This window comes from Adhaeribacter aerolatus (assembly GCF_007991635.1).
Classification (GTDB): Bacteria; Bacteroidota; Bacteroidia; order Cytophagales; family Hymenobacteraceae; genus Adhaeribacter; species Adhaeribacter aerolatus.
The window spans coordinates 1-57671 of record NZ_BJYS01000039.1 but is presented as its reverse complement, the minus strand read 5'-3'; the positions used below and the strand labels follow the sequence as shown (position 1 = coordinate 57671).

The 57671-nt window shown below is 45.4% G+C and carries 45 protein-coding genes (1 of these 45 running past the window's edge); 27 read left to right on the top strand and 18 right to left on the bottom strand.

The genetic code is table 11. The annotated features are described in order from the left end of the window. The 3 genes from AAE02nite_RS21190 to AAE02nite_RS21180 all read left to right on the top strand — a co-directional run. Nucleotides 1–2761 carry the 3' portion of a SusC/RagA family TonB-linked outer membrane protein gene (locus tag AAE02nite_RS21190; RefSeq protein ID WP_146902810.1) on the top strand. It extends 617 nt beyond the left edge of the window, so the window shows 2761 of its 3378 coding nt (coding positions 618–3378); its start codon lies off the left edge, out of view; the stop codon is at nt 2759–2761. Nucleotides 2762–2801: 40 nt separating this feature from the next. Next, complete coding sequence (locus tag AAE02nite_RS21185; RefSeq protein ID WP_146902807.1) at nt 2802–4256, top strand: RagB/SusD family nutrient uptake outer membrane protein; 1455 nt, start codon at nt 2802–2804, stop codon at nt 4254–4256. Between the two features lie 329 nt (nt 4257–4585). Beyond that, nucleotides 4586–7369 carry an MGH1-like glycoside hydrolase domain-containing protein gene (locus tag AAE02nite_RS21180; RefSeq protein WP_146902804.1) on the top strand — a complete coding sequence of 928 codons (2784 nt, stop codon included), beginning with the start codon at nt 4586–4588 and terminating at the stop codon, nt 7367–7369. 131 nt (nt 7370–7500) lie between these two features. On the opposite strand, the gene AAE02nite_RS21175 is transcribed toward AAE02nite_RS21180, so the two are convergent. Together AAE02nite_RS21175 and AAE02nite_RS21170 are read right to left on the bottom strand one after the other, a co-directional pair. Then, nucleotides 7501–8496, bottom strand: a complete 996-nt coding sequence (locus AAE02nite_RS21175) for an SDR family NAD(P)-dependent oxidoreductase (RefSeq protein WP_146902800.1) — start codon at nt 8494–8496, stop codon at nt 7501–7503. Nucleotides 8497–8559: 63 nt separating this feature from the next. Beyond that, on the bottom strand, nt 8560–9360 hold the full coding sequence (locus AAE02nite_RS21170; RefSeq protein WP_146902797.1) for an SDR family NAD(P)-dependent oxidoreductase: 801 nt from the start codon (nt 9358–9360) through the stop codon (nt 8560–8562). A gap of 562 nt (nt 9361–9922) precedes the next feature. On the opposite strand from AAE02nite_RS21170, the gene AAE02nite_RS21165 reads away from it, so the two are divergent. The 7 genes from AAE02nite_RS21165 to AAE02nite_RS21135 all read left to right on the top strand — a co-directional run bounded on the left by AAE02nite_RS21165 (nt 9923) and on the right by AAE02nite_RS21135 (nt 17517). Next, nucleotides 9923–10426 carry an SRPBCC family protein gene (locus AAE02nite_RS21165; protein ID WP_246151211.1) on the top strand — a complete coding sequence of 168 codons (504 nt, stop codon included), beginning with the start codon at nt 9923–9925 and terminating at the stop codon, nt 10424–10426. A 328-nt stretch (nt 10427–10754) separates the two neighbouring features. Further along, complete coding sequence (locus AAE02nite_RS21160) at nt 10755–11237, top strand: (2Fe-2S)-binding protein (protein ID WP_146902794.1); 483 nt, start codon at nt 10755–10757, stop codon at nt 11235–11237. Further along, the gene (locus AAE02nite_RS21155; RefSeq protein WP_146902790.1) at nt 11234–13621 is read left to right on the top strand and encodes a xanthine dehydrogenase family protein molybdopterin-binding subunit; all 2388 of its coding nucleotides are present in this window, start codon (nt 11234–11236) and stop codon (nt 13619–13621) included. The genes AAE02nite_RS21160 and AAE02nite_RS21155 overlap by 4 nt, the downstream gene beginning before the upstream one ends. A gap of 89 nt (nt 13622–13710) precedes the next feature. Beyond that, complete coding sequence (locus AAE02nite_RS21150) at nt 13711–14547, top strand: FAD binding domain-containing protein (RefSeq protein ID WP_146902787.1); 837 nt, start codon at nt 13711–13713, stop codon at nt 14545–14547. 64 nt (nt 14548–14611) lie between these two features. Continuing rightward, complete coding sequence (locus tag AAE02nite_RS21145) at nt 14612–15079, top strand: DUF3224 domain-containing protein (protein WP_146902784.1); 468 nt, start codon at nt 14612–14614, stop codon at nt 15077–15079. Nucleotides 15080–15481: 402 nt separating this feature from the next. Further along, the gene (locus tag AAE02nite_RS21140; RefSeq protein WP_246151210.1) at nt 15482–16399 is read left to right on the top strand and encodes an AAA family ATPase; all 918 of its coding nucleotides are present in this window, start codon (nt 15482–15484) and stop codon (nt 16397–16399) included. Then, nucleotides 16396–17517: a vWA domain-containing protein gene (locus tag AAE02nite_RS21135; RefSeq protein ID WP_146902781.1), complete on the top strand. Its 1122-nt coding sequence runs from the start codon at nt 16396–16398 to the stop codon at nt 17515–17517. Before AAE02nite_RS21140 ends, AAE02nite_RS21135 begins: the two co-directional genes overlap by 4 nt. A 31-nt stretch (nt 17518–17548) precedes the next feature. Here AAE02nite_RS21135 and nfi read toward each other — a convergent pair whose 3' ends face one another. Then, nucleotides 17549–18223 (bottom strand): deoxyribonuclease V, encoded by a 675-nt coding sequence (nfi, locus tag AAE02nite_RS21130; RefSeq protein WP_146902776.1) that lies wholly within the window; start codon nt 18221–18223, stop codon nt 17549–17551. Between the two features lie 195 nt (nt 18224–18418). On the opposite strand from nfi, the gene AAE02nite_RS21125 reads away from it, so the two are divergent. The 4 genes from AAE02nite_RS21125 (at nt 18419) to AAE02nite_RS21110 (ending at nt 25479) form a co-directional block, all read left to right on the top strand. Beyond that, nucleotides 18419–19222, top strand: coding sequence for a hypothetical protein (locus tag AAE02nite_RS21125; protein WP_146902773.1), 804 nt, complete (start codon nt 18419–18421; stop codon nt 19220–19222). 480 nt (nt 19223–19702) lie between these two features. Next, entirely contained in the window at nt 19703–21106 is a 1404-nt protein-coding gene (locus tag AAE02nite_RS21120; RefSeq protein WP_146902769.1) for a TolC family protein, read from the top strand. Between the two features lie 79 nt (nt 21107–21185). Beyond that, nucleotides 21186–24344: an efflux RND transporter permease subunit gene (locus AAE02nite_RS21115; RefSeq protein ID WP_146902766.1), complete on the top strand. Its 3159-nt coding sequence runs from the start codon at nt 21186–21188 to the stop codon at nt 24342–24344. Between the two features lie 4 nt (nt 24345–24348). Next, entirely contained in the window at nt 24349–25479 is a 1131-nt protein-coding gene (locus AAE02nite_RS21110; RefSeq protein ID WP_146902763.1) for an efflux RND transporter periplasmic adaptor subunit, read from the top strand. A 104-nt stretch (nt 25480–25583) separates the two neighbouring features. Here AAE02nite_RS21110 and AAE02nite_RS21105 read toward each other — a convergent pair whose 3' ends face one another. The 3 genes from AAE02nite_RS21105 to porX are packed head-to-tail and all read right to left on the bottom strand — an operon-like array spanning nt 25584 to nt 28812. After that, nucleotides 25584–26813 carry an alanine dehydrogenase gene (locus tag AAE02nite_RS21105; protein ID WP_146902760.1) on the bottom strand — a complete coding sequence of 410 codons (1230 nt, stop codon included), beginning with the start codon at nt 26811–26813 and terminating at the stop codon, nt 25584–25586. A gap of 1 nt (nt 26814) precedes the next feature. After that, nucleotides 26815–27243: a tRNA (adenosine(37)-N6)-threonylcarbamoyltransferase complex ATPase subunit type 1 TsaE gene (gene tsaE, locus AAE02nite_RS21100; protein ID WP_146902757.1), complete on the bottom strand. Its 429-nt coding sequence runs from the start codon at nt 27241–27243 to the stop codon at nt 26815–26817. Between the two features lie 6 nt (nt 27244–27249). Next, on the bottom strand, nt 27250–28812 hold the full coding sequence (porX, locus tag AAE02nite_RS21095; RefSeq protein WP_146902754.1) for a T9SS response regulator signal transducer PorX: 1563 nt from the start codon (nt 28810–28812) through the stop codon (nt 27250–27252). A gap of 173 nt (nt 28813–28985) precedes the next feature. Between porX and AAE02nite_RS21090 the strand changes: the two genes are divergently transcribed. From AAE02nite_RS21090 to AAE02nite_RS21070, 5 genes are all read left to right on the top strand, one after another. After that, nucleotides 28986–30215: an HD domain-containing protein gene (locus tag AAE02nite_RS21090; RefSeq protein WP_146902751.1), complete on the top strand. Its 1230-nt coding sequence runs from the start codon at nt 28986–28988 to the stop codon at nt 30213–30215. 25 nt (nt 30216–30240) lie between these two features. After that, entirely contained in the window at nt 30241–31263 is a 1023-nt protein-coding gene (gene lpxD, locus AAE02nite_RS21085; protein ID WP_146902748.1) for a UDP-3-O-(3-hydroxymyristoyl)glucosamine N-acyltransferase, read from the top strand. Nucleotides 31264–31288: 25 nt separating this feature from the next. Then, the gene (locus tag AAE02nite_RS21080) at nt 31289–32686 is read left to right on the top strand and encodes a bifunctional UDP-3-O-[3-hydroxymyristoyl] N-acetylglucosamine deacetylase/3-hydroxyacyl-ACP dehydratase (protein ID WP_146902744.1); all 1398 of its coding nucleotides are present in this window, start codon (nt 31289–31291) and stop codon (nt 32684–32686) included. A gap of 166 nt (nt 32687–32852) precedes the next feature. Continuing rightward, nucleotides 32853–33650, top strand: coding sequence for an acyl-ACP--UDP-N-acetylglucosamine O-acyltransferase (gene lpxA, locus AAE02nite_RS21075; protein WP_146902741.1), 798 nt, complete (start codon nt 32853–32855; stop codon nt 33648–33650). Then, nucleotides 33640–34281: an ABC transporter ATP-binding protein gene (locus AAE02nite_RS21070; RefSeq protein ID WP_146902737.1), complete on the top strand. Its 642-nt coding sequence runs from the start codon at nt 33640–33642 to the stop codon at nt 34279–34281. The genes lpxA and AAE02nite_RS21070 overlap by 11 nt, the downstream gene beginning before the upstream one ends. Before the next feature lie 80 nt (nt 34282–34361). On the opposite strand, the gene lolA1 is transcribed toward AAE02nite_RS21070, so the two are convergent. From lolA1 to AAE02nite_RS21055, 3 genes are all read right to left on the bottom strand, one after another. Beyond that, the gene (gene lolA1, locus AAE02nite_RS21065; protein ID WP_146902734.1) at nt 34362–35006 is read right to left on the bottom strand and encodes an outer membrane lipoprotein periplasmic chaperone LolA1; all 645 of its coding nucleotides are present in this window, start codon (nt 35004–35006) and stop codon (nt 34362–34364) included. 31 nt (nt 35007–35037) lie between these two features. Beyond that, nucleotides 35038–37722 carry a DNA translocase FtsK gene (locus AAE02nite_RS21060; RefSeq protein WP_146902731.1) on the bottom strand — a complete coding sequence of 895 codons (2685 nt, stop codon included), beginning with the start codon at nt 37720–37722 and terminating at the stop codon, nt 35038–35040. Between the two features lie 66 nt (nt 37723–37788). After that, nucleotides 37789–38820, bottom strand: coding sequence for a quinone-dependent dihydroorotate dehydrogenase (locus AAE02nite_RS21055; RefSeq protein WP_146902728.1), 1032 nt, complete (start codon nt 38818–38820; stop codon nt 37789–37791). 402 nt (nt 38821–39222) lie between these two features. Between AAE02nite_RS21055 and AAE02nite_RS21050 the strand changes: the two genes are divergently transcribed. The 3 genes from AAE02nite_RS21050 (at nt 39223) to AAE02nite_RS21040 (ending at nt 42254) form a co-directional block, all read left to right on the top strand. Further along, the gene (locus AAE02nite_RS21050; protein ID WP_146902725.1) at nt 39223–40587 is read left to right on the top strand and encodes a M28 family metallopeptidase; all 1365 of its coding nucleotides are present in this window, start codon (nt 39223–39225) and stop codon (nt 40585–40587) included. Nucleotides 40588–40624: 37 nt separating this feature from the next. Continuing rightward, nucleotides 40625–41569, top strand: coding sequence for an ROK family protein (locus AAE02nite_RS21045; protein WP_146902722.1), 945 nt, complete (start codon nt 40625–40627; stop codon nt 41567–41569). A gap of 112 nt (nt 41570–41681) precedes the next feature. Then, the gene (locus AAE02nite_RS21040; protein WP_146902718.1) at nt 41682–42254 is read left to right on the top strand and encodes a D-sedoheptulose-7-phosphate isomerase; all 573 of its coding nucleotides are present in this window, start codon (nt 41682–41684) and stop codon (nt 42252–42254) included. Nucleotides 42255–42282: 28 nt separating this feature from the next. On the opposite strand, the gene AAE02nite_RS21035 is transcribed toward AAE02nite_RS21040, so the two are convergent. The 4 genes from AAE02nite_RS21035 to AAE02nite_RS21020 form a co-directional block, all read right to left on the bottom strand. Continuing rightward, nucleotides 42283–43302 carry a bifunctional heptose 7-phosphate kinase/heptose 1-phosphate adenyltransferase gene (locus AAE02nite_RS21035; protein ID WP_146902715.1) on the bottom strand — a complete coding sequence of 340 codons (1020 nt, stop codon included), beginning with the start codon at nt 43300–43302 and terminating at the stop codon, nt 42283–42285. Beyond that, entirely contained in the window at nt 43303–44523 is a 1221-nt protein-coding gene (locus tag AAE02nite_RS21030; protein ID WP_146902712.1) for a pyridoxal phosphate-dependent aminotransferase, read from the bottom strand. It lies immediately after the preceding gene. Between the two features lie 605 nt (nt 44524–45128). Next, complete coding sequence (gene recR / locus AAE02nite_RS21025) at nt 45129–45734, bottom strand: recombination mediator RecR (protein WP_146902709.1); 606 nt, start codon at nt 45732–45734, stop codon at nt 45129–45131. 13 nt (nt 45735–45747) lie between these two features. Beyond that, nucleotides 45748–46029, bottom strand: coding sequence for an ATP-dependent Clp protease adaptor ClpS (locus AAE02nite_RS21020; RefSeq protein WP_146902706.1), 282 nt, complete (start codon nt 46027–46029; stop codon nt 45748–45750). Between the two features lie 223 nt (nt 46030–46252). Between AAE02nite_RS21020 and AAE02nite_RS21015 the strand changes: the two genes are divergently transcribed. Beyond that, the gene (locus AAE02nite_RS21015; RefSeq protein ID WP_146902703.1) at nt 46253–46804 is read left to right on the top strand and encodes a hypothetical protein; all 552 of its coding nucleotides are present in this window, start codon (nt 46253–46255) and stop codon (nt 46802–46804) included. A gap of 105 nt (nt 46805–46909) precedes the next feature. After that, nucleotides 46910–47641, top strand: a complete 732-nt coding sequence (locus AAE02nite_RS21010; RefSeq protein WP_146902700.1) for a Dph6-related ATP pyrophosphatase — start codon at nt 46910–46912, stop codon at nt 47639–47641. A gap of 33 nt (nt 47642–47674) precedes the next feature. On the opposite strand, the gene AAE02nite_RS21005 is transcribed toward AAE02nite_RS21010, so the two are convergent. The 3 genes from AAE02nite_RS21005 to AAE02nite_RS20995 all read right to left on the bottom strand — a co-directional run bounded on the left by AAE02nite_RS21005 (nt 47675) and on the right by AAE02nite_RS20995 (nt 49897). After that, nucleotides 47675–48592, bottom strand: a complete 918-nt coding sequence (locus AAE02nite_RS21005) for a cation diffusion facilitator family transporter (RefSeq protein ID WP_246151209.1) — start codon at nt 48590–48592, stop codon at nt 47675–47677. A gap of 136 nt (nt 48593–48728) precedes the next feature. Further along, nucleotides 48729–49394: a YceI family protein gene (locus tag AAE02nite_RS21000; protein WP_146902696.1), complete on the bottom strand. Its 666-nt coding sequence runs from the start codon at nt 49392–49394 to the stop codon at nt 48729–48731. Between the two features lie 53 nt (nt 49395–49447). Beyond that, nucleotides 49448–49897, bottom strand: coding sequence for a MarR family winged helix-turn-helix transcriptional regulator (locus AAE02nite_RS20995; RefSeq protein WP_146902693.1), 450 nt, complete (start codon nt 49895–49897; stop codon nt 49448–49450). Nucleotides 49898–50367: 470 nt separating this feature from the next. Here AAE02nite_RS20995 and AAE02nite_RS20990 point away from each other — a divergent pair, with 470 nt between their 5' ends. After that, nucleotides 50368–50874 carry a DUF4199 domain-containing protein gene (locus AAE02nite_RS20990; RefSeq protein ID WP_146902690.1) on the top strand — a complete coding sequence of 169 codons (507 nt, stop codon included), beginning with the start codon at nt 50368–50370 and terminating at the stop codon, nt 50872–50874. Between the two features lie 7 nt (nt 50875–50881). On the opposite strand, the gene AAE02nite_RS20985 is transcribed toward AAE02nite_RS20990, so the two are convergent. Further along, nucleotides 50882–51871: a dipeptide epimerase gene (locus tag AAE02nite_RS20985; protein WP_146902687.1), complete on the bottom strand. Its 990-nt coding sequence runs from the start codon at nt 51869–51871 to the stop codon at nt 50882–50884. 390 nt (nt 51872–52261) lie between these two features. Between AAE02nite_RS20985 and AAE02nite_RS20980 the strand changes: the two genes are divergently transcribed. Both AAE02nite_RS20980 and AAE02nite_RS20975 read left to right on the top strand, forming a co-directional pair. Then, nucleotides 52262–53647, top strand: a complete 1386-nt coding sequence (locus tag AAE02nite_RS20980) for a dicarboxylate/amino acid:cation symporter (protein ID WP_146902684.1) — start codon at nt 52262–52264, stop codon at nt 53645–53647. Nucleotides 53648–53725: 78 nt separating this feature from the next. Continuing rightward, a complete protein-coding gene (locus AAE02nite_RS20975) occupies nt 53726–54325 on the top strand; it encodes a hypothetical protein (protein ID WP_146902681.1) in 600 nt (199 codons plus the stop codon). A 480-nt stretch (nt 54326–54805) separates the two neighbouring features. Here AAE02nite_RS20975 and AAE02nite_RS20970 read toward each other — a convergent pair. Then, on the bottom strand, nt 54806–57671 hold a 2866-nt coding region (locus AAE02nite_RS20970; RefSeq protein ID WP_146902678.1), incomplete at its 5' end, for a T9SS type A sorting domain-containing protein.

The following is a 57671-nucleotide window of genomic DNA, read 5'->3' as shown; positions in this document are numbered from 1 at the left end:
ACCTTTAAAAGAAGTGCGCGATATGCCGGTATCTAATGTGGCTACTGCCATTCAGGGGAAAGTACCCGGGGTAGTTATCCAACAAAACAGTGGTTCGCCGGGTAGCACGCCGGCCATTAAGGTAAGGGGCTTTGGTTCTATCAGTGCCGGTAACAACCCTTTAATTGTGGTAGATGGCAATATTGTAAGCCCTAATGTGTTCAGTTTATTAAACAGCAATGAAATTGAAAGCATTGATGTTTTAAAAGATGCTTCTTCTACTGCTATTTATGGTTCGCGGGGAGCCAACGGGGTGGTTATTGTAACCACCAAAAGAGGCAGAGCCGGCCGCAATAATGTAAACCTGGATGTGTTTACCGGCTTCCAGGAAGTATCTAAAACCTTGGATTTACTAAACTCCGAGCAGTTTGCCGATTTTGCCAAAGAAGCTGCTAACAACGGTTATTTAGACAATGTGGCGGGTGCCCGGGCCTCCGACCCCAACAATGTTCGCCCGAGCGATTACCTGCGTTATAGGTATCCCAGAGGCGAGGTATTTGACTGGCTTAATTTTGACGACCCCGCCAGAATAGCCGCCTTGTCCAGCTACGATTACCAGGACTTAATTTTCCGGCGAGCGTCCATGAGCAATTACCAGCTGGCGGCTTCGGGCGGTACCGAAAAGGTACAGTACGCGGTGAGCGGCGGTTATTTAAAACAAGATGGTGTTATCGAAAAATCGTCTTTAGACCGGTATACCTTGCGGGCCAACGTAGATGTAAATGTAACTTCTAAATTTAAAATAGGTTTAAACCTGAACCCCTCCTATAAAATAACGCAGGAAGTAAATACCGATGGCCACTGGGCGAATAATGGTATTATTAATGCTGCCCTGGCGGCTGTGCCCATGGCCCCCATCTATGCCGCCGACGGTACTACTTACTCTTCGCAAACGGCACTCGCTGCCCCTTACAATTGGCCCGGCGTTACCAACCCGGTTGCCAATATAACAGAATATAACAGCGAATTTTTATCAACGAATGTGCTGGCCAATGCTTATGCCGAGTACCAGTTTCTAAACGAGCTGAAGTACCGCGTATCGGGCAATGTGAATGTGGGCAGCAACCGCCGTAATACCTACCGGACCTCCCGTATGCCCTTAAACCAGTTGTTGCCCCCTAATGCGGCGGCGGCTACCGCCTATTCGGACCAGGGAATTAGCTGGGTGTTTAACCAAACGTTGAATTATAATAAGGCCTTTAACGAAGTGCATAACCTGGATGTGCTGGTGGGAATGGAAGTTTATAAATATCAATTCCAAACGAGCAATGCGGCCGGCACCACCTTTGCCAACGATATTGTGCAAACCTTAAATGCAGCCGGATTACCTACTTCGGTTAACTCTTCGGAAGTGGAAAATGCCACCACTTCTTACTTCGGCCGGGTAGGCTATAACTATAAAGGTAAATATTTATTAAATGCTTCCATCCGGCAAGATGGCTCCTCCGTTTTCGGGCCGGAAAACCGTTGGGGAACCTTCCCGGCTGGCTCTATTGGGTGGCGCCTATCCGAAGAATCGTTTATGGATGGAATAACTTTCTTATCCGAAACAAAGCTGCGGTTAAGCTATGGCCTGGCCGGTAATAATGCTTTTAGTAATTATTACCCCTACGTTGCTTCTGTCGGCAGCGATAATTACAGCTTCAACGGCAATCTGGCCACGGGCTTAGCTCCCACTTCGCTGGGCAATAATCGCTTAGGCTGGGAAAAAAGTCAGCAATTAGATGCCGGTATTGATTTAGGCTTTTTTAACGATCGCATTTATTTAAGCGCCGATTACTACAACCGCATAACCAAAGATTTATTGCTGTCGGTAAATGTGCCTACTATTACCGGTTTTAGTACGGCGGTAAAAAATATAGGTAAAATGGAAAACAAAGGTTGGGAGTTCGCTCTAAATACGCATAACCTGACCGGCAACTTTACCTGGGATACCAATTTAAATTTATCTTTAAACCGGAATAAAGTTTTGGCTCTTGGGCCTACCGGCGACCCCATTAAAAGCGGAAGCGGCGTAGGCGAAACCAATATTACCCAGATTGGCGCACCCATCGGTAGCTTTTACGGCTATAAACAAATCGGCATTTTTCAAAACCAGGAAGACCTGAATAACCATCCGCACGATCCTACCTCCCGCCCCGGCGATGTAAAGTACGAAGATGTGAACGACGATGGTAAAATTACCGCCGACGACCGCACCATCATTGGCAATAATCAACCTGACTTTATTTACGGATTTACCAACACCTTTGCCTTTAAAGGAATTGACCTGAATATTTCTTTACAAGGCGTACAAGGCGGCGAAATATTAAACCTGAGCCGCCGGTTTATCGAGAACTTAGAAGGCGCCCAAAATCAGTTAACTACGGTATTAAACCGTTGGCAGTCGCCGGAAAACCCGGGCGATGGCAGAACCCCGCGGGCGAATGGCCGCCCTACCGGCAACAACAACGCTGTATCTTCCCGCTGGGTAGAAGATGCCTCTTACCTGCGCATTCAGAATATTAGCCTGGGTTACCAATTGCCAAAAGCCTTCATCGAAAAAGCCCGTTTGCAACAAGCCCGTATTTACGTATCGGCTCAAAATTTACACACCTGGACCGACTATTTAAACTATAACCCAGAAGTAAGCAACTACGAGGGAGCGCTGACCGCCGGGGTAGATTATGGCGCCTATCCACTACCAAGAACCTTTACCATAGGTGTAAACCTTGGCTTTTAAGAAAGTGGATATAACATTAATATTTAAAATATTAAACAACATGAAAATTAAAAATATTTATACCATCCTCCTGGCCGGCACTTTACTAAGCGCGTGCCAGGATAAGTTTCTGGACTTACAGCCAATTTCATCGGCCACTACGGGTAATTTTTATAAAAATGCCGACGATATTAAGAATGCGGTTACAGGCGCTTATGCTTCGTTACAGGCGGGCGGAATCTCTACCAACAATTATGTTTTTGGCGAGGTGCGGTCCGATAATACGGTACCGGTAGCCTCCGGCTCGGTTACCGACCAGGACGAATTTGACCGTTTTTATATCCGGACAACTAATCCTTTTATAAACGACCGTTGGAATAATGGCTACCGTTCCATTTCCCGTTGCAATGCTATTCTGGATAGAATTGGTGGCATTACGATGGATGAAAACCTGAAAAACCGGTATACCGCCGAAGTGAAATTTATCCGGGCATTGGTATATTTTGAGCTGGTGCGTACTTACGGCGATATTCCCTTGGTGCTGAAAGAAATTACTGACCCGGATGCCGGTTACGAATATGGCCGGAACCCCAAAGCAGAAGTTTACGCCCAGATAGAAAAAGACCTGACGGAAGCCGAAGCTGTTCTGCCGGTAACTTATACGGGCACCGATATTGGGCGGGCTACTAAAGGCGCGACGAAAGCATTACTCGGAAAAGTTTACTTAACCCAGCGTAACTTCCAGGGGGCAGCTAATAAACTTAAAGAAGTAATAGATTTAGGGGTTTACGGCCTTTTGCCGGAGTATGCCGATGTATTTGATTCGAACAATGAGAATCACCGCGAGAATATTTTTGATATTCAGTTCCGGTCCGGTGGGGTTGGCGAAGGAAGTCCCTGGCCGAATGCGTTTGCCCCGGAAAACTCCGGTAATGCGGTAATTCCCTTTGGCGGCGGCGGTAACAACCAACCTACTTTGGATCTCATAAACAGCTATGAACCAAACGATAAGCGCAAGAACTTTTCGTTGGCAACTTCTTACGTAAATGCCAGCGGAGCCACCATCCCTTATAATTTCATTCGGAAATACCGCGATGTACCGGCTACTTCGGGCGATAATGATAACAATATTCCTATAATCCGGTACGCCGATGTAATTTTGATGTATGCCGAAGCGCTGAATGAATTAGGCTACCAGCCCACCGGTAATGCCTTTACTTACCTGAACCAGGTCCGGACCCGGGCTGGTTTGAAGGGTTTAACTTCCGTAGAAGTGCCCAACCAGGAAGCATTCCGTTTGGCGATGGAACAGGAGCGCCGGGTAGAGTTTGCCTTTGAAAGTCACCGCTGGTTCGATTTGGTGCGCACCGGGCGGGCCATACCGGTTATGAACAGCAAAAAAGACCAGTTCCGGCTGGTTAAAACCGTTAGCGAAACCGATTTGGTTTTCCCAATTCCGCAAAGCCAGATTGATATTAATAGAGACAAAATACAACAGAACCCGGGATATAATTAATAAGATTTGGGTTGCGGGTTCTGTTTATAATTTTTATAAGTTTCAATAGCTTAGAAGTAACTTGGTTATGCAGAACCCGCTGCCTTTTATGTTAGTTTGATTTGAGCAAGCAACTTCAGAACTCCTCTATAAAAGCGTTATAAGGGGAATTTAAACAACTGGTGCTATTTTCGAAAGATCAATTTGCATTCTCTTAAATATTAAAGGTTAACTCCTTGGGCAGAAACTCCATTCAGTCCAGGGAGTTCTTTATTGGGCAAAATGGAATATTTGCGGTTTTATTAAATTTTAACAAAGTCGCCGTTAAAAGAATTTATTAATTAAATTTCATGAGAAAAACTTTTTGGTGCATCTGGATTCTCCTATGTTCTATTGGTGGTGTATCAGGGCAAAAGCTAGCCAGAATAGATTACAAGCAGTTAACTTATTTGCATGATATTCCGCAGCTAGCATCCTGGGGGCCATACTCCAAAAAATACGCTGGTATCTCGCACGTTCCGCAACTGGAAAAAGGGCTGCGCTTCGATTTTTCGGTGATGCCCGGCTATTACCGCAATAAAGTTCTGATTCCTAATGTCCGGTTCGAGTCTGGGTATTTTCCCTGGCAGGTAAACCCCGAAATGACTTCTTTGACTTACCGCTACGAACTGGAATGGAAAGACCAGGTGTTTGTAGATGTAACCTATTTGGTGCTGGATACCAGCCAGGTGTTGGTAAAACTTAGGTGCGTAAATAATACCAATCTTCCCCAAAATCTGGCCTTGCACCTGATGGGTTATTTGGGTTATCCGGATGTGTACCCGGCCTGGCAGGTAAAAAATACAACCGAAGCAATCTGGCAGAACGCTATTAATTACCAATCACTGGAATTTGCCAAATCCCGGCCTTCCGATGATTTGGTCTATGATGGTTGGCTACGCGGCGAGGCCCGGAACAGTAATTATGTTGATGGGAGTGCTGTTGCCCAAAACTTTGGCCGCGAGAAGGGCGATAAAGTAGAATACGAAGTAATTATTCCCAAACAAATATTAAAAGGACAGTTATCGTTCCGTTACCGCTTACCCGAACAGAAAAAAGTCGGATTTAAATTAAGCGGCTTCATAAACCAGGCAGTAGAACTTACCGGCACCGGTAATTTCGAATGGCTAAAAATACCTTATGATGTTAATAAAGCCGGAAAGTATCGTTTAAGCTTAACTTCGGAAGGCGACAATGGTGTTGAACTAAACGGTTTTTTCCTCTCGCCGCCGGGTTTTGCCGTGGAGCAACAGGTTATTCCGCAACCCAAGGAATTTCAGCCTGAACTAACCAAAGGGAATTCTGCATCCGAATTAATATTAAAATACCCCGACCTAGGTAATTATTACGGCATAGTCTGGGATTTCTCGCCTTCGCAGGTAAGGGAACTGCTAAACGACGAGTTAGATATTTTCTTTAAAGAGCAGGTGCATAACCACGTAAGCGCCAGAATTATAGGTAATAACCAGGGTCATTACACCGATGTTTTTCTACGTCCCGTAGAGCTGGCCGCCAATAGTGAATTTACGACTTATGGCCTGGTTTGTACCGGTAGCCAGGACCGGGTTAAGAATTTGCTTGCGGGCTTTAAGGCTAAAAAGCAGACCCAAATCGAAAGCGTTGTCAATAATAAAACAGCCGAATCTAAAGTATTACCCGACGGAGAACCTTTTCGCTTTAGTCAGCAGTTGATGGAGGCCGCTACGCTAACCAATGTAGTGTATCCGGTTTACACCCAAGGAAATTATATCCGGCATTTTACGCCCGGTAAATGGTGGAATAGTTTGTATACCTGGGATTCGGGCTTTGTGGGCCTGGGCTTAAGCACTATCGATATCCCGAAAGCTATTAGTAATTTAAATGCCTATACCACGCCCGTTGGCAGCCAGTCGGCTTTTATTCACCACGGCTCGCCAGTGCCAGTACAAATGTATTTGTTTTTGGAGTTGTGGAATAAAACACAATCGCGGGAGTTTCTGGCTTATTTTTACCCCCGATTAAAGCAATATTACAATTTTCTGGCGGGTAAATCCGGCAGCTCCACTACCCGCAATCTAAAATCAAACTTGCTCCGCACCTGGGATTATTTTTACAACTCCGGCGGTTGGGACGATTATCCACCGCAGGCTGGGGTGCATGCCCAAAAACTAGAAAGCTCGGTAACACCGGTGGTTACTACTGCCCATTGCCTCCGGACGGCCAAAATATTGCGGCAGGCAGCTTTGGCTTTAGGATTTAAAAACGATGCAAAAGCTTTCGATACAGATATAGCTGATTTTACCAATAGCTTGCAGAGATATTCCTGGGACCCGGAGGCTGGTTATTTTAGCTATGTGGTGCACGATGGCGCAGGAAAGCCAGCGGGTTTCTTTAAACACCCCCAGAGCGGCTTAAATTATAATATGGGTTTGGATGGCGCTTACCCGCTGTTCTCGGGTATCTGTACCCCAGCCCAGCAGGCAATATTACTCGAAAAAATGTTTTCGCCCAAACACCTTTGGACCCCGGCCGGTATGAGCGTAGTAGACCAATCTGCACCATACTACCGCATAGATGGATACTGGAATGGCTCGGTTTGGATGCCGCACCAGTGGTTTATGTGGAAAACCATGTTAGATTTAGGCCGGGCCGATTTGGCCTTTAAAATTGCCCGGAAAGGCCTGGAGGTATGGAAAAAAGAAACGGATGCCTCTTATTATACTTTCGAACATTTCTTAGCCCAGTCCGGACGGGGAGCCGGTTGGCACCAGTTCTCGGGTTTATCTACCCCGGTGTTATCCTGGTTTGAAGCTTATTACAAACCCGGAACAGTTACCACGGGGCTGGAAATCTGGCTGACAAAAAAGTCGTTTAACCAAGACCAAACTTCTTTTAATGCGGCGTTAGAATTCGATACCGCCACGCCGGCCCACCAACGTTCGCTGCTGGTTTGTATGAATCCCAAAGCTACCTACGAGGTTTTGTTCAACGGGAAAACTCTTGCAAGCGCTTCACCTTATAAAGGGCTGCTGCAAATAAATTTACCCGCTACCAACCAACCGGGGAAACTCGTGATTCAGCCGGTAAAAAATAAAAGTTTAAACGGTAGGGATTAGTTTTAATCATCCAAAAGGGTAAACAAATATTTAAATATGGTTTCTTATTGAAAACAGAAAAGGTAGAATAAATACTACCTTTTCTGTTTTATAATCAATTCAAAAGGACAATAAAGCTTTAATCAATAAAGTCAAGCTTTTTTCTTCCGGCTGCTGGCCTTAGCTGTGGTTTCAGTAGTGCCTGGTTCCGTTTGGGTAGATTGGGAATTGCTTTTTTTCCGGGTAGCCGTACCAATTGCCGGTATAGTCGCGTTTGGTGTTGTTGGCGTTTCAGTTGCTGGTGTAGAGGCACCATTCGTCGCTGTTTCTTTTTTTGCCCGGCTAGCTCTTTTGGGTTTTACTTCTTCGGATTGTTTGTGCATGGCGGTGGCCATTACCGAATCGGGCAGAATATTGCTGGCGGCTACTTCGGCTTTGGCTTTAAAAGTTGGTACGGCCCGGGCCTCCCCTTTCATCAGCGTCTCGTAACCACTAGCAGCAACTTCTTCAGCGCTGGCCAGGTTGCCTTGGGCTATTTTGCTGTTTTCTGCTCCGGCTACCCGAAAGAAATTAGTGTCGGTAGCAGGCGGACACAATACCGTAACCGTTACGCCGGTATCTTTTAACTCTTCCTGCAAGGCTTCGCTGAACGACAGAATAAAGGCTTTGGTAGCTCCGTAAACCGATTGTAAAGGCGCCGGCATAAACGAAGCAACCGAACCAACCTGCAATATTTTACCGCTATTCCGGCGGAGCATTTCGGGCAGAAATAATTTGGTCAGGTGCACCAGCGCAATTACGTTCAGGTGAATCATGGCCAGTTCCTTTGGTAAATTAGATTCGCTGAACGGACCGTACTCACCGAAACCGGCATTATTGACCAACACATCTACCTGCCAGCCTTGCCGCTGCACTTCGGCAAAAACTTTTTCGGGGGCATTATCTTTCGATAAGTCGGCCGCAATGTGGTGAATATTTACGTGCTGAAACTCTTGTTGGAGTTGTTCGGCGGCGGCGCGCAATTTATTGGCATAATGCGCTACCATTATAATCGCGTAATGGTCGCGGGCAAAACAACGGGCCAATTCATAACCAATACCACTCGAAGCACCGGTTATTAAAACAGTTTGTCCGGTTTTATTTTCCATAGCTTTAATTTTTAGGTTAAAAGATAAAAAGCTCCCGGATTTGGGCCGGGAGCTTTAGAATATTTATTTTTTTACGTCTTCCAATTGTTTGTGCACAATGGCGGCATTTACCGAATCGGGTAAAGTTATGCCTTGGGCGGCGTACATCTTCGCTACAAAGGTTGGCAATACGCGGGCGTCGCCTTTCAATAATCCTTCGTAACCAGCCTTGGCCACTTCATCGGCGGCTTGCACCTGCGAAGAGTTCGCAATTTTGGAATTCTCCATATTGGCCACTTCAAAAAAGTTGGTTTCGGTTGGTGGCGGGCACAGCACTGTAATAGTTACCGGCGTATCTTTTATTTCGTTTTGCAGCGACTCAGAGAAAGACAGCACAAATGATTTAGTTGCCGCATAAACCGCTAAGAGCGGGTGTGGTAAAAAAGCCGCTACCGACGATACCTGTAATATTTTACCCGAACCGCGGCTGACCATTTCTCTTAAATAGCGTTTGGTTAAGGTAACCAGGGTTATTACGTTCAGGTGAATCAGGGCTAATTCTTTATCTAATTCGTTTTCCAGGAAAGGACCTTTTTCGCCGAAACCGGCATTATTTACCAGGAAATCGACCTGAAAGCCTTTGTCCTGCACTTCGGAATACAGCCTGTCGGCGGCCCCGTCGCGGCTTAAATCTACCGAAACAGTTTGGATGGTTACCAGCGGAAATTCAGTTCTTATTTGCTGCGCCGCTTGCTGCAGTTTGTCTTCGTGGTTAGCCACCATTACTACATTATGACCATCTTGGGCAAAGCAGCGGGTAAGTTCGTAGCCAATGCCGCTGGAGGCGCCCGTTATTAAAGCAGTTTTTCCAGATGAAGTATTCATAGTTTAAGGTTTTATTTTTTATGTGTTAAAGTTTACCTTAATCCGGCGGTAATGGTTGTGAATTATTTTGTAGTAAGTTGCTGGCCTTTAAACTCCTGACAAGTCTTTGAGCCTGTTTAGGTACATTTCTTAACAAACTTCTTTCTTCAAAACTTCGGCGTAATGGTTGGCCAAAGAGAAATGCAGAGATTAAAAATTTAAAATTTATTGATGATATTTTTCCGGTCGTTAAAACGGGTAAACGATAAACCAAAAGCAAAAAAACTTTGACAGCTTATTGGAGGCTGCTAATTCTATTAATTTATCCTGATGCTTGCTGATTTTATTGCCTAAAAGCCTGTACAAAAATTTTGTGTCCAGTTAGAAAGGTGAGCAGTGCAAATAATCCCGGAAAAATAATAAAGAAATTTGTAGCTATATAATTTTTAATTTATAAATTTATAATAATCTTCTTTACTAAGAAGGAAAGCAGTGGTTAACCATTTTTTCTTTTTCAAAACCGGAATACCGCTCGCTGCTATTCCCTCGCCTGTTTAAATTATTTTCCAGCGCTAAATAATTAGTGCTGAATAGTAAAATCCATAAAGATAACTTAACCTGGTTTTCTTCTAAGCCTATGCAGCTAACCGGCAAACAAGTTCTGAATGCAGCCCCAGCCCAAGTATGGGAAAAATTAATGGACATAGATACGCTCGCCAGAATAATGCCGGGCGTAAGTTCGCTGGAACAAATCGGTGAAAATTCTTTTGTATCTACGCTCCAAATTAAACTGGGTCCGGTAAATGGCTCCTTCTCCGGCAACATGCAATTAGAGGACATAACGGAAGAAAAAAACTTTACCTTAAAAGTGCAGCAGAGCAGTAAAGTGGGCAATGCCAACGCTGCCGTAAAAGTGAATTTATTGCCCGTCGATGATAATCACACTGAAGTTTCTTTTGATGGTGATGCCCGGCTTTCCGGTATATTGGCCGGTATGGGGCAACGGGTTATTGGCGGCGTGGCTAACACCTTAACCAAGCAATTTTTTACTAACCTGGAAAAAGAACTCGCTCAATCTGCTTCTTAACAGAACAGTGAGCACTAGAATATTTATCTATTCAACATATAACTCAAAGCACCTGATCTGGATTTTATAACTCTTTAGATAAAGGTTCAGGTACTTAACCAATGGCTGTAGTGACGGGAAAGCTCCCCTCCTAATATAAGAGGAGAAAAGGGTGGCTATTTAGGTCTACCGATGATCTTGTAGTTTATTCAAATTTTATTCTCCGTTCTGAATTAGTTTATCAACCAATAAAGCCGGTTTTCTTTTAAATATTTCTAAATCTTAAAGGCAGAAATGGAAAACCAAACTGAATTCGAGATTCAATTTCTTAAACTATAAATCCACCACTATGCAAATTAGAGTAAAAGTCAACGGCATTGACTATATCCACGAAGTTGAGCCGCGATTATTGCTGGTGCATTACCTGCGTGATGTATTGCACCTGACCGGTACCCACGTCGGCTGCGATACCAGCATTTGCGGAGCCTGCACGGTTCAGGTAAACAGCAAGCCTACCAAAAGCTGCACCATGTTTGCCGTTCAGGCCGATGGTTGCGAAATACTTACCGTGGAAGGATTAGCGCCTAACGGAGAATTGCACGTGTTGCAGGAAGGTTTTAAAGAAATGCACGGCCTGCAATGCGGTTTTTGTACGCCGGGTATTCTCATGACCATGACCGATTATTTAAAGCACAACCCTGAGCCATCCGAAGAAGACATTCGCCACGCCCTGAAAGGCCATTTATGCCGTTGTACTGGTTATCAGAATATTGTAAAGTCGGTGCAATATGCTGCCGCTAAAATAGCTAATAAAGAGGAGGTACCCGCATGAGCACCACGAATGGCATGATCGGGAAATCCGTGAAACGGGTAGAAGATAAAAGATTTATTACCGGCAAAGGCCGGTACACCGATGATATTGTGCTGCCCTTGCAAACCCACGCCTCTTTTGTAAGAAGCCCGTATGCCCACGCCAATATATCAGGGATAGATTTAGAAGTTGCAAAAACTATGCCTGGTGTAATAGCCATTTACACCGGTGCCGATGTAGCCGCCATTAATGGCGTACCCTGCGGCTGGCAGGTAAATTTCAAAAACGGTGATACCATGAAGGAACCTAAGCATCCTTTGCTAGCCGACGGTAAAGTAAGGCATGTAGGCGATCCCATAGTAGTGGTTATTGCCGAAACCGCTGCACTGGCCAAAGATGCTGCTCAAATGGTCATGGTAGATTATGAAGAACTACCCGTAGTTATTAATGCGGCTGAAGCAGTAAAAACAGGAGCACCATTGGTACATGAAGATGTTCCCAACAATATCTGTTATGACTGGGCTTTAGGTAATCCGATTGCTGAAGTTGATCAGGCCATGGAAGAAGCAGCGCACATTACTACCTTGGAATTCGTAAACCAACGCTTGGTTGCCAATCCAATTGAACCCCGGAGCTACAATGCGTTTTATGATGAAGCTAACGAAAAGTACACCCTGTATACCAGTACGCAAAGTCCTCACCTCATCCGTTTGCTTTTATCAACGTTTGTATTAGGTATTCCAGAACACAAATTAAGGATAGTTGGCCCTGATGTTGGCGGGGGGTTCGGAAGCAAAGGCGACCATTATGCAGAAGAGGCGGTACTCACCTGGGCATCAAAAAATATCAATAGACCGGTAAAATGGACGGCCGAACGTAGTGAAAGTTTTATTTCAGATGTTCACGGACGGGATCATGTTACTAAAGCAGAAATGGGGTTTGATGCGGAAGGAAAAATATTAGCCTTACGCGTAAAAACCTATGCCAATCTGGGAGCATACTTGGGTACATTCGGTCCGGCTGTACCCACTTACCTATATGGTACATTAATGCAAGGACTTTATACAACACCTAAAATAAATGTGGATGTAACAGGTGTATTTACCAATACAACTACAGTAGATGCTTACCGGGGAGCAGGTCGCCCCGAAGCTACCTATCTGCTGGAGCGGTTAATGGATCTGGCAGCACTTGAAATGGGTAAAGATCCGGCAGCACTACGGATGAAAAACTTTGTTCCTCCTTTTGATGGAGTAAACCAACCGGGCTATCAAACCCAGGTAGCTTTATTATATGATAGTGGTAATTATCAAGGCGTACTTGAAAAAGGATTGAAAATGCTAGGGTACGAAGATTTCCGCAGAAAGCAGCTGGAATCTGCTCAGAATGGTACTTTATTAGGTGTTGGTTTTTCTACTTATATAGAAGCTTGCGGTTTAGCTCCATCCGCTTTGGCAGGCGCTTTGGGTGCCCGCGCCGGCTTGTACGAAATGGGGCAAGTCCGGGTTCAGCCAACTGGTAAAGTAAGTGTATACACCGGTTCTCATGCACATGGCCAAGGGCACGAAACAACTTTTGCACAAATAGTAGCCAGCAAACTTGGCATTCCCATAGCCGATATAGAAATTGTGCATGGTGATAGTGATAGTATGGCTTTTGGTATGGGTACATATGGTTCGAGAAGCTTGGCGGTAGGTGGTACTGCTATTGTGAAGAGTATCGAAAAGATTATAGAAAAAGGCAAGAAAATTGCTGCCCACCGCCTGGAAGCTAATGCCGATGACCTGGAATTTGACCAAGGTAAATTTACCGTTAAAGGCACCGATAAATCAATAAGTTTTGGTGATGTGGCTTTAACCGCCTATGTGCCGCATATCTATCCAGCAGACTTAGAACCAGGTTTAGATTTCACCAGCTTCTATGATCCTGCAAACTTTACTTATCCGTTTGGCTGCCATATTGCGGTAGTAGAAGTAGAAAAAGATACCGGCAAGGTTGCCCTGCAGCGGTTTATCGCCGTGGATGATGTGGGCAATATTATTAACCCCATGATTGTGGAAGGGCAAATTCACGGCGGCGTGGCGCAGGGTATAGGGCAAGCCTTGTTTGAAGGGGCCGAATACGACAGCAATGGCCAGCTAACCAATGCCACTTACATGGATTACTGCATGCCGCGGGCCGATGACTTTCCTATGTTTGAAACTGCCAACCAAATTACGCCTTGTCCGCATAACCCGCTGGGCGTAAAAGGAGCCGGCGAAGCCGGAACCATTGGTTCCACGCCCGCCGTTGTGAACGCCGTAATCAATGCTTTATGGAGTGGCGGCCACCAGGTGAAAGATATTCGCATGCCACTCACTTCCGAAAGGGTTTGGCGCGCCATGCAAGCGCCTGTTAATGAATAAGCAATTGAAATATTTAAAGTTGGCAAGCATTTATTTAAGCGCCTCCTTTAAACCTTTTTAAGCTGTTTTAAACCTTTTAATTCTGAAAAATGATACCTGTAGCATTTGAATATAAAAAAGTAACTAGTGTGGAAGAAGCTTTGGCTTCTTTAGCATCCGGAGGCGAAGGCAAATTATTAGCCGGTGGTTATAGCCTGATACCCGCTATGAAATTACGTTTAAACCAACCCGCACTGCTGATTGATATTGGCGATATTCCGGCGCTGAAGGGTATCCAGGAAGAAGACGGCGAAATTGTTATTAATGCCGGCACTACCCACAACGATATTTTGCACAACGACCTGATTCAACGGCACCTGCCTTTTTTTCACGATGCGGCTAAAATGATTGGCGACGAACAGGTGCGTAACCGGGGAACCATGGGTGGCAGCCTGGCTCACGCCGACCCAGCCGCCGACTGGCCGGCCCTGGTGCTGGCGGCAGATGCTACCATTGAAATAATTGGAACCAGCGGCAAAAGAACCCTAAAAGCAACCGAATTTTTTACCGGCCTTTTCGCTACCGAATTGCAGGAAAACGAAATTATTACGGCCATCCGGGTGCCAATCCCGCCATCAGGTTCAAAATCCGTTTATTTAAAATTCGAGAATCCGGCCTCGCGGTTTGCCATTGTGGGTTGTGCGGTATTAAGGTTGCCCGACGGTAAAACAAATATTGCCTACACTGGCGTTGCCGATTATGCTTTCCGGGATGCAGGTGCTGAAAAAGCTGTTTCGGACAAAACCTTAGATGATGCTGCTATTCAGGAAGCGCAAAATGCCGCCGTGGTTGGGGTTGATATTTTAAGCGACAACTTTGCCTCGGCAGAATACCGGAAACATCTGGCCAAAGTTTATCTGAAAAGAGCCCTTCAGACCATTAGGTGAGTGGGGGTAAAATCTTTATGCATAAGGTAAATAATTGTCCATATAAATTTAAAAATTAAAGTTTATGAAAAAGTTAAATCACTTTTTACCCGTAATTGGTTTATTCCTGATTGCAGTTTTAGTAATATTTTCCTCAGCTTGGGTGCCCGCCATCAGAGGCTGCCATAAAATAAATGCCAAAGGAAACGGTATTATCCTTAGTGCCCCTACGGAAGTTGTAACGGTAACCGAAGCGGAAATTATTGGAGGTGGTTTGTTGCATGGTACCACCCGGGCCGAATTTACATCACCCGTAACCCCTGATACTTTTATAGGTACCCTGGTATTTACTACCAGGCAAGGTACCCTTGCATTTGAAATTAACAACGGGCATTTTATCGGAACCCAATTTTTTGCTACCGCGGTTGCCATAGAAGGTAGTGGCACCGGAAAATTAGCCGGCGCAACTGGCACGCTGGTTCTGGAAGGCGTAGTAAACCCAACTAACGGCTCCTTTACGGAAGATGTAACCGGTGAAATTTGTTTTGATTAATTTTATTTAACTGTAACCTTACATTGAAGCGGTTTCGCATATTAATAATTGGCTGACCAAGGACATTTGCCATGTGTTTTCACTTTAGCCGTCTGGGTAAGGCATATATTAGAATATTTTACATCTGCTCGCGCCAGCTTTTAGCTGGGGTGTTCTTATGAAAGTAAGTTTTTAACTTCCTGCCAGTTGAAAACTGTCTCTTATCTATAGCTCCAAGTTACCGCTGCGCTTAAACTTGAAGCAGAAAAATGAGTAGTATTTGTCTTAGCCTGACGGCTATAGTGATAACACCACCAATGGCCGCCATTCCTGCAGTTAAGTCTAAATACTGAACATTTTCATTATAAAATATTGACCATTAAGTAGTTATTAAATTTTCTATTAATGAGGGCTAAATAAATATTGGAAAATAATAACCACCAGGACGGCATAAATTTAACCAATATTAGCCACCTTCTACAGAAGCAAGGTTATATCACCGACCAGTCGGTGGCTATGTCTGTTTTTCTTTCGCTGCAACTAAACAAACCTTTATTAATTGAAGGACCGGCGGGCGTGGGTAAAACCGAAATTGCCAAAGTAATGGCCCGGGTGTTGCAAACTGATCTTATCCGGCTGCAATGTTATGAAGGTTTGGATGCTAACCATGCTTTGTACGAATGGAATTACCAACGGCAACTGTTGCATCTGAAAATGCTGGAACAGGAAAAGCAATCGGTGGAAGAAAAAGAGAAAACTATTTTTAGTAATAGTTTTTTAATGAAAAGGCCTTTGCTCCAGGCCATCACCCACCACCAAAAACCCGTTCTGCTGATAGACGAGGTGGATCGTTCAGATGAAGAATTTGAAAGCTTTTTACTTGAAGTACTAAGTGAATGGCAGATTACCATTCCGGAAATTGGCACCATTACGGCCACGCATATTCCGCAGGTAATATTAACCAGTAACCGTACCCGCGAATTATCCGAAGCCCTGCGCCGCCGTTGTTTATACCTGTACATCGATTACCCGGATTTTGAAAAAGAATTAAATATTGTACGCCAGAAAGTACCCGGCATAGACGCCCGGCTAAGCCAGCAGATATGTGGTTTTATGGCGCAACTCCGCCAGTTGAAATTGGAAAAAACACCCGGCATTGCCGAAACCCTCGATTGGGCCAGGGCCTTAAGCGTCTTGCACATTGCCCACCTGGATAAGAATGTTGTGGAGCAAACCTTAGGCGTAGTGCTGAAAGACTGGCACGATACCCGGCAGGTACAAATGAGTTTAAGCCAGTTGCTGGAAAAAACCGGCATTCATTCCAAATTAGATAATCTTTGATTCTGCGCCAAACCTCGCTCTCCGGTAATATCGTGCAGTTTTGCCGGTTTCTGCGCCAGAAAGGATTTGCCCTCAGTGCCGAGGAAGAAGCAACCGCCCTTAAAAGCTTAAGCTTTATAGATTACCAATCCCAACCCGTTTTCCGGCTGGCCCTGAAAGCCGTGCTTTGCCGCAGTAAAAACCAGGTAGAAGAATTCGATGCTTTATTTTCGGAGTACTGGCAGGAAATTAGCCAAGCGGTAGACGCTAAAATAAAATCTAAAGCGGCCTCTGGGGCAAAGCCGGGTACCAACCCACCTTCTTTCCAGGCGCTAAAATCCTGGCTAAATGGAAATAACCACCAGGAGATTGAACAAACGGCGGCGTACAGTATTCATCAGAATTTATCCTGTCAGGATTTTTCCCAGATTCCGGCCGATGATGTAGCAGAAATGATGAAAATTATTAAAGCTTTATCCAGGAGATTGGCCGGGCAAGCCAGCCGGCGTTACGAAAAAACAACTCAAATAAAGCAACCCGACCTGCGCCGGACCTTACGAAAAAATATTCGATTAGGGGGCGAGTTAATGGATATTGCTTTCCGGCAGCCAAAGCGCAACCGCCTTAAACTGGTAGTTCTATGCGATATTAGCAAGTCCATGGAACTGTATACGGCCTTTCTTTTACAATTTATTTATTCCTTCGGGCAGGTATTCCGTCACCTCGAAACTTTTGCTTTCAGCACCTCTCTGCATTCTATCACCTCTCTCCTTAAACACCACGATTTTGCCCATGCGTTACAGGCTTTGAGTGCCCAAAATTACGGCTTACAAGGTGGTACTAAAATCGGGGAAAGCCTGCATACCTTTATTACCGACTACGCCGCCCGGTTACTGGATAAACGCACCATTGTGCTAATATTAAGCGATGGCTGGGATACCGGAGACATTCAATTGCTTGAGCAGAGTATGAAAATATTGCAGCAAAAAGCAAAGAAGGTTATATGGTTAAATCCGCTGGCCGGATATGCTGGTTACCGGCCCGAAGTAGCCGGTATGCAAACCGCCATTCCATATATTAATGTATTAGCCCCCGTGCATAACGTCGACAGTTTAAGAAAGCTGGCTAAATGGCTGTGAGCTAGCAGAATTAAATAATATCAAATATTTATTAACGTACTTCTTTCTTTAGTTCTTCAGCGTAGTGGTCAGCCAGCCGGGTGGGTTCGGGCAGTTTGTGTTTGCGAGCTGTCTCCAGCGCCAGGCGCGTGGCCGTTTCCAAATCCATCAGGTGTCCGGGTGAAACAAAAACCGGTTTTACCTTATCTTTGGTGCGCAGGGTATTGGCAATATGTTCATCGCGGTGAAAAATAGGCGTGAGGCTGCCTTTCTCGGGAGCGGGCAACTCGTATTTACCCACCAGTATTTTCTTGGCTACGCCCATGGTGGGTTTTTGCAGCAACACCCCTAAATAGCTGGCAATTCCTAACCGGCGCGGGTGCGAAATACCATGGCCATCTACCATAATCAGGTCGGGTTTGGTTTCCAGCTTTTCGTAAGCCTTCAGCAAATTAGGCGCTTCCCGGAATGCCAGGAAACCCGGTACATAAGGCATTTCCACGGGCACATAGTTATACTGTATTTCCAGAATATCCAGTTCCGGGTAGCGCAGCAGCACAAACACCGATAAAATATTCTCGCCGATAAAAGAAGAATCGCAGCCGGCCAGGGTGCGCAAGGTAAAATCAGGCTTTTGAATAATTACCTGTTGACTCATTTCTTTTTGGCGCTCCGTTAACGAGCGAATTAATTCGGGGTCGGCGGGCGGTTGCGGGCGATAATACATAAACCGAAAAATATTGGGTTTTAAGTCTGGCAGAATATTCCTTAACCCTAACACGTAGGCTCTAACCTTTTAGTTACTTACGGTTTTCGGAATAGAAACTAACTAGTTTAAAATTATTAAAGCCACATGCAACCAATGAGCTTGTACCGGAATCTTTAACGCACAGACCTAAAATATTACCCCTAAAAAAACACTATGAAAAAGATTAATTTGAGTGCCGTTTTGCTTTGCTTATTATTTGCACTTGCCTGCAAAAACGATGAGGACGTGGTAAAACCTGGTAAAGATTTAAATACCTGCCTGCTTACTAAAATAACGTTTGCCGGTACCGATGCCATTACTTATGAATACGACAACCAAAAGCGGCTGAAGAAAGCCAATCATGCCAAAGATGCGGTTAGCAACGAAAATTATTATAAAGAATACGACTACGATGCTGCCGGGCGGGTTCTTAAAGAAAGTTTTAAATTATCGGATGGTACCTTATTCAGCTATTTTGCTTTTACTTATAACAGTAAAAACCTGCTCGAAAAAATAGCTTTTTATACCAAAACAGCAGGTAATACCTTTAAGCACGAGTATGATAAAATTTTAATTTATTCCGGCACAAATAAAATAGAGCAGGTAAAATCTTTTAATCCGGACGGCCCTGCTATGAATTATCGCCTGGCTGAATATACTTATGATGCTAAACAGAATATCAGTAAGGTGCAGGAGTTTGTTGTAAATGGTACTTCTAAGGTAAACGACTTAACCACGGAGTATACTTACGATAACCAAAATAATCCTTACCTGAACGCTACGTACCTGGGGCTTGGGGCCGAAATCATTTCAAAAAATAATATTGCCACCGAAAAAGAAACGTTTCATCTTTCGGATTTAATTAAAAATTATACTTATACCTACGAATATAACGCAAGAGGCCTTCCTACTAAACAAACCCGGCAATCCGATACCAATACTTTAGAAATTATCCGGGAATATGCCTGTACCGAATAAATCTTATAGATAACCCTACAACTTATTGGAATTAACTATTGTGGAAAAAGGTAACCAAGCACTTTTTTCAATCGCCTGACTCTAAATTGCCCCTGACTTTAATCAGGGGTACCTTAAACCTGGGGCTAAAGCGCCCGGGCAATGCAAGGCTGTGCTAAACCGGATAGCTATGAGGAAAACACGCAGTAGAGGCAGCGGCTATAATTAATTGGTTAAATCAGGAAATTATTTCATTTCTAACAGCAATTTATAACGGAGCCGTAGGTTTAAAACCACTGGAATTTCCGGTAATCTTTTATGCCAAATTATGCCGCAGAAATAATTAATTAAATTTTAAGCCTTGCATATAGATTTATTCTTTTGGATTAAATAATTTAGGCCTATTGAGATAAAATTATTAAAGATTACACATAAGGTCTAAATTTTTAATATTCAGCCGGCGTTTTCTGTACTTTATCTCCGAAGCTGATATTATCCTGCATGTTCAAGAGATTAAGTATTCGCAGTAGCCTTACCTTCATATTTATATTGTTGGCTTACTTGGCCCAAGGGCAAAACCAGGTTTTAACCATGACCGAGGCCTTACAAACGGCCTTGACTAACTACGGTACCCTAAAAGCCAAAGCCAATTATACCCAGGCATCGCAGGCGGCAGTCCGGCAGAGCCAGCGCGATTATCTTCCCAATTTCAGCGTTTCGGGCCAGCACGATTACGGTACCATTAACGGGCAAAATGGCGCTTTTTACGGATTCCGGGGGTTGAATTCTTCTTCATCGGGGCCAGCCATGGAAACCCAGAATTGGAATGCCGCCTTTGGGGCCCTGTACCTGGCGAATGTAAACTGGGATTTTTTCTCTTTTGGCCAAGCCCGCGAAAAAATACAAGTTGCCAAAGCGGCGAATAACCAGGACCAAGCCGATTTGGTACAAGAGCAGTTTCAGCACCAGGTGCGGGTAGCCAGCGCTTATTTAAACTTGCAAGCCGCCCAACGGCTCTCGCGGTCGCAGGAACGAAATCTGGAAAGAGCAGTAGCCCTAAAACGGGTGGTAGTCGCCCGCGCCCAAAATGGCCTCAACCCCGGCGTGGATACGTCGCTGGCCAATGCGGAAGTTTCGAGCGCCAAAATTGCCCTTACCCGCTCTTTAGATACAGAACAGGAACAAGCCAACCAACTGGCGCAACTATTGGGAATACCATCGCAATTTTTTTTGCTGGATAGCCTGTTTGTAACGCGCGTGCCGGTTGCCTTTGCGGCGGCAACCACAACTCCGACCGATAATCACCCAATATTAAGTTTTTACCGCCAGCGGATAAACTTAAGCCGGCAACGTGAGAAATATTTCCGGACTTTTAATTACCCTACTTTTTCAGTATTCAGTGTATTACAAGCCCGCGGTTCAGGATTTAGCCACGATTACAATATTAATCCGGAGGCTTATACCAAAAATTTCCGGCAGGGCATTACACCTACGCGGGGCAACTACTTGTTTGGGGTGGGCATGGTCTGGAACCTGACGGATAATTTGCGGGTGCAGCAACAGGTACAAGCCCAGGCCTTTACCTCGCAGGCCCTCCAAAACGAATACGATCTGGTAAACCAGCAGCTTAGCGCCCAACTATCTTTAGCCGAAACGAAAATTCAGAATGCTCTGAGTAATTACCGCGAAGCCCCGAACCAGATTCAGGCAGCTTCTAATGCTTACACCCAAAAAAACGCTTTGTACCGGAATGGCCTGGCGACTATGGTAGATATTACCCAGGCACTTTATACCCTGAACCGGGCCGAAATTGACCGCGATATTGCCCATAGCAACGTGTGGCAAGCCTTGTTGTTCAAAGCGGCCGCCGCCGGCGATATTTCCATTTTTACCAATGAGTTCTAAGCCACCAAAAAATCAGAACTAGTCCTCCGGAGACTTAAAACTTATCACTTACAACTTATTACTTTTTACCTTACCCGAAATGGATTTAATAAGAGGAGCGCTGCGGAAACCCATCACCATCATGGTGCTGGTTGCCGGTTTATTTTTCTTTGGCATTAACGCTATCCGCACGATTAAAATAGATATTTTCCCCGACCTGAACCTGCCAGTTATTTACATTTCGCACCCGTATGGCGGGTACGCACCGGCCCAGATGGAAGCTTATTTCGGGAAGCAGTACGTAAACCTAATGCTGTACGTGGCCGGCGTTAAAACCATCGAAACCCGCAATATTCAGGGCTTAACGCTGATGAAATTAACCTTCTATGAAGGCACCAATATGGCCCAGGCCGCCGCCGAAGTTACCGCTTTTACTAACCGGGGACAGGCACTCTTTCCGCAGGGCTCGCAACCGCCCTTTATCATGCGTTTCGATGCTTCTACCTTGCCGGTGGGTCAGTTAGTGCTCAGCAGCCCCATCCGGTCCAATAATGAGCTGCAGGATATGGCCAACACCTATTTGCGTTCGTCGTTTACGTCTATTCCGGGCCTGGTTACACCGCCACCGTTTGGCGGCAACGTGCGATCTATTGTGATTAAAGTAGACCCGCAGTTGCTTCGCGCCCACAACCTCACGCCCGATCAGGTGGTACTGGCCCTCCGGGAATATAACCAAACCTCGCCTTCGGGAAATGTGCGCATTGGTGATTTTAATTATATAACCCCGACCAACACCTCCATTCAGAAACTGAAAGATTTTGAAAAAATTCCTTTGTACAAAGGGACTATTCACAACGTGTTTTTACGCGATGTAGCTAAAGTAGAAGATGCCGCCGATGTAACGAGTGGTTACGCGCTGGTAAACGGCAAGCGGTCGGTATACCTGGCCATTACCAAATCGGCGAATGCCTCTACCTGGGAAGTCGTTAAAAACCTGAAAAAGGCGTTGCCACGTTTCCAGGCTATGTTGCCGCCCGATGTGAAACTTTCGTACGAGTTCGACCAGTCGGTTTACCTGATTAATTCGGTGAAAAGTTTAATTACCGAAGGTGCCATTGGCGCAATATTAACCGGGTTAATGGTATTGCTGTTTCTCGGCGATCGCCGCGGTGCACTAATTGTAATCTTAACCATTCCAACTTCTATAATCTCGGGGGTATTATTTCTGCACCTGTTCAACCAAACCATTAATATCATGACGCTAAGCGGTTTGTCGCTGGCCATTGGTATTCTGGTAGATGAATCGACGGTTACGATTGAAAATATTCACCAGCACCTGGTTATGGGCAAGACCAAAGCTTTGGCTATCTGGGATGCCTGTCAGGAAATTGCCTTTCCGAAGTTATTGATTCTGTTTTGTATTCTGGCGGTTTTTGCTCCGGCCTTAACCATGAAAGGTATACCGGGCGCGTTGTTTTTGCCCTTGTCGCTGGCCATTGGATTTTCCATGGTTACCTCTTATTTGCTCGCCCAGACCTTTGTGCCAATTATGGCCAACTGGTTGATGAAAGAACATCACCAGACCGATACACATTCGGAACCAAAGAAACCAGGACGTTTTGAACGATTCCAGTTACGCTTCCTAACCTGGATTGATAAAATGCTGCCGGCCCGCAAGGCAGTAGTAAGTATTTATGTGCTGGTAGCTTTGGCCATTACCGGGTTTATGCTAGCCGGCATTGGGCGCGATGTGTTACCCAAGGTAAACAGCGGCCAGTTTCAGGTGCGGTTGCGGGCGCCGGACGGTACCCGGATTGAACGCACCGAAGCCCGGCTGGTAAAAACCTTGCGGGTGCTCGAAGATCTAGTAGGCAAAGAAAATATCGAAATTACTTCGGCTTTTGTGGGCCAGCACCCGGGGCAATATTCTACCAGCCCCATTTACTTGTTTATGAGCGGCCCTCAGGAAGCCGTATTGCAGGTAAACCTGAGCGAAGGTTACCACGTGGACATGGACGAACTAAAAGATAAGTTCCGGCGAGAAATAAAAGCCGCTATGCCCGACTTACAGCTTTCTTTTGAGCCGATAGAACTCACCGATAAAATATTAAGTCAGGGTTCGCCAACACCCATTGAGGTGAAAGTTTCGGGTAAAAACAAAAAGCAGAACGAAGAATACGCCCACAAAATTACCCGGAAATTAAAGGAAATTGCTTATCTGCGCGACGTACAAATCGGGCAGGCGATAAGGTATCCTACCATTAATATTAATATAGACCGGGCGCGGGCATCCGCTCTGGGTTTAAGTATTTCGGATATTTCGCGGTCGTTGGTGGCGTCTACCTCTTCGTCGCGGTTTACGGAGAAAAACGTTTGGATTGATGAAAAAGCGAACCAGACCTACAGCGTGCAGGTTTCGGTACCGGAATACAACATGGCCAGCATTAACGATATACGTGAAATTCCGTTAATGGCGAACCGCGCTCGCCCCGTATTAAGCGATGTAGCCGATATAGAACCCGCTACCGCTTACGGCGAAAACGACAATCTGGGAGCTATACCGGTAATTTCAGTAACCGCCAACTTAAACCAAACCGATTTAGGTACCGCTTCCACCGATGTGGACGCCGCTATTGCCTCCCTGGGCGAATTGCCGCGCGGGTTAACCATCGAATCGAAAGGCTTGAGCCAGACCCTGAACGAAACCCTCGATAGTTTGCAATCTGGTTTATTGGTTGCCATTGTGGTAATATTTCTGATGCTGGCCGCTAATTTCCAGTCTTTTAAAGTATCGTTAGTGGTGCTGTCTACGGTGCCGGCGGTGTTGTTGGGTTCTTTAGCGTTGCTGCTGTTAACGGGCTCAACTTTAAATCTGCAATCCTACATGGGCATGATTATGTCGGTGGGCGTGTCGGTGTCGAATGCGGTGTTGCTTATTACAAACGCCGAGCAGTTGCGCCTCCAGAGCGGCAACGCGGTAACGGCGGCCCACGAAGCTGCCGGTATTCGGTTACGGCCCATTTTAATGACAAGCTTAGCCATGATTGCCGGTATGATTCCGATGGCAGCCGGTTTTGGTGAAGCCGGGGAACAAACAGCCCCCTTAGGACGCGCCGTAATTGGGGGCCTGGTAGCTTCTACTTTTGCGGCCCTGTTGATTTTACCTTTGGCTTTTGCCTGGGTACAGGGTAAAGCCACCACCCAGTCGGTATCGTTAGACCCCACCGACAAAGAAAGTAAATATTATATTCCAGCCTAGTAAGATGAAGAATTTGATAAAATATACCCGGCACGGGAGTAAGTTAATTTTAGCCGGAGGTTTTTTGCTCCTGCAAAGTTTATCGGCTTGCCATACCGCCGATTCCCGGGCGGAGCAGCAGGAACAGGTAACCGAACCAGAAGTGGCGGTAATAACTTTACAAAAAGGCAAATTATCCTCTTCGCTGCAGATTCCCGGCGAATTATTGCCTTACCAGGAAGTAGATTTGTACGCAAAGGAAAGCAGCTACGTCCGGAAATTATTTGTAGATGTAGGTTCGGAAGTAAAGCAAGGGCAATTGCTCGTAAGTCTGGAAGCACCCGAACTGAATTCCCGATTGGCCGAAACACAATCGCGGTTAAAATCGCAGGAGGCGCTGTATACGGCCAGCAAAGCCCACTACAACCGATTATACGAAACCAGTAAAACACCTGGCACCATTTCACCCAACGATTTAGACCAGGCGCTGGCGAAACAAAATTCAGATTTAGCGAACTTAGAAGCCGCCAAAGCCGCTTACCGGGCCGTAGTAGCTACCCGCAATTACCTCGAAATACGGGCACCTTTTAATGGGGTTATTACCGCCCGTAATGTTAGTCCGGGGGCGTACGTAGGGCCAAGTGGAAAAGGTTCGGAGTTGCCGCTTCTGGAGTTACAGGAGCAAAATAAGTTGCGTTTGGTAGTATCGGTGCCGGAGATGTACACGGGTTTATTAAGCCAGCAGGACAACGTAAGCTTTACGGTAAAATCATTGCCCGACCAGGAATTTAAAGCCAAAGTTAAACGCATGGCCGGTGCCCTCGATTCGAGGTTAAGGGCCGAACGCCTGGAAATGGATGTGGTTAATACAAACCATAAATTGTTGCCCGGCATGTATGCTGAAGTGAATATTCCGTTACCTGCCAAAGACAGCACATTTGTGGTTCCAGCCAGCGCGGTGGTAGCGTCTACCGAGAAGGTTTTTGTCGTGAAAGTAGCCAATAACAAAGCCGAGTGGGTTGAAGTACAAAAAGGCCGCCAAGCTGATGATAAAGTAGAAATTTATGGCAAATTAAACCCCGGTGATAAACTGGTGGCCGTTGCTACCGACGAAATTCGCAATGGAACCGAGCTGAAAAATGTAAAAAATGAGTAAACTAAATTTCAGTTGTTATAGTACTCACAATTGCCCAACCGCATTACAGTCAATCACCTTTTAGCCAACAACTTTCAACATCACAACTTCTAACCTTCAACCACCTAGTTCCGCACGGCAATCATCAGGCTTAATTCTTTGTAACGCATGTTAAACTTTTTGGCAATAGCGGCATTGGTTAAGCTGCCTTTGTAAATATACACGCTGCTGCGGTAGTGCTCATGAGTAAATAATACTTCGTTGATGCCCCCGTGCTTCGAAATATCCATGAAAATAGGCGTAAAAATATTGCTGAGGGCGTTGGTAGCGGTGCGCGGTACGCGAGAGGCAATATTGGGTACGCAGTAATGAATAATATCGTATTTGCGGTAAACCGGCCGGCTTAAGGTAGTCAACTCCGAAGTTTCGAAACAGCCACCTTGGTCGATGCATACATCAATAATAACGGAGCCCGGATTCATCTGGGCCACAATATTTTCCGAAATCATGGGCGTGGTGCGGCCTTCCCTATTCGACAACGCCCCTATTACCACATCGGCCAATTTTAGTTCCTGGCTGAGTAAAGCGCCATCCATGGTAGAGGTAAACAAATAAGGGCCAATATTTTGTTTGAGTCGACGCAGCTTATAAATGTGATCATCAAACACCTTAACCTCGGCGCCTAATCCAATAGCCGCGCGGGTGGCGTATTCGGCCACGGTACCGGCACCCAAAATAACTACCCGCGAAGGCGGCACCCCGGTAATACCACCCAATATAATGCCTTTGCCTTCACTGCTGGAACTTAAATATTCGGCGGCAATCAGCATAACCGTACTACCGGCAATTTCGCTCATGGCCCGCACCACCGGTTTGGTATCCGATTTATCTTTTACCAGTTCAAACGAGATAGCGTTTATTTTCTTACGGCAAAGCGCCCCTACGTAATCGCCGGTGAGGCTGCCAAATTGCAAGGCCGAAATTAACGTTTGCCCGGCCCTTAAATATTCAATTTCTTCAAAAGTAGGCGGCGCAATTTTTAAAATAATATCAGCCTCGTAAACTTCTTTGGTAGAATAAACAATGTGGGCACCAGCTTCCGAAAATTCATGGTCGGCGTATTTAGACGGGCTGCCTGCCCCCGACTCTATCCAGATTTCGTGGCCATTGTCCGTAAGCACCCTAACCGATTCGGGTGTAAGGCCAATGCGATTCTCCTGTAAAGATGATTCTTTGGGAATTCCAATAAAGAGGCGCTTTTTCCGGGTTTCAATCGCCAGCATTGATTCTTTCGGAAAAAGAGCGCGACTGGTGGCAGCCAACGATTCAAAGCCCGAAGGAATATTCTCGTTCATATTAATTCTTTTTCAACGTAATGGTACGGGCTTCCCCCACACCTTTATCTATTGTAACAGTCACATAATGTTCGGGCAATAAATCCCGTACCTGCGAGGGCCATTCTATCAGGCATTTATTACCGGAATAAAAATATTCGGTCGCGCCTATATCCAGGGCTTCCCGTTGATCATTAATCCGGTAAAAATCAAAGTGGTAAATCACTTCCCCGCGGTTGCTTTCGTATTCGTTTACCAGGGCGTAGGAGGGGCTGCTAACGGGCTCTGCTACACCGGCCAGGCGGCATAATTCTTTAATTAAAGTTGTTTTCCCAGCTGCCATTTCGCCCTCAAATAACAAAATATTCTCGTCTTTTGCAAAATCCCACACCGTGGCGGCGGCGGCCGGCAAGCCGGCCAGCGCCGCCACTTCCACTACTTTCTCGTCCATGCCGTATCAGGCGTTTTTAGGCTGCAGTGTTACAAACGGTATAATAATTTCTTCCAGCGATACGCCGCCGTGCTGAAAGGTATCTTTATAGTAATTTACGTAATAATTAAAGTTATTGGGGTAGGCAAAGAAATAATCTTCTAAGGCAAACACGTAGGCCGTAGAGATATTTTCTTTAGGTAAGTTTATGCGCTCGGGCTTACGTACTACGTAAACATCTTTTTCGGTAAAGCCCAGGTTTTTGCCGTGTTTGTACCGCAGGTTGGTATTGGTGTTGCGGTCGCCGATAATTTTAAAAGGCCGTTTGCACCGGATAGTACCGTGGTCGGTGGTAATAATTAAGCGGCCTTTCTTTTCCGAAATCAGCTTTAAGGTTTCAAACAACGGCGAATGTAAAAACCAAGACCGGGTAATCGAACGGTAAGCCGACTCATCGGGCGCCAGTTCGCGTACCATGTTGCTATCGGTGCGGGCGTGCGAAAGCATATCTACAAAATTGTACACGATAATATTTAGTTTATTCGTGTCGAGGTTCGAGAATTTGCTTACCAGATCTTTGCCGGAGGCGCTGTTGGTTATTTTATGGTAACTGTATTTTTCGTTCACCCGGTTTTTCTGAAACTGAATATCGACAAAGTCGGCTTCGTGCAGGTTCTTGCCTTCTTCGTCTTCGTCGGACACCCACATTTTCGGATATTTTTTCTGAATTTCGGCCGGCATCATACCCGAAAAAATAGCGTTGCGGGCGTAAGCCGTAGTAGTGGGCAGTATAGAATAATACAGTTCTTCGTTCTCGACGGTAAAATAATCGCTGATAATGGGCTCCAGCACTTTCCATTGGTCGTAACGCAAATTATCTATCAGCACAAAATATACCGTCTGGTCGGTTTCTTTCATCATCGGGAAAACCCGTTCTTTAAATATTTCGTGCGACATTAAAGGTCTGTCGTCCGATTCGTCGTTGATCCAATCTTCGTAATTATCCATGATAAACCGGGCAAAATTAGAGTTGGCCTCGTCCTTTTGCATGTTAATTACGTCGGCCATGCTTTTGCCTTCGGTTTCATCTATCTCCAACTCCCAGCGCACCAGCTTTTTATAATTTTCGGCCCATTCCTGATGGCTCAGGCGCTCGCCAAAAGCCATACCCAAGGTCCGGAAATCGCGCTGGTAAGAACTATTGGTTTTTTCCGAAACCAGGCGTTTGTTATCCAGTATTTTCTTTACCGATAATAAGATTTGATTGGGATTAAGCGGCTTAATTAAATAATCGGCGATTTTGGAACCAATGGCTTCTTCCATAATATGTTCTTCCTCACTTTTGGTAATCATCACCACGGGCGTGTTCGGCCGTACCGTTTTAATTTCGTTCAGCGTTTCCAGGCCCGAAATACCGGGCATGTTTTCGTCGAGGAAAACCACATCGTAATTATTTTCCTGGAATTTTTCGATGGCATCGGCTCCGCTGCAAACCGGGGTAATGTCGTATCCTTTGTCTTCCAGAAATAGAATATGGGGTTTCAGTAAGTCAATCTCATCATCGGCCCATAAAATATTATATCTTTGCATAAATTAAATTTGTTTAAAAGTAGCTAGTTGTCGGTTGTGAGTTTATTCTAAATTCAGAACCTTTTATCGGGTGTAATTGGCATCTGCCAGTAAGTTGTTTTAGCCTGGCAATTGTTACGGATGCGATATACGTATATTTACCGACAACGAACAACAGACAACTAGGTTATATCTTGAATAAGAAAAAAATCTTTAATGATCCGGTTTACGGCTTCATTACCGTTCCGTCGGAACTCCTGTTCGACGTAATTGAACATCCTTATTTTCAGCGACTTCGCCGCATTAAGCAACTAGGCCTTACCGATTTTGTTTATCCCGGGGCTTTACACACCCGTTTTCATCATGCTTTGGGGGCCATGCACCTCATGGACCAGGCCCTGCATACCTTGCGCAGCAAAAATAACCAAATATCCGATAAAGAGTGCGAAGCCTCCTTACTGGCTATTCTGTTGCACGATGTGGGGCACGGTCCTTTTTCGCACGCGCTGGAGACCTCCATCTTTAACAACGTGCACCACGAGTACCTGTCGCTGCACCTGATGCACCAGTTGAACAACTATTTCGGCAACCGGCTGGATTTAGCTATTCAGATATTTAACGGCACCTACCATCGCCCCTTTTTTCACCAGCTGGTTTCGAGCCAACTAGATGTAGACCGCCTCGATTATTTAAACCGCGATAGTTTTTATACGGGAGTTTCGGAAGGCAAGATTGGTGCCAACCGTCTTTTAAAAATGCTGAATATTTCTGATGATAAACTGGTAATAGAAGAAAAAGCTATTTACAGCATCGAAAATTTCCTGGTGTCGCGGCGGGTGATGTACTGGCAGGTATACTTACACAAAACGGTTATCAGCGCCGAAAACATGCTAATTCGGCTGATAGAGCGGGCCCGTGAACTATCTCAGGCCGGCGTGGCGGTACCCGCCAGCGAACCGTTAGAATATTTCCTGCACCATACGGTTACCATGGCGCATTTTAAAGAAGACGAGAAAATATTAAAACGTTTTATTTCTTTAGATGATTACGATGTTTGGCAGGGCATTAAAACCTGGTGCAGCCACCCCGATAAAATTCTTTCGTTCCTGGCCGAAGGCTTGCTGCAGCGCAAATTATTTAAAGTAATTATTTCTACTACTCCGCCCGACGAAGACATAATTTTGGGCATAACCGAACTGGTGCAGGAATATTTTGGCGTAAATGCCGAGGAAGTTAAATATTTAATGATAACCGGCACCATCAGCAACAATGCTTACGAAGCCAAAGGGCAGTCCATTGATATTATGACCAAAATCGGCCAGATTATTGATGTAGCCGAGGCTTCGGATTTGCCCAATATCCGGGCGTTAAGCACGAAGGTAGAAAAGTATTATGTTTGCTATCCGAAAGAAATCACGGTTTAATTAATTTGTTTACTATTTTTACGCTATGGAATTTACTGTCGGACAAATAGCCCAGTTGCTGGACGGCCAGGTGGAGGGAAATGCAACTGCCAAAATCCGTGCATTAGCAAAAATAGAAGAAGCCGATTCCGGCGCGCTTGCCTTTTTATCAAATCTTAAATACGAACATTTTCTTTATTCCACGGGGGCTACCGCCGTTATAGTTGCTAAAAACTTCACGCAAAAACAACCGGTTTCCGCGGCTCTAATCCGGGTAGAAGATCCTTACTCCAGTTTTTCGCGCTTACTCGAGGAATACCAAAGGGCCGTGGCTGCCCTGAAAACCGGCGTAGAACAGCCGGCTTTTATCGGCGAAAACTCCCACATGGGCGAAAACCATTACCGGGGTGCTTTTTCGTATATTGGCCAGAACTGCAAACTGGGGGCTAATGTAAAAATATACCCACAAGCATACCTCGGCGATAATGTACAAGTGGGGAATAATACCACTATTTTTGCCGGCGCTAAAATTTACAGCAATACTGTAATTGGTAATAATTGTATTATTCATGCCGGAGCCGTAATTGGCAGTCCGGGTTTTGGCTTTGCGCCCCAGAAAGACGGCACTTACCGCGATATTCCGCAAACCGGCAACGTGGTACTGGAAGATAATGTAAATATTGGGGCTAACACCACCATCGATTGTGCCACTTTGGGCTCTACTATAATACACGAAGGCACCAAAATAGATAACCTGGTACAAATAGCGCATAACGTAGAAATTGGTAAACACACGGTTATTGCCTCACAAAGCGGCATTTCGGGCTCTACCAAAATAGGTAATTATTGCACCATTGCGGGTCAGGTGGGTATTGTGGGTCACATTAGTTTGGCCGATAAAACAACGGTGGGCGCGCAATCTGGCGTTTCCAAATCGATTTCGGAATCCGGTACTATTATTCAGGGCTCGCCAGCCTTCGATTACAAACAAAACCTGCGGAGCATTGCCGTATTCCGCCGCTTGCCCGAACTGGAAAAACAACTGAACGAACTAAAAGAAAAGATATAAATTCGCGCTATAAATACGCACCCGCATGAATGAAAAACAGCATACCATCAAAGCTCCGGTAACCGTTTCGGGTATTGGCCTGCATACCGGCGTGATGGCGAACATGACCTTTTTACCGGCGCCGCCGAATCATGGCTATAAATTTCAACGCATAGATTTACCAGGGCAACCCATTGTAGATGCCGACGTGGACAACGTGGTGGATTTATCGCGGGGCACCACCATTGAGCAAAACGGCGCCCGGGTAAATACCGTGGAGCACACCTTAGCCGCGCTGGTTGGTCTGGAAATCGATAATGTGCTTATTCAGCTGGATGGTCCGGAACCGCCTATTATGGATGGCAGTTCCATTGCTTTTGTGGAATCTTTGCAGGAAGTTGGCCTGGAAGAACAAAATGCCTTACGCAACTTTTTTGAAATTCCGGAAGGTATTTTTTACAAAAACAGCGAGCGCGAAGTAGAAATGGCGGCTTTGCCTCTGAACGATTACCGGGTAACCGTCATGGTAGATTACCAGTCGCCGGTATTAGGCAGCCAGCACGCTTCTATTACCAATATCAACCAGTTCCCGAGCGAGATAGCGTCTTGCCGTACTTTCTGCTTTTTACACGAACTGGAAACCCTCTACAAGCAAAACCTGATTAAAGGCGGCGACTTAAATAATGCCATTGTGGTAGTGGATCGGGTGGTATCGGAAGAAGAATTAACCGAACTTGCTACGCTTTTAAGAAAGCCCAAGGTAGAAGTTAAAAAAGAGGGCATTCTGAATAATGTAGACTTACGCTATAAAAATGAACCGGCCCGGCACAAATTACTCGATTTAATTGGCGATTTGGCCTTGGTTGGGCGCCCACTGAAAGGCCAGATTCTGGCGGCCCGTCCCGGCCACGCGGCCAATGTGGCCTTTGCCAAAAAGATTAAAAAAGTAATGCAGGAGGCGGCTATCCAGAACGTGCCGGTATACGATCCGACGAAGGAGCCGGTAATGGATATCAACCGCATTACCCAAATATTGCCCCACCGCTTTCCTTTTGTGCTGATAGATAAAATTATTTACCTGGATGAGAGTACCGTAATTGGGGTAAAAAATGTGACCATGAACGAGCACCAGTTCCAGGGCCACTTTCCCGGCAACCCGGTTTATCCCGGCGTTTACCAGATAGAATCCATGGCCCAAACCGGTGGCATCCTGGTTTTGAATACGGTACCCGATCCGGAAAACTACTGGACTTACTTTTTAGGAATTGACAAATGTCGTTTCCGCAAAAAAGTAATACCCGGCGATACTATTATTTTTAAGTGCTGGTTATTAGCGCCCATTAAACGCGGCATTGCCAAAATGCAAGGACAAGCTTTTGTAAACGGGAAAGTTGTAATGGAAGCCGAAATGTCGGCCAGTATTGTCCGGAAAGATAACGTATAAGCGATATAAGAATTGAAGTTTATGAATTTAAAATTAGAAGTCTCCTCCTACCCATTTTTCAACTTGGTTATTCTGGCATGACTAAACATTTACCATTTTTTATTCCTACAGTCGTGCCCAACGGAATAAATTCTAGTTTTTAAATCGTAATCTTTAATTTTGGCAAATGAATCAACCCTTAGCATATATTCATCCGGAGGCGAAAATAGCCCAAAACGTGGTAGTAGAACCCTTTAGTACGATTTACAAAAACGTTGAAATTGGCGAAGGAACCTGGATTGGCCCCAACGTAACCATTATGGAAGGGGCGCGCATTGGTAAAAATTGCAAAATATTCCCGGGTGCCGTTATTTCGGCGGCTCCCCAGGATTTAAAATATAAAGGCGAATCTACTACCGTTACTATTGGTAATAATACGGTTATCCGGGAATGCGTTACATTAAACCGGGGCACGGCCCTGGATAAAAATAATACCGCCATTGGCGAAGATTGCCTGATTATGGCTTATGTGCACGTGGCGCACGATTGTGTTATTGGCAATAATGTAATTATTGCCAATACCGTACAATTAGCCGGTCACATCGAAATACAGGACTATGTTTTTATTGGGGGTACCTCGGCCGTGCACCAGTTTGTAAAAATTGGCGCGCATGCCATGGTTTCGGGTGGTTCGCTGGTCCGGAAAGATGTGCCGCCTTTTGTAAAAGCCGCCCGCGAGCCGCTTTCCTATGCCGGCATTAACTCTATTGGATTACGCCGCCGGGGTTTCTCGAACGAAAAAATAGCTGAGATTCAGCAAATTTACCGCACCTTGTTTTTAAGCGGCTTAAACTACACCGCCGCCCTGGATAAAATAGAACTGGACATGGCACCAAGCGCCGAACGCGACGATATCCTGAATTTCTTCCGGAATTCGGAGCGTGGTGTTATTAAAGGTTACTCTTCGTCTATCGATGCAAATTAATCTGAGCGGCTTAGGTAAACGCTATAATTACGAATGGATTTTTCGCCGCCTGGATTATAATTTTCTACCCGAAACCGCTTATGCCATTTTGGGGCACAACGGTTCGGGTAAATCTACTTTACTAAATTTATTATCAGGATATCTGAGCCCCAGCGAAGGTTCGATTACCCACACCCTGGGCCATCAAACCCTAACGCCAGATAATTTATACCGCCACTTATCTTTCACGGCTCCTTACCTCGAATTAGTTGAGGAATACACTCTCCTGGAGCTGGTGCAATTCCACAGCCATTTCCGGGCCATGCGCACCGCTTCGGCTACGGATTTAATCGACCGGCTTTATTTAAAACCGGCCAAAGATAAATTTGTGAAAGATTTTTCGTCGGGGATGAAACAACGCTTAAAGTTGGGGCTGGCCATTTATACAGATGCCCCCCTGCTGCTACTAGACGAACCTACTACTAACCTGGACCAGGAAGGCATTAACTGGTACCTGGAACACGTTAGCCAGAACCGCAAAGATCGCCTGGTAATTGTTTCTTCCAATGTTGCCCACGAATACAGCTTCTGCGACGAAATAATTAATATTACCGACTACCATTACAAACCAAAAGCGGCTAAGAAAATTTAAGTTTCGGCGGGAATATATTAAAACAAAAGAGCTGGCTCCTTGGGGAACCAGCTCTTTTGTTTTAAGGACTTCTGTAAATATTACCGCAAATCAATTACTTTAACCCCTTTGTACTGCGATTTATCAAAAGCAAAATAGGTGGCATCTACGGCCGGGTTGGGCGAAAATTGCTTAATGGTGTAAGTATAGCGATTGCCGTTGTTTCGGAACATTTTCCAGGTTTTAACGCTATTATCGCGCTTGTTAATCTGCAGGCGAACTTTGTAAACCGAGTTATTCTTATCCAGCGGCGATAATTCGATAATATTATAGGTTTGACCGCCTTCCCGCATTTCTTCTACAAACGCGTATTTGTAACCTTTCTGGTACAATGTAAAAATAGCGTTCGGCGACATTTGCTGATCGTCCGGGTCGTTTTCCGAAATATTCACCTCATTATCCGACTTCATGTAGGTCCAGATGGTGCTGCCGTTGTTAATAATTTCCTGGTCCTTCAGTTTCAGCCGGAATTTATTACCACTCACGGTAATATCGCCCTGCATGGTTTCTTTTATTTTACTGGCCGGATTCTCCAGGGTTTGGGTAAAAACCACATTAAAGGCCTTCAAACCCTGGTATTTCTGGCTCATGGCGTTCAATATTTTCTCTGCCCGCGGATCCTGCTGCGCCTGGGCAACCGGAATAATCAATATTAAAGCGAGCAGCAACGGAATAATCTTCTTCATATAACTATTTTTTCAGAATACTACTAATAATTTAGTGCTTATCCATAGTATTCAATAACTGTTCCAAACTATATTCGTCGGGAATTAAAACCTCGCGTGCTTTACTACCTTCAAACGGACCAACTACACCTGCCGATTCCAACTGGTCGATTAAGCGGCCGGCGCGGTTGTAACCCAGCTTCAGGCGGCGCTGCAGCAAAGACGTGCTCCCCTGCTGGTGCGTTACAATAATGCGGGCAGCTTCTTCAAACAACGAGTCACGGGTAGACGGATCAAAATCAGTTTTTTCGGTGCCACTTTCATCGCCAATAAACTCCGGCAGCAAATAAGCATCGTCGTAACCTTGCTGGTCGCCGATAAAGTCGCAAATCCGGTCTACTTCCGGCGTATCCACGAAAGCGCACTGCAAACGAATCAGGTCCGACCCTACCGAGAACAACATATCTCCCTGCCCGATTAACTGGTCGGCCCCGCCGGTATCCAGAATGGTACGGGAATCTATCTTGGAAGTAACTTTAAAGGAAATCCGGCACGGGAAGTTAGCTTTGATAATACCGGTAATAACGTTTACCGAAGGCCGCTGCGTAGCTACTACCAGGTGAATACCAATGGCCCGGGCCAGTTGCGCTAAACGGGCAATCGGGGTTTCCACTTCTTTCCCGGCCGTCATCATCAAGTCTGCCAGCTCATCAATTACCAGCACAATAAATGGCATAAACCGGTGGCCCTTTTTCGGATTGAGGCGGCGCTCCACAAACTTCAGGTTATACTCTTTCAGATTGCGGCAGCCGGCATCTTTTAGCAAGTCGTAGCGCATGTCCATTTCCATGCACAACGAATTCAGCGTATTAATCACCTTTTTGGTATCGGTAATAATCGCTTCTTCAGCATCGGGCAGTTTGGCCAGGAAGTGGCGCTCAATTTTGTTAAACAGCGAAAGCTCCACCTTTTTCGGATCGACGAGCACAAACTTCAGCTGCGATGGGTGTTTTTTATAAATAAGTGAAGTTAATATCGCATTTAAGCCAACGGATTTACCCTGACCGGTAGCACCCGCCATCAGCAAGTGCGGCATTTTCGCTAAGTCGGTAATAAATACTTCGTTGGTGATGGTTTTACCAAAAGCTATGGGCAAATCCATTTCGCTCTTCAGGAATTTTTCCGTTGAAACAATGGATTTAATGGAAACCATTTCTTTTTTCTTATTCGGTACTTCAATACCAATGGTACCTTTACCCGGAATAGGCGCAATAATCCGGATGCCCAAAGCCGATAAACTCAGGGCAATATCATCTTCCAGGTTTTTAATTTTGGAAATCCGCACCCCGGCGTCCGGCACAATTTCGTAGAGCGTAACGGTGGGGCCAATAGTAGCTTTAATGCTCGCAATACCAATGCTGTAATTACCTAGCGTTTCAACAATGCGGTCTTTGTTGGCTTCGAGTTCTTCTTTCGAAACCTGGATTTTGGCTGCACTGTAATCGTTTAATAAATCTAAGGTGGGGTATTGATAACGGGCTAAATCCAGTGTTGGGTCGTAATTCTCGGTGAAAACAGCGGTTTCCTCTTCGGGTTGGTTTTTAACAGCCAGGTTTATTTTGGCCGGCTTTTCATCCTCAAATAAATCTTCGTCCAGATCCTCTTCGTCTATTACTTCGGCGCCTTGCGTACTATTCGAAATATCGAGGGCAATACTGGTATTTAATTTGGGTTTGGTGGCCAAAACGGGTGCCGGAGCCGGACTCAGGCTTAATTGACGGGAATCCCCCTCGAATAGATCTTCCTCCATTAAGTCCAACGGACCGTCGTCATCACCATCATCATCGCTATCTAGACTATCATCTAAATCTTCGTCGTCTATCACATCATCCGGTTCCTGGTCCAGGGAGGCCGTCGGGTTGCTGTATTGGTTTAGACCCGACGAAGTTTGCTCGTAAGTAGGTTCTACGGCTACCGCATCGGCCGCGAAAGTATTGGCGGCAGAAGCCGCTGCCGCGGCCACCGCTTTTTTACCGGTAGCCAAACTGGTAACATTAAAAAAGAAAATGACAAAGGTCAGCAGGAAAAATGCCAGTAACGGAATGGTACCCCAGCCGATCAGGCTATCGAGCCAGTAAGCAGTTTCGTAGCCAATGGCGCCGCTCAAAAAACTGTTTGCTTCTACGGTTTGGGTGGCGTGCACCAGGTAGCCCAACATTAGGCAGAACCAGCACAACGCGAAAAGACAAATGGTAAAAATATACGATAAAGAAATATACCGGCTCCGGAAAACGATTTTGTAGCCGATAAAAAACAAGACGGGTACTACAAAAAAAGCCGCTACGCCAAAGCCTTCGTAAATAAAATAATTAGCAATCCAGGCGCCCAATAGCCCCAGCCAGTTTTCCGATTCAGCCCCCGCTTCTTTTAAATTAGCCGTAGTGGGTAAAGATTCTACCACACTTTGGTCGGCGTGACCGGTAAACAAATAAGAAATAAAAGCTACACTCAAGTAAAGCGAGCCCAGAATAAAAAAGAACCCCAGAAAGAGGTGAAACCGCCGATCGCGGAAGAAATTCAGAAATGAAAAGCTTAACTTGAATTTGCTGCCTTCGCTGGTTTTTTCTTTCCGGAAACTTTTACCAACTTTTTCTTTTACCGGCTCGCTTTTTCCTCGTGGCACGTTTTTAGCCCGCGGCGCCGAATCCATCTCCCTTTTGTACGTGTTATTGGCCATACTTCAACTAAATCTCTAATCTATAATCTTTGGACAAATTGCTCCCCAGTCGCTAACAAGAAAATTTTAAGATTTTAAAATTAACTTATTTATTCGTTTTACCAACGATGGACCTTCATAAATAAATCCGGTATATAGCTGCACTAAATCGGCGCCGGCTGCTAGTTTTTCCTGGGCATCTTCCGGCGTCATTATTCCGCCCACGCCGATAATCCGAATACTTTCGGGCAGGTGCTGTCGGAGATACCGGATGATTTCGGTAGCATGATTCCGTAGGGGCTTGCCACTCAGGCCCCCCGCCCCAATATTATCCAAGGTAGGTTTATCTGTTTTTAAAGCATCCCGGTTGATGGTGGTGTTGGTAGCCACAATGCCATCCAGATTGGTTTCCACAGCAATCTGAATAATATCGTCGAGTTGAGCCTGATTTAAATCCGGGGCAATTTTTAAGAGCAACGGTTTTCTTTGGGGCTTAGCATTGTTTTGCTGCTGCAAGGCCGCCAGGAGTGCCCGCAGCGGTTCTTTATCCTGCAATGCCCGCAAATCAGGAGTATTCGGCGAACTGACGTTTACTACAAAATAATCAACTACATCGTACAGGACATCAAAACAATACTGGTAATCGCGCAGGGCCTCTTCGTTGGGGGTAATCTTATTTTTGCCAATGTTACCGCCCACAATAATATTGCTTTTCCGTAATTTTAAACGGGCCGCCGCCACCTCAACCCCTTGGTTATTAAAGCCCATGCGGTTAATCAGCGCCTGATCGACGGGTAACCGGAACAGGCGCGGCTTGTCGTTGCCGGGCTGCGGCCGCGGCGTAACGGTACCAATTTCAATAAAGCCAAAACCTAGCTGCGCAATTTCATCTACGAGTAGGGCATTCTTATCAAAACCCGCTGCCAGACCAACCGGGTTCGGGAAAGTCAATCCAAATACCCGGCGCTCCAGCCGGGCATCCTGCACCCCAAACGCCTGCGCCCCCAGCTTTTTGGCCAGCGGCAGTTTAAATCCTGTTCTCAGGACAGAATAAGATAAGGTATGAATGGTTTCGGGATCTATCTGGAAAAGAAGCGGACGCAAGAGTGACTTGTACATAAAGCAAATTTAACGCTCGCTCCGGATAAATGCCGGATTTATTTTGGGAAAGTACCGTTGACCTAATTTAATAATGGCTGTAAAACCGTTGTATAGTAGCTTACGTGCGGCAAAACACCTGCTCTACGCTGCTATAACTTGTAACTAATAAATAATTTCAGCACACAACTTTAATTATAGTTTAAAGTGAATGGGTTAAAACTTTATCTAAGTCAAATAGCAGGTGCCTGGAATTGAATTACCCAAAATTATTGCCCATTATGAATTGGTTTAAATAAATATTCCTTACAATATTTATTTTACTCAGATGCCATACGGAATCTTTAATATTCCTAAATTTAGATTTTTAGGACTATTACAAATTATAATATTTCAAAAATTTATTATTTTATTACCTCTTACATGCAACGATTAGTTTTAGTTAAATATTTAGCACTTTTAATATTTTTCTTTCCGTTTACCGTTTTCGCGCAAACTGCTTTGCGCCAGGATAACCAGATTTTAAAAATAACCGAAGCAATTTCGGCTCAAAACTTAGAAACGTTGGTTCGCAAACTGGTTTCTTTCGAAACCCGGCACTCACTGAGTACCACCAAAGACAAGAAAAAAGGTATTGGCGCTGCCCGTAACTGGGCACAAACCGAAATGGAAAAATATGCAGCCGCATCGGGGGGCCGCATGACCCTAACGCAAGATAAATACGTGGTAAAAGCCGATGGCCGCCGCATACCCACCGATGTGGAAATGGCAAATGTTATGGCTACCCTCAAAGGCACCGACCCGAACGACGACCGGGTTTTTATTGTATCGGGACATATTGACAGCCGCAATACCGATGTAATGGACGCAAAAGGAGCCGCACCGGGCGCCAACGATGATGGTTCCGGCACGGCTGCTGTTCTGGAATTAGCCCGGGTAATGGCCGCGAGTCAGTTTCCGGCCACTATTATTTTTGTAGCGGTACAAGGCGAAGAGCAAGGATTATACGGGGCCCGCCACCTGGCCCAACGAGCCAAACAGGAAAACTGGAACCTGGTAGCCATGCTGAACAACGATATGATTGGCAATTCTTTTTCCGATGAAACAGATTTGCGGGACAATACCCGGGTAAGAATATTTAGTGAAGGTGTGCCGGCCTTTGAAACGGAAGAAATGGCCGCCACGCGCAAAAGCATTGGTGGTGAAAACGACAGCCGCAGCCGCCAGCTGGCCCGCTACATGAAAGAAATTGGCGAACGTTACGTGCCGCAACTGGAGGTGGTATTGAATTACCGAACCGACCGTTTTTTGCGGGGCGGGGACCATACACCTTTCAGTCAGGCCGGATTTACGGCCGTGCGCGTGTGCGAAATGAATGAAAACTACCGGTACCAGCACCAGAATGTACGCACCGAAAATAATATCCGCTACGGCGACTTTCCGGAGCACGTAGACTTTGAATATTTGCGGAAAAATACCGCTTTAAATGCCGCTACCCTGGCCAACCTGGCTTCGGCCCCTTATGCACCCGAAAATGTAGGCGTAGTTACCAGTAACCTGACGAACAAAGCCGAACTAAAATGGGAAGCACCTAAAAAAGGAAAAAGCCCGGCTGGCTATTATATTTTAATGCGCGAAACTTCGGCGCCGATGTGGGAGAAAAAAATATACGTTACCGGCACAACTGCAACGCTGCCGTACTCCAAAGACAATTACTTTTTTGCCGTACAGGCCGTTGATGCCGAAGGCCACGAAAGCTTGCCGGTAGTACCCAAACCTTTACGCTAATGCTAAACCTAACTAAACACCACCTATAAAATCACTTATGGAAAATAGATATCTGGGAATTGAAATTGGGGGCACCAAACTTCAATTAACCCTGGCCGACCAGGACTTGAATATTATAAATAAATACCAAGCCTGGGTAGACAAAGGCGATAGCGGTCACGAAATACGGCAGAAAATAGCCGGCGTGTTACAACAAGTACAACAAGAAACTTACCTTTCGGGAATAGGCGTTGGCTTTGGCGGCCCCTTGGATTGGGAAAAGGGTCAGGTAATCGTATCGCATCAGATCGAAGGCTGGAATGGCTTTAATATTAAGGAATGGCTGCAGGAATTAGCAGGGGTACCCGTTACCGTGGAAAATGATGCCAATACGGCGGCTTTGGGCGAGGCCCGCCGGGGCGCTGGCCAAGGCTACCGTTCGGTATTTTATATTACATTGGGCAGTGGCGTGGGGGGCGGCCTTGTTATTGATAATCAGTTATTCCATGGGGCAAATCCCGGCGAAGCCGAAGTAGGTCACCTGCTGATAGACCGCACCGGCCTGACGGTAGAAGATTGCTGCTCCGGCTGGGCCGTAGACCGCAAAGTTTGGAAAGCAGTACGGACCGAACCTACCGGCATATTGCGCAAACTGGCCGGCCCTAACCGCAGCGGCGAAGCCCGCTTTTTAAAAGATGCCCTGGAACAAGGCGATAAAACGGCTTTGGCAATTATGAAAGAGACAGCCGATACACTGGGCTTTGGGTTATCGCACGTGGTACATCTTTTCCACCCCGATATTATTATTCTGGGTGGCGGTCTGTCTTTTTTAGGTGATTTTTTACGCGTTCCGGCCGAAGAAGCGCTACGGAATTATACCATGAAAGCCTTCTTGCCGGGTCCGCCAATTGCCATAGCTAAATTAGCTGCCGATGCGGTACCGGTAGGTGCTTTGGAATTAATTCACCAACATTTAACCAAAACAAAAGAGTTAGCGCTTTAATTTCCAGCTGCTACGTGATCTCTTTTTTGTAATATTTAATCTGCCCTACTATTGTTGGTCGGATACAAAATACATTTTAACTAAAATATTTAAACACCCCATCAATCCCCACATGCAAGCATTTATTTCGGAATACCTGAATGCCCAGAAAAAAGCATTAGACTCTATTGCACCGGAAGCGGTAACCAAACTTATTCACCTGTTTAAAGATGCCTGGCGGGCCGATAAGCAAATATTTGTATTTGGCAACGGCGGCAGTGCGGCGAATGCATCGCATTTTGTAACCGATTTAGGAAAAGGTGCTTCCGATAAATTACCCAAACGCTTCCGGTGCCTGTCGTTGAACGATAATATGAGTTGGCTGACGGCCTTGGGGAATGACTATGCTTACGATGAGGTTTACGTAGGGCAATTACGGAATTATGCGCAACCCGGCGATTTGGTGATGGCTATGAGCGTCAGCGGGAACTCGCCGAATGTAATTAAAGCCATCGCCTGGGCGAAAGAAAATAATATTTATACGATTGGTTTAACGGGTAGCCAGAAAGGACAGTTGGCCGGTTTAGCAGATTTTAGCATTACCGTTGATTCGGCGCATTTTGGGCGCGTAGAAGATGCCCACATGGGCATTTGCCACTTGGTTTGCTACGCTTTTATGGAAAACCCCGAAATAGTAAATAATTAAGCTCTAAACAAAAACAAAATACCCTGCTTTAAACCGTTAAAGCAGGGTATTTTGCTAAAATTCTGTTTTCTTTTGCCTCCTGGTACAGTTTTACTTTATCAATGGGCACCACTCCCACTTCTTCGCAAACCAACCCACCACCTAAATTTGCCAGGTCGGCGAGTAAAGGTAAAGGCAGGTGCAGGGCCATGCAAACCGCAGCAATACTAATTACCGTATCACCGGCACCCGATACATCCGAAATGGTACGCAGGTGGGCATCGATGTAGGTTTTTTCGCTACCGGCAGCGCAGAAAACCCCTCTTTCGGAAAGGGTTACCAGAATATTTTTAGTTTCCAGTAAGGATTGCAAACTGGCTACGGCCTGTTCAAAAGCTTCGTGGTTGGCATCGGTAAACTCTACTTTCAGGCCCTCTTTTAATTCTTTTAAATTAGGCTTAAACAAAGAGCATCCTTTATAGCGCAGAAAATTCCTTTTCTTCGGATCTACCACCGTCGGAATACCCCGGTCCTGAGCCAAAGAAATCAGTTCGGCAATATTTTGCTCGTTCAGCACACCTTTGTCATAATCCTGAAAGATAACCACATCGGTCCGTTCGAGCAAGTCAATATAACGTTGCCGCAATTGCCTATTTTCGGGTTCCGCCAAATCGGTTTCTATTTCAGAATCGATGCGGAGTAATTGCTGGCCACCCGATAATATTCGTTGCTTAATCGTAGTCACCCGTTCCGGGCTTTGGATGATGCCTTTGGTGGACAGGTTATTTTCTTCGAGTAAAGTTAAAAAGTCGTTTCCGGCGGTATCGGTGCCAATGACGGAGCAAAGGTAGGTGGTGGCGCCCAACGCCTGCACATTCAAGGCCACATTGGCGGCACCACCCAATCTTTTTTCGCTGCTTAAAACGTTTACAATAGGAACTGGCGCTTCCGGCGATAACCGCGTCGACTTACCCCACAAATAAGAATCTACCATCACATCGCCCACAATTAAAACCGTGAGCTGGTTGAACGCCGAAAACAAGGACTCCAAAGAACGCAAAGCCGGCACTTATTTTAATTTAGCCAGACTTTCTTTAATACGCGCCATGGCTTCTTCGAGCTTGGCATCCGAAGCCGCAAAAGAGAACCGGATACACTCTTCCGCGCCAAAAGCTTCGCCGCTTACCGCCGCCACGTAGGCATCGTTCAGCAGGAACATACTCAGGTCAAAAGAGTTGTTAATTACATTGCCGTCCGGGGTTGTTTTACCGAAGTAAGAGCTCACCTCCGGGAAAATATAGAAAGCTCCCTGCGGTACATAAGTTTTAAAGCCCGGTATATCTCTTTTCATGATATCCAGTACCAGATCGCGGCGGCGCAGGTAAGCAGCCGCCATTTCATCGGCCGATGCTTTACCACCTTTCAGGGCAGCTACCGCAGCTTTCTGGGCGATGGAGCAGGTACCGGAAGTAATCTGGCTTTGCATTTTATCGCAGGCAGCGGCTATTTCTTTGTTGGCCGCAATGTAACCTACGCGCCAGCCGGTCATGGCATAACCTTTAGAGAAGCCGTTTACTGTAACTACGCGGTCTTTAATGAAATCGAAAGATGCCATGCTGGCGTGCTCGCCGGTAAAGTTAATGTACTCGTAAATTTCATCGGCCAGCACGTAAATATTCGGATGTTTTTCCAGTACGCGGGCAAAGGCCAATAATTCGTCTTTTGAGAAAACCGAACCGGTAGGGTTACAAGGCGAAGAATACATTACCAGCTTGGTGTTAGAGGTAATGGCGTCTTCGAGTTGCTGCGGGGTGATTACAAAATTGTGCTCGATGTTGCCTTTTACCTGCACCGGAATACCTTCGGCCAGTTTTACCACCTCTTCGTAAGATACCCAGTACGGCGAGAAAATAATCACCTCGTCGCCGGGGTTTACCAGACTCATCACCACGTTGGCAATAGACTGCTTGGCACCGGTAGATACCACAATATTTTCGGGTTTATAATCCAGGTTATTATCCCGTTTCAGTTTGGCAACTATTTCCTGGCGCAGGTCTAGGTAACCAGGCACCGGGGTGTAAAACGTAAAACCATCGTCGAGGGCCTTTTTAGCAGCATCTTTAATATACTGCGGCGTCTGAAAATCAGGTTCGCCAAAGCTCAGGTTAATAACATCATGTCCTTGGGCAGCCAGTTCGCGGGCTTTTTTGGCCATTGCGATAGTCTGGGATTCGGCCAGCGCCAAAATTCTGTCGGATAAAAAACTGGTTTCCTGTTCTGTTGATTGCATGATTAGTGGAAATTTTGCGGCCAAAAATAAAGATTTAAAACTTAAATTGTTAGTTAGCCGGGAATAAAAAATATTCTGTTAGATAAAATTACGGGAAAGACGGGAGATTATTACCTTTTATACGCTTTTTCTGCTTTAGCCGATAAGGTGTAGAGGAAATATTTGAGAATCAGTCTTTAATATAGGTATAGCTGCAATTAAGTAAAATCTGAATCAAGTATATTCAAGTTATGTGTAGCCTTAGCCGACTCAGCTATGCGTAGAGTTAGTGTAATGCACTATGCATTTTCGGAAAGCCAATCTCTGATTGGCGTAATCCGAAAATACTAAATATTAAATAATATTATATAGTGACGCAGTCCAACACTACAGGTGAGCGGCTTGTGGAAATCGGGAGTGTTGTATCTTTCTAAATATTAACTAAGCCAATCAGAGATTGGCTTTCTAAAAAGTGCGTAGAGCGCTACGCTAACTCTACGCACAGCAGGAGATCAAGCTTAATGCTGCCCGGGTGAGTGCGGAACGAGCATAAACGAAATAAAAAAAGCTACTGCGTAAATCAGTAGCTTTTTGGGAGTTAAGCCTTAAACTTAACTAAAGTAAACCTATTTACTGTAAGAAGTTCGTTCGATAATACTGCGGCCCAGCGTAATTTCATCGGTATATTCCAATTCGCCGCCAACGGGTACGCCCCGGGCAATGGTGGTAATCCGAACCTTAGAATCGCGCAGTTTGCGGGTAATATAAAAGGCAGTGGTATCACCTTCCATGGTCGGGCTGATAGCCAGTACAATTTCTTTTACTTCCGAATCGTCTAAACGATCTACCAGCGAGCCAATGGTTAAATCTGAAGGCCCAATACCTTCGATGGGCGAAATAACGCCGCCCAGCACGTGGTATAAGCCTTTGTATTGGCCCGTATTCTCGATGGCAATCACATCGCGGATGTCGCTTACCACACACAACATACTACGGTCGCGGAGCGGATTGGCGCAAATATTACATATTTCGGTATCCGAAATATTGTGGCAATTTTTACAGTAAGTAATGTCCTCGCGCATTTTTACCAGCGCGGCCGATAAAGATTGGGTTTCGGTGGTTTCTTCTTTTAACAAATGCAGCACCAACCGCAACGCCGTTTTCCGGCCAATTCCCGGAAGTTTTGCCAACTCATCAACTGCATTCTCTATTAACTTTGACGGAAAATTCATTTAAGCGTTAGGGTTATACAATATCCGCCGAAATGCCCCGGTCGTGAATAGCCGAACACATGGCTTCCAGCTCTTCGTAAGTACCTACTTTTACGGTGCATTTACCTTTGTAATGAATCAGGTAGGTACATTGTTCGGCTTGCTCCGGCGCATGTTTGCATACTTCAATCAACGTTTGAATAACGTGCTCAAAAGTATTAAAATCGTCGTTATACACAACCAGATTCTTCAGGTCTATTACTTCTTCCAGAAGCAATACATCTTCCTGAAATGCTATTTCGGTCTCTGTCCTCATAGTTACAAAATTACGAAAATAAGCCGTCTTTTAAAAGAAAACTGCTTATTTCTGTTTAACTTTCGCCCCACTTTGTATTATACTTTTTCTGTTTCCTGAATGGTTACAAAATTTATTTTATGCTGCCTAGCAGCCAGTTGCATCTGAAAAGAATAATTAAAACCTATGCTGCAACTGTTTGTTTTACCGGTTTAAAATAAAGCCATGCTCTTTTATCTTGCTTATGCCAGTACCCTCCGCCGATTTTAAGAAAGTCTTAAAAAATTTATCCGATAAAGAAAAAGAAGCCATTATTTTGCGGGCCGTGCGGCGCGATGCCGAGCTATACGATTTGCTGGCTTACGAACTATTACCCGACCGCACCCTGGAACAGGTTTTTGAAGAAACTTCCGAGGTTATACACGAGCACATGTACGGGGTAAGCGGCCGTAACCTCAGCAAAAATATTAATCGTTCGTTGCGGAAATCGGTAAAAGAAATTGCCCGGTTTAAACGAATAACCAAAGATGTTAAAGCCGAAATAGATTTGAACTTATACTTACTCCGCCTGATATTCGATAATTTTACCGGTCAGTTCGAAAGCCGCTACAAGAGTTTTTTTGCAGGTACGGCCCGTTTGCTTTTGCGCACCACCAAACTTATCCGGAAAAACCTGCACGAAGATTACCACCTGGAGTACAAAGCCGATTTAGATAACTTCCTGGACCAGGTGCATAGCCGCAGCCAGCGCATCCATCTTACCTTCGACGTACCCCGGGAATTTGAGGTGGAATAAACACCCTTGCGGCTTACTTTAAAGTTCAACCTGATTTCTAATTATAGGTTACTATTCAAAATTATTAGCTCATTCACGCATTCATCAACTCACGCATTCCACAACATGACAGACGCTTTTTTTGCCTGGAGTGGCGGTAAAGATTCGGCTTTGGGTTTATACCGGATTTTACAAGAACCGCAATACCGGGTTAAATATTTACTAACAACGGTGAATGAAGCATACCAGCGCGTTTCGATGCACGGCGTACGGCTGGCTTTGCTGGAACAACAGGCCCAGGCCATTGGTATTCCTTTAAAAATTGTGTGGGTGCCCGAAAATACCAGTATGGGCGAATACGAGGCACGCATGGCGGAAGCCTTGCAAGGTTTTAAAATAGAAGGAATTACCACGGGTATTTTTGGCGATATTTTCCTGGAAGATTTACGCCGTTACCGCGAAGAGAAATTAAACCAGATTGGAATGCAGGCATATTTTCCGTTATGGGGTGCAAACACAACAGGACTGGTGCAGGATTTTATCGCGTCAGGCTTCCGGGCAAAACTAGTTTGTGTAAGCGATCAACGATTGGGACGTGCGTTTATTGGCCAAGACTTAGATGCCGCACTTTTGCAGGATTTACCTGCCCCTGTAGACCCGGCTGGCGAAAATGGCGAATACCACTCCTTTGTTTATGATGGGCCGCTATTTAATAACCCGGTAAACTTTAAACCAGGGGAAATAATAATGCGGGATTACACCCCTGCAGCTGATAAAGATGCTGAATGTGGCACCAATAATACCCCGGCTTACGATACTAAATTCTGGTTCTGCGATTTAATTCCGGAGCCTTCTTAAATATTCTTAAAAAATTAGAAAACACGGTGGCTCCTAAAAGTAAGGTTCGTGGGTGGCATCTAAGGGCTCTACGTGAATGAGCACATCGTAAATGCGGGGATTGGCATCCAGAATTACCGCTTTTACGGCGTGGGCAATATCGTGGCCTTCCCGCACCGATAAATCACCGTCCACGAGTACATGCAAATCAACAAACAGCTCAAAACCCATTTTCCGGACAAAGCATTTTTCCAGGCCTTTCACCCCGGGCACATCGCTGGCCAACACTTTCACTTCCTGAATAATATCGGCCGACGGCGCAGCATCCATAACCTCGTTCAGGGCCGGCCGAAACACCCGGTAAGCGTTTAAAAAAATAATAACGGCGGCAATCAGGGCGGCATAATCATCGGCCACCTCGTAACCCTTGCCCCCAATCAGTGCAATAGAAATTCCAATAAAGGCGGCACCCGAAGTAATGGCATCGCTCCGGTGGTGCCAGGCATCGGCTTTAACGGCGGTACTATCCGCTTCCTCCCCTATTTTTATTATAAACCGGAATAAAACCTCCTTTACCAGAATTACAGCCCCCAGCACCCACAATGTAAAAGTTTTAGGTACTTCATGAGGCGTTAAAATATTGCTGATACTTTCTACCACAATTAAAATCGCAGCCGCCGTCATGGTAAGGGCAATAATCGTGGCCGCGAGTGGTTCAGCTTTACCGTGTCCGTAAGGATGATCTTTATCGGGGGCTTTGGCCGCAATGCGCAGGCCGGCAAATAATATTAAAGAGCTGAATACATCCGAAGCCGACTCGATGGCATCGGCTATGAGGGCGTAAGAATTACCCAAAATACCCGCCGTACCTTTAATAATGACCAAACCCATGCTAACCAAGATACTAATTAGGGTAGATCTAAGGCCTTTATAAGCCGGGTGCGGCAACGTAGATGGTTTGGCTACAGTCAAGGGTTAATATTTTAAGCTGAGTTTCCTGATTTATTCGGCGGCAAAGTTCGGGAGTAATCCGGTAAAAGCAAATCTGCTTCGCCGTTGCCGAAACAACCACGAAGCAGATTACTAAATTAACGCCTAAAAAGTTAGCTTATTTTTTAGCTACCAGGTTAAACTGTACGGTAAAATCGTCATGAATAGCTTTGTCGCCGATGTTTTCGAAAAAGCTTTTAGAACCATACCGTATATCCCACTTGGTGCGGTCTAAAGTAACAGCATCGGATTTGGCGGTAATGGTATTGCCTTGCACGTTTACTACTGCCGGAAAGCTAACAGGTTGCGTAATACCTTTAATGGTTAGCAAACCGTTTACGGTAGCATTAGCAGCACTAGCTTTCGCACTTTTTACCGGCGTTACTTTTGTTAATTTAAAAGTAGCATTCGGGTGTTTCTCTGTCGAGAAGAAATCATCAGACTTTAAGTGGCCTACTAATTTCTGGTTATAATCTTTATCGGTAACATCCAGGTTCACAATGCTGTTCATATCAATAAGCACATTGCCGCCTACCACTTTATTTTTATCGGCCTGCAGTTCGCCGCTGGCAATTTTAATGGTACCATTATGCTCGCCGGTCACTTTTTTACCGTTCCAGGTCATAGTGCTTTGCGCCGGATCAATTTTATAAGCCGTAGCGGTTACACCTTTGGCTTTGGTAACTTTATTTACAGATGCAAAAGCAATATTCTCCTGGGCATTTACATTACCAGAAAATAATAGGCTTGCCAGAACTAGGGCAGAAAAAATAGTTTTTCTCATGATTTAAAAGGAATTATAAAGGAATTGATAATATGAAAATTTTCTTTTTATACTTAACTGCGGATTTTATCCAGCAAATGATTAAGGGTTTCGGCTTCGGCTTCGGTTAAATGCTGCAAACCAAAAAAAGCATCTTTGGTATCGGTTACTACCCGTTCTAATAAGTCTAAACCCGCTTGGGTAATTAGTACATCTACGGTGCGGCGGTCGTGCTCGCATTGGGTGCGACTTACCAGGCCTTTGGCGACAAGTTTATCTACAATACGCGAGGCGTTAGAAGTTTTATCCAGCATGCGTTCAATCAGCAGATTTACCGTGGCTGGTTTGGGATGCTGCCCCCGCAAAATCCGTAAAATATTATACTGGGGTAAAGTCAACCCATAAGCCCGTAATAATTCGGCTTGCCGTTGTTCTATCCACCCGGCCGAATAAATCAGGTTAATAAGTGCTTTCTGGTGTACACTTTTAAATACCGGTTGTTTTATCTCTTCTTCTATCCGCATACCTGCCTGTATTACGATTTCGTTACAAATATATGTATATACATTTAATGTAAAAACATTTTTTGGTTTTATTTTAGTTCAATCTTTAAAGAAAAACCCGCTGCTTGCTTTCTTAGCACAATAATCATTAAATATAAAACTGGGCTAGTAAACACTACCAGATAAGTACTTATCCTGAAACAGTTAATATTTCAGTATTTACCGGTTAATATTTAAGTATAAAAAAAATTATTAACCAGGTTTAATTTCGTAAAAAAAGAAGGAAGAAGTAATAATTAAAAGGTTGGATTAAGTTGGTACATAGTTCGGTATTGGCGGTTATTTTAAGGTTTCTTCCTTAGTTTTTTCATAATAGTCCCAAAAAGCTAATCATATTTTATGATTAGCTTTTTTTATTGTCTGGTATCTCTTTAGTTTGCGATTGGCAATGCTATTGTCTGTAGCAACATGCCAAACGTATCTGCCTTCTTATGAAAACACTTGCTATTTATGGTTTAATAACTGGGCTGGTCATTTCGGGTTGGATGTACCTGGAGTTTCTGGCAGGTTTTCATGGCTCCGAAGTTGGCCGTTACACCGGCTTTGCAGCACTCCTTTTTACTATTCTGGGTATTTATTTTGGTATCAGGGCTTACCGCAACCACGATCGGGCCGGGCGTATAAATTTCTGGCAGGGCGTGCTGGCCGGGGTGGTAATCTCCATATTTGCCGGGGTTATAACAGCGGCCTTTACGTTTGTGTATCTGCAATATATTAACCCGGGTTTTGTAGACTTTATGGTTAACCTAAAACGGCAAACCCTGGAGCAGCAAGGCGCCACCGAGGTGCAGATTCAGTCGAATGAGATGGTAACCCGCGAAATATTTCAACCTTTACCGCAGGCTTTACGGTCTTTTGGTGGTTATCTGGCGGCCGGCAGTTTGTTTTCGCTGATTATGGCGGGTTTACTCAAAACTAAAAGGCAGGATGAAGCTTAATCTGCTTTCAGGGAATTAAAAGTTCGCCATTCTTTTCTTCCACAATGCCGAAAGGCTCGTTTTTTAAAATCAGGAAACCATCTAAATCGGCCTGGTAAACGCCCTGGCATAACTGCATAGCCGACCAAATACCTAAAGAAGTTTCGATCATACAGCCCACCATGGTTTTTAAGCCGCGCTGGCGGGTTTGCTCTAATATATGCAGGCCGTTTAAATACCCACCGGCTTTCATCAGTTTCATGTTTACCCCGTGAAACTGTTTCTGCAACAATTCGAAGTCGGCCTCGTTCGTAACCGATTCGTCGGCAAAAATATCGTAAGGGGTGTGCTGGCGCAGATAGGTATACGCTTCGGTTTGGGCCGCCGGCAGGGGTTGTTCAATAAAAGAAATCCGGAAGCGTTTTAGCTTTTCCAGAAAAACGAGCAATTCATCCGGGTCGTTCCAGGCTTCGTTGGCATCTACAATCAGAGGCTTGGTGCTAACCGAGGCCACCTGGCGCACCAAATTAAGCCCTTCTTCCTGGTTTACTTTTACTTTCAGGTTGCCAAACCGGTTCAGGTTGTTATCGCGGATAAAGGCCGGCACCAGCGCCGGATCCATAATCGGCAACGAAAAAGCGGTTGATACGGATTGGGGCAGGCGCAAGCCTAAAAATTCTACTACCGTAATACCTTTTTTCTGGCAGAAATAATGAATATATGCCGACTCAATGGCAAACCGCAAGGAATTGGCCGGCGGATACAACGAGAGCAGCACTTGCAAATCTTCCAGCGAACGGATCAACTCCAACCCGTTTTCTACCAGCGATTCGTATTGCCGGGTCAGTTCTTGGGCCGTTTCGCCGTATCGGATATTGGGCGCAGCTTCTCCAATCCCCACAAAGCGCCGGTCGGCCACCCGGATAAATAAATTGGTTTTTTCGTCCGAGCTGTTTCGGGAAATTTTCCAGGTATAACGTAACTGCAATTGCTTGGACTCGATATGCCAACGAAGCATAAAAATAAATTTAAGCCGGTGAGAAAAAGGCGCGGTTATAAAGATGGCAGAATTAATTATTTCCTTTTTATAAACCAAAAAACCAGCCGATAATTTTCCGGCGAGTTACTATGGAATGGTGCTGGCCCGACTGGCCACTCCCACCTGAATATCCAGAAGAAAATAATATATTTGTAGCTTCTTAAAGCTAAAAATCTAAATAAACAAAAGGATATAACCGAATTTCAGTTAGCCCGACCGGATTGATAACTGCCCTTTTTTGTTTTTACCCATTAATAATTATTAAATATTAAGGTGGGTTTTAAATCAAACTACCAAGGGGCGTTCTTTATTTTATTAGTCCTTTTAGGCAGCGGGGTCAGGTAAACCTTTTCCACACGGTATTCTTATATGAGTAAATCCCGGATATTACTAATTACTTTACTTGTACTTACCATTGCCGCCATCCTGACGGTACTGGAAAATTACGGATTTATCCACCTTTCACCGCTGGCCCTGGGGGTATTGCGCTGGGTAGGCATTGCTTTACTAATATTTTATGCCTTCCGTAAAAAATCGCTGACTACCTGGATATTGGCCAGTATGGTAATTGGGGCCGAGATAGGTTACAGCTTTCCGGATTTTGCCCAGAACCTGAATTTACTGAGTAAAATATTTCTGCGCCTGATTAAAACCATAATTGCCCCACTCATTTTCGCTACCCTGGTAGTAGGTATTGCGGGCCACTCTAACCTGAAACAGGTGGGGAGCATGGGTTTAAAAGCTATTATTTATTTTGAAGTAGTTACCACTCTTGCCTTATTTATTGGGCTGGCGGCCATTAATATCAGCCGGGCCGGTGAGGGCATTGTGCTGCGCGGCGCCGAAACGGCCAGTATTCAAGCACCGCCAAAGCAATCCGTCAGCGATATTATTCTGCATATATTCCCGGAAAATATTGCTAAATCTATAGCCGAAGGCGAGGTTTTGCAAATTGTGGTCTTCAGTATTTTGTTCGGAATTGGCCTGGCCATGCTGGCCGAAAACCGGCGGCGGCCTTTGCTGGAAGTAACCGAAAGCCTGGCTGAAACCATGTTTAAGTTTACAAATATTATTATGCTGTTTGCGCCGGTAGCGGTAGGCGCCGCCATTGCTTATACGGTGGGCCACATGGGTTTTGGCATTCTGGTAAATTTATTTAAGCTACTGGCTACTTTATATGTAGCGCTGCTGGTGTTTATTTTGGCGGTGTTGGTACCAGCGGCCCTGATGTTCCGGATTCCGATTAAACGCTTTGTGCAGGCCATTGCCGAACCCGTTTCGATTGCCTTTGCCACCACCAGTTCCGAAGCCGCTTTGCCCCGGGCCATGGAAGCTATGGAAAAAATAGGTGTGCCGCGTAAAATAGTAGCTTTTGTAATGCCTATGGGTTACAGCTTTAACCTGGACGGGACTACGCTTTATTTGTCGTTAGCCTCCATATTTGTGGCCCAGGCCGCCGGCATCCACATGCCCTGGGAGCAGCAATTACTCATGGTTTTCACCCTGATGCTCACAAGTAAAGGTGTTGCCGGCGTTCCGCGGGCCTCGCTGGTAATATTATTGGGTACCGCTGCTTCTTTTAACCTGCCGGTAGAGCCCATTTTTATTATTTTAGGAATTGATGAATTAATGGATATGGCGCGTACGGCGGTTAACGTGGTGGGCAACTGTCTGGCCTCAGCCATTGTCGCCCGCTGGGAAGGTGAATTTGAGGACAATCCCAGCCTGGTAATGCAGGAAGTAGAAGAAATTTAACCGCAGGTAGTAATCTCCATTAGTTAATAGTTATTATTCCGGAAATATTTATTACCTTTTTAGCTAAACCCGAAACCTATGAAAAGAATATTAACTTTTGCCGTATTGGGTCTGACAAGCTATAGTACCCTGGCGCAGACAATGATCCCATCTCCGGAGCTGCAGATAAAATCGGCAGTACTGGCGGCTCCGGCCGATAAAAGAGCCGGCGCTACCGTGTACGGATATACTCCCAAGGGAATGGCCGTTTTGCGCAAAGGTACCAACGAACTTATATGTGTGGCCGATAACCCAACTGAACCCGGCTTTTCGGCCTCGTGTTACCACAAAGATTTACAACCCTTTATGACCCGGGGGCAGGAACTGCGGAAGGAAGGTAAAAAAGGTCAGGAAATTTTTGATGCCCGCGAACAGGAAGTAAAAGCCGGCAAACTGGCCATGCCCAAGCAACCCTCTACCCTATTCGTTTTTTCGGCACCCGAAGAAAACTATAATGTTACTACCGGCGAAGTAAAAAATGGTTACCTGCGCTACGTGGTGTATATTCCTTACGCCACCGCCGAAAGCACCGGTCTGCCCCTGAAACCCGAAGGTCCGGCCATGCCCTGGATTATGCATCCCGGCACCCACGGCGCCCACATCATGATTAACCCGCCCAAACCCGAAGCGAATAAGTAAATTTTATTTTTGTGAGCATTTGCTCAGGCAAGAATATTGTTTAATCCGAAAATTCGATTGGCTTAATAATCTCTGAAAATAAAAAATGCCTCTTCCAAATAAGTTGGGAGAGGCATTTTAGTTTGTCGTTTTTGTTAAAACGCTAAAACTGTTGCGTCATGCTGTTTTGAGTAGAATGTGTTGCCACAAGGGGGATATTATACCAAATAGTACAAACTATATTCAATAGTAAAATACAGGAAATATTGCTCTGAGGGTTTTAATAATATTTGTTAATTAGCTATGAAAGGATGTAAATGCGATTTGGTTTTACCACCCATCTGATCAGTCCCGCCAGAATACTTCCTGGAGCCTTCGCAGCCAGAGCAACTGTTTCCGACTAGTTGTTATTAAAGCTAAACAGCTTCGCTAAGAATAAAAAAAAGCCGGAGCGAAAACTCCGGCCTTTCTATTTACCGTTCGGAATGACTTCCGGTGGGCTTACCTTCTCAGGCTTATTCTTACTACTTTGTTAAACTTATCAGTGCTCAGGCGGGCAATGTAGATACCTTCCGGCATGTTGTTATTGCCTATTTCGAAGCTGTATTTTTTACCAGCTTCGGCTTTTCCAGCGCTGATGCGTTTAACCACGCTGCCTTTAACATCGTGCAGCACCAAAGTATATTCACCACCTTCTTGCAGGCTGAACTCAATGGTAGCTTTATCGGTGTATGGGTTCGGAAAGGCACTCAGCTCGGTACCGGCACCAGCCCCTAATAAATCATCCCCGGTTGGCGATTTTTTGTAGGCTGCAGTAGTAGCAGGGGTACCGCCCAATGGACAGCCGGCGTTGTTGTAGGTATCCAAGGTAGATGCCAACGTACCTGGTGCAGTGCCTCCTGTTCTATAAGCAGTGTTTACAGCAGTAACCAAAGAAGTTATAGTTGGGAATGCTGGATTATAATTTATATCGTTTGCTCCGCTGCTGCAGATATTGAGTAAAGCAGCTACTGATTGACGAGCTAAGTTATAGATACCGCCGCCACCTAAATTCAACGCTTGTAATAAGGTCAGGTTATAAAACTCTGCTGGGGCATTTACAAACACATTCCTATACAAGGTGTTAGGTGTATAACTGCTGCACCACCGGTCAGTGTGGTTTTTCCAGTAACCTAAAGTACAACCTTGTGGCGGATTGCAAACGGCAAAGGTTACGGTTACTTGGGCACTTACGATAGGGCAAGGTCCGGCAGGGTCATTAGTCATAGCTGTTAATATAACCGGTGTACCAGCTGCCAGAGCAGTTGCACTTGGCGTATAAACATTATTTACTACCGTACCCATTCCAGCAGGAACACTCCAGGTAACAGAGGTTGCGCCTCCACCAAAGATAGGTGCTAAGGTAACCTGACGAACACCGCCATTAACGGCACACGGCACTACGTAAGGACCACCGGCATTCAAAGTAGCAGCTGGATAAACATTAATTATCCTGGTGTCATTATTTGCACCGCATGGACCACTAGGATCGTTGGTTGTTAGCCGCAGCGTTACCATACCTGTAAAGTTGGGTGCCGGTGTGTAGGTTACAGTAGCCGGGTTGGCAACCTGGGCTGTAGTACTTAAGGTACCACCACCGGAAACAATAGACCAGGCACCGGTTGTGGCGCCACCACCAATGGTTGCTCCTGTTAAAGCAATGGCTGCAGGATTCGCAGATTGACAAACATCATTCGGTCCGCCAGCTTCTACAGTAACACCCGGATAAATGGTGATAGTTCTCTCATCACTTACTGCCTGACAAGGGCCAGCGCCATCTGGGTCAGCAACGGATAACCTTACTACAACCGAACCGGTATAATTTGCCGGTACACTCAAACTTCCGCTGGCAAGAGTATTATTGGATAAGGTAATCCCCGCATTAACTGGATTAGACGAAACAACGGACCAGGTAGCAGTACCACCAGTAGCATTGGCGCCGGTTAAAGCTACACTTTGAGCAGAAGCAGACTGACAAACACTGATTGGTTCACCAGCTTCTACCGTAGCAGCCGGGCTGATATTAATAATTCTGGTATCCGTTATGGCTGGGCAAGGACCTGTTGGGTCAGGACTGGCTAATTGCAAAGTAATGGTACCAGTATAATTAGCGGCTACGGTTAAGCTACCAGCAGCTAAGGTTGTATTGGTAAGCATATTACCCGCATTGGCTGGACTAGAAGATACTATCGACCAGGTACCAGTTGTTGCGCCACCTGTTACACTAGCGCCGGTTAAAGCGATAACCTGAGCAGTGGGTGATTGACAACGATTGTCCGGACCACCTGCTTCTACTATTACTCTTGGATAAATAGTAACGGTTCTTTCATCTTCTACTGCCTGGCAAGGGCCTGCACCATCTGGGTCAGCTACGGTTAGTTTTAAGGTAATTACACCAGTATAGTTTGCTGCCACATTCAGCGTACCACTTACAGCAGTATTATTGCCTATGGTATTAGCACCAGCCGGAACAGAAGAAACTATTGTCCAGACACCTGCTCCACCAGTTGCGCTGGCGCCGGTTAAAGCTACTACTTGTGCGGTTGTAGTTTGGCAAGCCGTTAATGGTTCACCTGCTTCTACCGTTGCCGCTGGGCTGATATTAATTATTCTATCATCGGTTACCGCTGGGCAAGGACCTGCACCATCTGGGTCGGTACTGGTTAACCTTAGGGTAATAGTACCAATATAGTTAGCAGCTACAGTTACGCTACCGGCAGCTAAGGTTGTATTTGTTAAAGAATTAGCTCCAGCAGGCACAGATGATATTATAGACCAGGTACCATTAGAGGCACCACCCGTTACGCTGGCTCCAGTTAATGCTATCACCTGAGCGCTTGTTGATTGACACCTGTTGTCAGGTCCACCGGCTTCCACTATAGCTCTTGGATTGATAATAATGGTGCGTTCATCACTTACGGCCTGACAAGGACCTTCTCCATCCGGGTCAGCTACGGTTAATCTCACAGTAATGGTACCGGTGTAATTTGCCGGTATATTTACACTACCAGCAGCCAAAGTGGCATTAGCTAAAGTAACACCCGCGTTAGCCGGATTAGCAGTAACTATAGACCAAGTTGCGGTACCACCAGTTGCACTGGCGCCGGTTAAAGCTACTACTTGAGCGGTTGTAGATTGACAAGCCGCTAAGGGACCGCCAGCTTCTACTGTAGCAGCAGGGCTGATATTAATAATTCTGGTATCCGTTACGGCTGGGCAAGGACCTGTTGGATCAGGACTGGCTAACTGCAAAGTAATGGTACCAGTATAATTAGCGGCTACGGTTAAGCTACCAGCAGCTAAGGTTGTATTGGTAAGCATATTACCC

Bases quoted from the DNA above. Each gene is read 5' to 3' on its own strand.
- AAE02nite_RS21185 (WP_146902807.1), top strand. From the start codon at position 2,802: ATGAAAATTAAAAATATTTATACCATCCTCCTGGCCGGCACTTTACTA.
- AAE02nite_RS21060 (WP_146902731.1), bottom strand. From the start codon at position 37,722: ATGGCCAATAACACGTACAAAAGGGAGATGGATTCGGCGCCGCGGGCT.
- AAE02nite_RS21125 (WP_146902773.1), top strand. From the start codon at position 18,419: ATGAAAAAGATTAATTTGAGTGCCGTTTTGCTTTGCTTATTATTTGCA.
- AAE02nite_RS21080 (WP_146902744.1), top strand. From the start codon at position 31,289: ATGAATGAAAAACAGCATACCATCAAAGCTCCGGTAACCGTTTCGGGT.
- lolA1 (WP_146902734.1), bottom strand. From the start codon at position 35,006: ATGAAGAAGATTATTCCGTTGCTGCTCGCTTTAATATTGATTATTCCG.
- AAE02nite_RS20980 (WP_146902684.1), top strand. From the start codon at position 52,262: ATGAGTAAATCCCGGATATTACTAATTACTTTACTTGTACTTACCATT.
- porX (WP_146902754.1), bottom strand. From the start codon at position 28,812: ATGCAAAGATATAATATTTTATGGGCCGATGATGAGATTGACTTACTG.
- AAE02nite_RS21150 (WP_146902787.1), top strand. From the start codon at position 13,711: ATGATACCTGTAGCATTTGAATATAAAAAAGTAACTAGTGTGGAAGAA.
- AAE02nite_RS21115 (WP_146902766.1), top strand. From the start codon at position 21,186: ATGGATTTAATAAGAGGAGCGCTGCGGAAACCCATCACCATCATGGTG.
- AAE02nite_RS20990 (WP_146902690.1), top strand. From the start codon at position 50,368: ATGAAAACACTTGCTATTTATGGTTTAATAACTGGGCTGGTCATTTCG.
- AAE02nite_RS21020 (WP_146902706.1), bottom strand. From the start codon at position 46,029: ATGAGGACAGAGACCGAAATAGCATTTCAGGAAGATGTATTGCTTCTG.
- AAE02nite_RS21105 (WP_146902760.1), bottom strand. From the start codon at position 26,813: ATGAACGAGAATATTCCTTCGGGCTTTGAATCGTTGGCTGCCACCAGT.
- AAE02nite_RS21055 (WP_146902728.1), bottom strand. From the start codon at position 38,820: ATGTACAAGTCACTCTTGCGTCCGCTTCTTTTCCAGATAGATCCCGAA.
- AAE02nite_RS20975 (WP_146902681.1), top strand. From the start codon at position 53,726: ATGAAAAGAATATTAACTTTTGCCGTATTGGGTCTGACAAGCTATAGT.
- AAE02nite_RS21145 (WP_146902784.1), top strand. From the start codon at position 14,612: ATGAAAAAGTTAAATCACTTTTTACCCGTAATTGGTTTATTCCTGATT.
- AAE02nite_RS21045 (WP_146902722.1), top strand. From the start codon at position 40,625: ATGGAAAATAGATATCTGGGAATTGAAATTGGGGGCACCAAACTTCAA.
- AAE02nite_RS21010 (WP_146902700.1), top strand. From the start codon at position 46,910: ATGACAGACGCTTTTTTTGCCTGGAGTGGCGGTAAAGATTCGGCTTTG.
- AAE02nite_RS21015 (WP_146902703.1), top strand. From the start codon at position 46,253: ATGCCAGTACCCTCCGCCGATTTTAAGAAAGTCTTAAAAAATTTATCC.
- AAE02nite_RS21070 (WP_146902737.1), top strand. From the start codon at position 33,640: ATGCAAATTAATCTGAGCGGCTTAGGTAAACGCTATAATTACGAATGG.
- AAE02nite_RS21155 (WP_146902790.1), top strand. From the start codon at position 11,234: ATGAGCACCACGAATGGCATGATCGGGAAATCCGTGAAACGGGTAGAA.
- AAE02nite_RS20985 (WP_146902687.1), bottom strand. From the start codon at position 51,871: ATGCTTCGTTGGCATATCGAGTCCAAGCAATTGCAGTTACGTTATACC.
- AAE02nite_RS21000 (WP_146902696.1), bottom strand. From the start codon at position 49,394: ATGAGAAAAACTATTTTTTCTGCCCTAGTTCTGGCAAGCCTATTATTT.
- AAE02nite_RS21180 (WP_146902804.1), top strand. From the start codon at position 4,586: ATGAGAAAAACTTTTTGGTGCATCTGGATTCTCCTATGTTCTATTGGT.
- AAE02nite_RS21040 (WP_146902718.1), top strand. From the start codon at position 41,682: ATGCAAGCATTTATTTCGGAATACCTGAATGCCCAGAAAAAAGCATTA.
- AAE02nite_RS21175 (WP_146902800.1), bottom strand. From the start codon at position 8,496: ATGGAAAATAAAACCGGACAAACTGTTTTAATAACCGGTGCTTCGAGT.
- AAE02nite_RS21170 (WP_146902797.1), bottom strand. From the start codon at position 9,360: ATGAATACTTCATCTGGAAAAACTGCTTTAATAACGGGCGCCTCCAGC.
- tsaE (WP_146902757.1), bottom strand. From the start codon at position 27,243: ATGGACGAGAAAGTAGTGGAAGTGGCGGCGCTGGCCGGCTTGCCGGCC.
- AAE02nite_RS21160 (WP_146902794.1), top strand. From the start codon at position 10,755: ATGCAAATTAGAGTAAAAGTCAACGGCATTGACTATATCCACGAAGTT.
- AAE02nite_RS21120 (WP_146902769.1), top strand. From the start codon at position 19,703: ATGTTCAAGAGATTAAGTATTCGCAGTAGCCTTACCTTCATATTTATA.
- lpxD (WP_146902748.1), top strand. From the start codon at position 30,241: ATGGAATTTACTGTCGGACAAATAGCCCAGTTGCTGGACGGCCAGGTG.
- AAE02nite_RS21050 (WP_146902725.1), top strand. From the start codon at position 39,223: ATGCAACGATTAGTTTTAGTTAAATATTTAGCACTTTTAATATTTTTC.
- lpxA (WP_146902741.1), top strand. From the start codon at position 32,853: ATGAATCAACCCTTAGCATATATTCATCCGGAGGCGAAAATAGCCCAA.
- nfi (WP_146902776.1), bottom strand. From the start codon at position 18,223: ATGTATTATCGCCCGCAACCGCCCGCCGACCCCGAATTAATTCGCTCG.
- AAE02nite_RS20995 (WP_146902693.1), bottom strand. From the start codon at position 49,897: ATGCGGATAGAAGAAGAGATAAAACAACCGGTATTTAAAAGTGTACAC.
- recR (WP_146902709.1), bottom strand. From the start codon at position 45,734: ATGAATTTTCCGTCAAAGTTAATAGAGAATGCAGTTGATGAGTTGGCA.
- AAE02nite_RS21030 (WP_146902712.1), bottom strand. From the start codon at position 44,523: ATGCAATCAACAGAACAGGAAACCAGTTTTTTATCCGACAGAATTTTG.
- AAE02nite_RS21110 (WP_146902763.1), top strand. From the start codon at position 24,349: ATGAAGAATTTGATAAAATATACCCGGCACGGGAGTAAGTTAATTTTA.